At 57.5% G+C, this 56,083-nt stretch carries 59 protein-coding genes (2 of these 59 only partly in view); 32 read left to right on the top strand and 27 right to left on the bottom strand.

The features are described 5' to 3' along the window. Positions 1-90 carry the final stretch of a vWA domain-containing protein gene (locus DHN10_RS14145; RefSeq protein ID WP_108815985.1) on the top strand. 1,098 nt of this gene lie to the left of the window's left edge, so the window shows 90 of its 1,188 coding nt (coding positions 1,099-1,188); its start codon lies beyond the left edge, outside the window; its stop codon occupies positions 88-90. An 11-nt stretch (positions 91-101) separates the two neighbouring features. Here the strand turns inward: DHN10_RS14145 and DHN10_RS14140 are convergent, their stop codons facing one another. After that, positions 102-341 (bottom strand): hypothetical protein, encoded by a 240-nt coding sequence (locus DHN10_RS14140; protein ID WP_108815984.1) that lies wholly within the window; start codon positions 339-341, stop codon positions 102-104. A 306-nt stretch (positions 342-647) separates the two neighbouring features. Here DHN10_RS14140 and DHN10_RS14135 point away from each other — a divergent pair, with 306 nt between their 5' ends. Further along, complete coding sequence (locus DHN10_RS14135) at positions 648-1,337, top strand: M48 family metallopeptidase (protein WP_108815983.1); 690 nt, start codon at positions 648-650, stop codon at positions 1,335-1,337. A gap of 164 nt (positions 1,338-1,501) precedes the next feature. Here the strand turns inward: DHN10_RS14135 and DHN10_RS14130 are convergent, their stop codons facing one another. The 3 genes from DHN10_RS14130 to DHN10_RS14120 are packed head-to-tail and all read right to left on the bottom strand — an operon-like array spanning position 1,502 to position 3,859. Continuing rightward, complete coding sequence (locus DHN10_RS14130; protein WP_108815982.1) at positions 1,502-2,050, bottom strand: RSP_2648 family PIN domain-containing protein; 549 nt, start codon at positions 2,048-2,050, stop codon at positions 1,502-1,504. After that, complete coding sequence (locus DHN10_RS14125; RefSeq protein WP_108815981.1) at positions 2,047-3,249, bottom strand: RSP_2647 family RNA methyltransferase; 1,203 nt, start codon at positions 3,247-3,249, stop codon at positions 2,047-2,049. Before DHN10_RS14125 ends, DHN10_RS14130 begins: the two co-directional genes overlap by 4 nt. A 55-nt stretch (positions 3,250-3,304) precedes the next feature. Continuing rightward, a complete protein-coding gene (locus DHN10_RS14120; RefSeq protein WP_234417140.1) occupies positions 3,305-3,859 on the bottom strand; it encodes a DUF6778 family protein in 555 nt (184 codons plus the stop codon). 169 nt (positions 3,860-4,028) lie between these two features. Here DHN10_RS14120 and edd point away from each other — a divergent pair, with 169 nt between their 5' ends. Beyond that, entirely contained in the window at positions 4,029-5,834 is a 1,806-nt protein-coding gene (gene edd, locus DHN10_RS14115) for a phosphogluconate dehydratase (RefSeq protein ID WP_108815980.1), read from the top strand. 81 nt (positions 5,835-5,915) lie between these two features. Further along, positions 5,916-6,554, top strand: coding sequence for a bifunctional 4-hydroxy-2-oxoglutarate aldolase/2-dehydro-3-deoxy-phosphogluconate aldolase (gene eda, locus DHN10_RS14110; RefSeq protein ID WP_108815979.1), 639 nt, complete (start codon positions 5,916-5,918; stop codon positions 6,552-6,554). Positions 6,555-6,607: 53 nt separating this feature from the next. Here eda and DHN10_RS14105 read toward each other — a convergent pair whose 3' ends face one another. Together DHN10_RS14105 and DHN10_RS14100 are read right to left on the bottom strand one after the other, a co-directional pair. Next, positions 6,608-6,883, bottom strand: a complete 276-nt coding sequence (locus DHN10_RS14105) for a hypothetical protein (RefSeq protein ID WP_108815978.1) — start codon at positions 6,881-6,883, stop codon at positions 6,608-6,610. Further along, complete coding sequence (locus DHN10_RS14100) at positions 6,880-9,642, bottom strand: glutamine-synthetase adenylyltransferase (RefSeq protein ID WP_108816081.1); 2,763 nt, start codon at positions 9,640-9,642, stop codon at positions 6,880-6,882. Before DHN10_RS14100 ends, DHN10_RS14105 begins: the two co-directional genes overlap by 4 nt. Positions 9,643-9,721: 79 nt before the next feature. On the opposite strand from DHN10_RS14100, the gene DHN10_RS14095 reads away from it, so the two are divergent. The 4 genes from DHN10_RS14095 to DHN10_RS14080 all read left to right on the top strand — a co-directional run bounded on the left by DHN10_RS14095 (position 9,722) and on the right by DHN10_RS14080 (position 12,165). Then, on the top strand, positions 9,722-10,192 hold the full coding sequence (locus tag DHN10_RS14095) for a YbaK/EbsC family protein (protein WP_108815977.1): 471 nt from the start codon (positions 9,722-9,724) through the stop codon (positions 10,190-10,192). 115 nt (positions 10,193-10,307) lie between these two features. Continuing rightward, positions 10,308-10,751, top strand: a complete 444-nt coding sequence (locus tag DHN10_RS14090) for a DUF2852 domain-containing protein (RefSeq protein ID WP_108815976.1) — start codon at positions 10,308-10,310, stop codon at positions 10,749-10,751. Positions 10,752-10,838: 87 nt separating this feature from the next. Next, on the top strand, positions 10,839-11,267 hold the full coding sequence (locus DHN10_RS14085; protein WP_234417139.1) for an RDD family protein: 429 nt from the start codon (positions 10,839-10,841) through the stop codon (positions 11,265-11,267). Positions 11,268-11,358: 91 nt separating this feature from the next. Then, complete coding sequence (locus DHN10_RS14080) at positions 11,359-12,165, top strand: arginyltransferase (RefSeq protein WP_108815975.1); 807 nt, start codon at positions 11,359-11,361, stop codon at positions 12,163-12,165. Positions 12,166-12,235: 70 nt separating this feature from the next. On the opposite strand, the gene DHN10_RS14075 is transcribed toward DHN10_RS14080, so the two are convergent. From DHN10_RS14075 to DHN10_RS14065, 3 genes are all read right to left on the bottom strand, one after another. Then, complete coding sequence (locus tag DHN10_RS14075) at positions 12,236-14,590, bottom strand: TRAP transporter large permease (protein WP_108815974.1); 2,355 nt, start codon at positions 14,588-14,590, stop codon at positions 12,236-12,238. Between the two features lie 17 nt (positions 14,591-14,607). Further along, positions 14,608-15,552, bottom strand: a complete 945-nt coding sequence (locus tag DHN10_RS14070; protein ID WP_108816079.1) for a TRAP transporter small permease subunit — start codon at positions 15,550-15,552, stop codon at positions 14,608-14,610. Between the two features lie 127 nt (positions 15,553-15,679). Then, on the bottom strand, positions 15,680-16,762 hold the full coding sequence (locus tag DHN10_RS14065; protein WP_108815973.1) for a TRAP transporter substrate-binding protein: 1,083 nt from the start codon (positions 16,760-16,762) through the stop codon (positions 15,680-15,682). Between the two features lie 246 nt (positions 16,763-17,008). Between DHN10_RS14065 and DHN10_RS14060 the strand changes: the two genes are divergently transcribed. Together DHN10_RS14060 and DHN10_RS14055 are read left to right on the top strand one after the other, a co-directional pair. Continuing rightward, the gene (locus DHN10_RS14060; protein WP_108815972.1) at positions 17,009-18,442 is read left to right on the top strand and encodes a cache domain-containing protein; all 1,434 of its coding nucleotides are present in this window, start codon (positions 17,009-17,011) and stop codon (positions 18,440-18,442) included. After that, positions 18,439-19,071: a response regulator transcription factor gene (locus tag DHN10_RS14055; protein ID WP_108815971.1), complete on the top strand. Its 633-nt coding sequence runs from the start codon at positions 18,439-18,441 to the stop codon at positions 19,069-19,071. The genes DHN10_RS14060 and DHN10_RS14055 overlap by 4 nt, the downstream gene beginning before the upstream one ends. A 67-nt stretch (positions 19,072-19,138) precedes the next feature. Here DHN10_RS14055 and DHN10_RS14050 read toward each other — a convergent pair whose 3' ends face one another. After that, positions 19,139-20,266 carry a LysM peptidoglycan-binding domain-containing protein gene (locus tag DHN10_RS14050; RefSeq protein WP_234417138.1) on the bottom strand — a complete coding sequence of 376 codons (1,128 nt, stop codon included), beginning with the start codon at positions 20,264-20,266 and terminating at the stop codon, positions 19,139-19,141. A 325-nt stretch (positions 20,267-20,591) separates the two neighbouring features. Between DHN10_RS14050 and yghU the strand changes: the two genes are divergently transcribed. The 4 genes from yghU to ilvN all read left to right on the top strand — a co-directional run bounded on the left by yghU (position 20,592) and on the right by ilvN (position 24,946). Next, positions 20,592-21,461, top strand: a complete 870-nt coding sequence (yghU, locus tag DHN10_RS14045) for a glutathione-dependent disulfide-bond oxidoreductase (RefSeq protein WP_108815969.1) — start codon at positions 20,592-20,594, stop codon at positions 21,459-21,461. A gap of 182 nt (positions 21,462-21,643) precedes the next feature. Then, complete coding sequence (locus DHN10_RS14040; RefSeq protein ID WP_108815968.1) at positions 21,644-22,288, top strand: hypothetical protein; 645 nt, start codon at positions 21,644-21,646, stop codon at positions 22,286-22,288. 268 nt (positions 22,289-22,556) lie between these two features. Then, positions 22,557-24,311 carry an acetolactate synthase 3 large subunit gene (locus DHN10_RS14035; protein WP_108815967.1) on the top strand — a complete coding sequence of 585 codons (1,755 nt, stop codon included), beginning with the start codon at positions 22,557-22,559 and terminating at the stop codon, positions 24,309-24,311. A 68-nt stretch (positions 24,312-24,379) separates the two neighbouring features. After that, positions 24,380-24,946: an acetolactate synthase small subunit gene (gene ilvN, locus DHN10_RS14030; RefSeq protein WP_108815966.1), complete on the top strand. Its 567-nt coding sequence runs from the start codon at positions 24,380-24,382 to the stop codon at positions 24,944-24,946. A gap of 88 nt (positions 24,947-25,034) precedes the next feature. Here ilvN and DHN10_RS14025 read toward each other — a convergent pair whose 3' ends face one another. Continuing rightward, positions 25,035-25,277: a hypothetical protein gene (locus tag DHN10_RS14025; protein WP_108815965.1), complete on the bottom strand. Its 243-nt coding sequence runs from the start codon at positions 25,275-25,277 to the stop codon at positions 25,035-25,037. A 332-nt stretch (positions 25,278-25,609) separates the two neighbouring features. On the opposite strand from DHN10_RS14025, the gene DHN10_RS14020 reads away from it, so the two are divergent. From DHN10_RS14020 to DHN10_RS14005, 4 genes are read left to right on the top strand one after another with little or no spacing between them, the layout of a single operon-like run. Further along, positions 25,610-26,764, top strand: a complete 1,155-nt coding sequence (locus tag DHN10_RS14020; RefSeq protein ID WP_108815964.1) for an aromatic ring-hydroxylating oxygenase subunit alpha — start codon at positions 25,610-25,612, stop codon at positions 26,762-26,764. Beyond that, a complete protein-coding gene (locus DHN10_RS14015) occupies positions 26,761-26,970 on the top strand; it encodes a hypothetical protein (RefSeq protein WP_108815963.1) in 210 nt (69 codons plus the stop codon). Before DHN10_RS14020 ends, DHN10_RS14015 begins: the two co-directional genes overlap by 4 nt. A gap of 59 nt (positions 26,971-27,029) precedes the next feature. After that, a complete protein-coding gene (locus DHN10_RS14010) occupies positions 27,030-27,971 on the top strand; it encodes a nucleoside hydrolase (protein ID WP_108815962.1) in 942 nt (313 codons plus the stop codon). A gap of 1 nt (position 27,972) precedes the next feature. Further along, a complete protein-coding gene (locus DHN10_RS14005) occupies positions 27,973-29,388 on the top strand; it encodes a protein adenylyltransferase SelO (protein ID WP_108815961.1) in 1,416 nt (471 codons plus the stop codon). A 101-nt stretch (positions 29,389-29,489) separates the two neighbouring features. Here DHN10_RS14005 and DHN10_RS14000 read toward each other — a convergent pair whose 3' ends face one another. The 3 genes from DHN10_RS14000 to DHN10_RS13990 form a co-directional block, all read right to left on the bottom strand. Then, positions 29,490-30,455 carry a DUF3179 domain-containing protein gene (locus DHN10_RS14000; RefSeq protein WP_108815960.1) on the bottom strand — a complete coding sequence of 322 codons (966 nt, stop codon included), beginning with the start codon at positions 30,453-30,455 and terminating at the stop codon, positions 29,490-29,492. Between the two features lie 93 nt (positions 30,456-30,548). Then, positions 30,549-31,094: a peptidylprolyl isomerase gene (locus DHN10_RS13995; protein WP_108815959.1), complete on the bottom strand. Its 546-nt coding sequence runs from the start codon at positions 31,092-31,094 to the stop codon at positions 30,549-30,551. Then, positions 31,087-31,593 carry a peptidylprolyl isomerase gene (locus tag DHN10_RS13990; protein WP_108815958.1) on the bottom strand — a complete coding sequence of 169 codons (507 nt, stop codon included), beginning with the start codon at positions 31,591-31,593 and terminating at the stop codon, positions 31,087-31,089. The genes DHN10_RS13995 and DHN10_RS13990 overlap by 8 nt, the downstream gene beginning before the upstream one ends. 132 nt (positions 31,594-31,725) lie before the next feature. Here DHN10_RS13990 and DHN10_RS13985 point away from each other — a divergent pair, with 132 nt between their 5' ends. From DHN10_RS13985 to DHN10_RS13975, 3 genes are all read left to right on the top strand, one after another. Then, on the top strand, positions 31,726-32,901 hold the full coding sequence (locus DHN10_RS13985; protein ID WP_108815957.1) for a phosphoglycerate kinase: 1,176 nt from the start codon (positions 31,726-31,728) through the stop codon (positions 32,899-32,901). Between the two features lie 109 nt (positions 32,902-33,010). Continuing rightward, a complete protein-coding gene (locus tag DHN10_RS13980) occupies positions 33,011-34,621 on the top strand; it encodes a hypothetical protein (RefSeq protein WP_108815956.1) in 1,611 nt (536 codons plus the stop codon). A gap of 110 nt (positions 34,622-34,731) precedes the next feature. Further along, positions 34,732-35,661, top strand: a complete 930-nt coding sequence (locus DHN10_RS13975; protein WP_108815955.1) for a class I fructose-bisphosphate aldolase — start codon at positions 34,732-34,734, stop codon at positions 35,659-35,661. Between the two features lie 3 nt (positions 35,662-35,664). On the opposite strand, the gene DHN10_RS13970 is transcribed toward DHN10_RS13975, so the two are convergent. After that, positions 35,665-35,847 carry a hypothetical protein gene (locus DHN10_RS13970; RefSeq protein ID WP_108815954.1) on the bottom strand — a complete coding sequence of 61 codons (183 nt, stop codon included), beginning with the start codon at positions 35,845-35,847 and terminating at the stop codon, positions 35,665-35,667. Between the two features lie 288 nt (positions 35,848-36,135). Here DHN10_RS13970 and DHN10_RS13965 point away from each other — a divergent pair, with 288 nt between their 5' ends. The 5 genes from DHN10_RS13965 (at position 36,136) to DHN10_RS13945 (ending at position 40,514) form a co-directional block, all read left to right on the top strand. After that, the gene (locus tag DHN10_RS13965; protein WP_108815953.1) at positions 36,136-36,435 is read left to right on the top strand and encodes an FtsB family cell division protein; all 300 of its coding nucleotides are present in this window, start codon (positions 36,136-36,138) and stop codon (positions 36,433-36,435) included. A 144-nt stretch (positions 36,436-36,579) separates the two neighbouring features. Next, a complete protein-coding gene (gene pdhA, locus DHN10_RS13960; RefSeq protein ID WP_108815952.1) occupies positions 36,580-37,581 on the top strand; it encodes a pyruvate dehydrogenase (acetyl-transferring) E1 component subunit alpha in 1,002 nt (333 codons plus the stop codon). A 3-nt stretch (positions 37,582-37,584) separates the two neighbouring features. Next, entirely contained in the window at positions 37,585-38,952 is a 1,368-nt protein-coding gene (locus DHN10_RS13955; RefSeq protein ID WP_108815951.1) for a pyruvate dehydrogenase complex E1 component subunit beta, read from the top strand. Positions 38,953-38,961: 9 nt separating this feature from the next. Continuing rightward, the gene (locus DHN10_RS13950; protein WP_108815950.1) at positions 38,962-39,210 is read left to right on the top strand and encodes a hypothetical protein; all 249 of its coding nucleotides are present in this window, start codon (positions 38,962-38,964) and stop codon (positions 39,208-39,210) included. Then, positions 39,210-40,514, top strand: coding sequence for a pyruvate dehydrogenase complex dihydrolipoamide acetyltransferase (locus tag DHN10_RS13945; RefSeq protein ID WP_108815949.1), 1,305 nt, complete (start codon positions 39,210-39,212; stop codon positions 40,512-40,514). Before DHN10_RS13950 ends, DHN10_RS13945 begins: the two co-directional genes overlap by 1 nt. 54 nt (positions 40,515-40,568) lie before the next feature. Here DHN10_RS13945 and cysE read toward each other — a convergent pair whose 3' ends face one another. The 5 genes from cysE to fabF form a co-directional block, all read right to left on the bottom strand. Beyond that, positions 40,569-41,378, bottom strand: a complete 810-nt coding sequence (gene cysE, locus DHN10_RS13940; RefSeq protein WP_108815948.1) for a serine O-acetyltransferase — start codon at positions 41,376-41,378, stop codon at positions 40,569-40,571. An 81-nt stretch (positions 41,379-41,459) separates the two neighbouring features. Beyond that, positions 41,460-41,726: a DUF7742 family protein gene (locus tag DHN10_RS13935; RefSeq protein WP_159087004.1), complete on the bottom strand. Its 267-nt coding sequence runs from the start codon at positions 41,724-41,726 to the stop codon at positions 41,460-41,462. Positions 41,727-41,737: 11 nt separating this feature from the next. Then, positions 41,738-44,194: a baseplate multidomain protein megatron gene (locus DHN10_RS13930; RefSeq protein ID WP_108815946.1), complete on the bottom strand. Its 2,457-nt coding sequence runs from the start codon at positions 44,192-44,194 to the stop codon at positions 41,738-41,740. 170 nt (positions 44,195-44,364) lie between these two features. Beyond that, positions 44,365-45,522: an endolytic transglycosylase MltG gene (gene mltG / locus DHN10_RS13925; protein ID WP_108815945.1), complete on the bottom strand. Its 1,158-nt coding sequence runs from the start codon at positions 45,520-45,522 to the stop codon at positions 44,365-44,367. Further along, the gene (gene fabF / locus DHN10_RS13920) at positions 45,522-46,781 is read right to left on the bottom strand and encodes a beta-ketoacyl-ACP synthase II (RefSeq protein WP_108815944.1); all 1,260 of its coding nucleotides are present in this window, start codon (positions 46,779-46,781) and stop codon (positions 45,522-45,524) included. The genes mltG and fabF overlap by 1 nt, the downstream gene beginning before the upstream one ends. 161 nt (positions 46,782-46,942) lie before the next feature. On the opposite strand from fabF, the gene DHN10_RS13915 reads away from it, so the two are divergent. Beyond that, positions 46,943-47,830, top strand: coding sequence for a hypothetical protein (locus DHN10_RS13915; RefSeq protein WP_108815943.1), 888 nt, complete (start codon positions 46,943-46,945; stop codon positions 47,828-47,830). 269 nt (positions 47,831-48,099) lie between these two features. On the opposite strand, the gene DHN10_RS13910 is transcribed toward DHN10_RS13915, so the two are convergent. The 3 genes from DHN10_RS13910 to fabD all read right to left on the bottom strand — a co-directional run bounded on the left by DHN10_RS13910 (position 48,100) and on the right by fabD (position 50,224). Then, a complete protein-coding gene (locus DHN10_RS13910; RefSeq protein WP_100367011.1) occupies positions 48,100-48,333 on the bottom strand; it encodes an acyl carrier protein in 234 nt (77 codons plus the stop codon). Between the two features lie 195 nt (positions 48,334-48,528). Continuing rightward, positions 48,529-49,266, bottom strand: coding sequence for a 3-oxoacyl-[acyl-carrier-protein] reductase (gene fabG / locus DHN10_RS13905; protein WP_108815942.1), 738 nt, complete (start codon positions 49,264-49,266; stop codon positions 48,529-48,531). Positions 49,267-49,285: 19 nt separating this feature from the next. Next, positions 49,286-50,224, bottom strand: coding sequence for an ACP S-malonyltransferase (gene fabD, locus DHN10_RS13900; RefSeq protein WP_108815941.1), 939 nt, complete (start codon positions 50,222-50,224; stop codon positions 49,286-49,288). A 154-nt stretch (positions 50,225-50,378) separates the two neighbouring features. Between fabD and DHN10_RS13895 the strand changes: the two genes are divergently transcribed. Continuing rightward, on the top strand, positions 50,379-51,557 hold the full coding sequence (locus DHN10_RS13895) for a cytochrome b/b6 domain-containing protein (RefSeq protein WP_108815940.1): 1,179 nt from the start codon (positions 50,379-50,381) through the stop codon (positions 51,555-51,557). A gap of 62 nt (positions 51,558-51,619) precedes the next feature. Here DHN10_RS13895 and DHN10_RS13890 read toward each other — a convergent pair whose 3' ends face one another. Then, complete coding sequence (locus DHN10_RS13890; RefSeq protein WP_108815939.1) at positions 51,620-52,198, bottom strand: YceI family protein; 579 nt, start codon at positions 52,196-52,198, stop codon at positions 51,620-51,622. A 120-nt stretch (positions 52,199-52,318) separates the two neighbouring features. Next, the gene (locus tag DHN10_RS13885) at positions 52,319-52,891 is read right to left on the bottom strand and encodes a hypothetical protein (RefSeq protein WP_108815938.1); all 573 of its coding nucleotides are present in this window, start codon (positions 52,889-52,891) and stop codon (positions 52,319-52,321) included. A gap of 270 nt (positions 52,892-53,161) precedes the next feature. On the opposite strand from DHN10_RS13885, the gene rpsF reads away from it, so the two are divergent. The 4 genes from rpsF (at position 53,162) to DHN10_RS13865 (ending at position 55,174) form a co-directional block, all read left to right on the top strand. After that, the gene (gene rpsF, locus DHN10_RS13880; protein WP_108815937.1) at positions 53,162-53,515 is read left to right on the top strand and encodes a 30S ribosomal protein S6; all 354 of its coding nucleotides are present in this window, start codon (positions 53,162-53,164) and stop codon (positions 53,513-53,515) included. Positions 53,516-53,542: 27 nt separating this feature from the next. Continuing rightward, on the top strand, positions 53,543-53,770 hold the full coding sequence (rpsR, locus tag DHN10_RS13875; RefSeq protein WP_008235217.1) for a 30S ribosomal protein S18: 228 nt from the start codon (positions 53,543-53,545) through the stop codon (positions 53,768-53,770). 12 nt (positions 53,771-53,782) lie between these two features. After that, complete coding sequence (gene rplI, locus DHN10_RS13870) at positions 53,783-54,415, top strand: 50S ribosomal protein L9 (protein ID WP_108815936.1); 633 nt, start codon at positions 53,783-53,785, stop codon at positions 54,413-54,415. Positions 54,416-54,538: 123 nt separating this feature from the next. After that, complete coding sequence (locus DHN10_RS13865) at positions 54,539-55,174, top strand: pyridoxamine 5'-phosphate oxidase family protein (RefSeq protein WP_108815935.1); 636 nt, start codon at positions 54,539-54,541, stop codon at positions 55,172-55,174. A gap of 15 nt (positions 55,175-55,189) precedes the next feature. On the opposite strand, the gene DHN10_RS13860 is transcribed toward DHN10_RS13865, so the two are convergent. Both DHN10_RS13860 and DHN10_RS13855 read right to left on the bottom strand, forming a co-directional pair. After that, entirely contained in the window at positions 55,190-55,669 is a 480-nt protein-coding gene (locus DHN10_RS13860) for a hypothetical protein (RefSeq protein ID WP_234417137.1), read from the bottom strand. A gap of 150 nt (positions 55,670-55,819) precedes the next feature. Continuing rightward, positions 55,820-56,083, bottom strand: partial view of a DUF1761 domain-containing protein gene (locus DHN10_RS13855; RefSeq protein WP_159087003.1) — the 3' portion only. It continues 114 nt past the right edge of the window; 264 of the gene's 378 nt are visible here — the last part of the coding sequence; its start codon lies beyond the right edge, outside the window; its stop codon occupies positions 55,820-55,822.

Here is a 56,083-nt window from a genome sequence, read left to right as displayed (position 1 = left end):
CAGATGATTCAAGAGGTTTTCGGTGCAGATCGCATGGTGCCCATGACGCTTGCAGGGATCGAAACCGGAATGAAGGCGCTGGGGCGTTAGTGACTGCCCGCTTAGGTGTCAATTCTGTCCCGGAAGACGATCCTGATGATATCATCGCGGTGCAAGCCCAGTTTGGCTAAATCTTCGTCCGATTTCGCGTTCAACTTCTCAACTTTGCGCAGCCGGGCATTTGCGACCCCCTGAGATATCCACACTTTGTCGATCGCATGAAGCGCAGCCGTAACAAAACCAACGACTGCCGGGAAAGCGCCATTGGGTGGAATGCTTGTTTTCTGAGTAGTGTCAGCCATTTGTCTGCTCCGTAACCTTGAGGTACCAACTAAAAAACCAGAAAGGTCATGTTAAAAAGACGCGACTTACGTCTTCAAAACTGGCCCCTTGCTGCTGCTTGCGGCTTGGAGGCGTCCACAGGCGAACAGCAATGTGACCAGCTTTTGATCGTAAAAATGGGAAGAAGCTTCGACGAATCTAAGGTATCATTAAGGCATCATCGAAGAAGGGCCGGTTTGTTTGCCAAACAAGGCGTCTCTACACCGTTCCAAAACTACAGGCCTGCGGGGCTTGAGAACGCCAGGGGATCACCCCATATCTTACCCATGATCAAACTCGCTCCGATCCTGCTTGCCGTGCTATATGGCCTTGCGATGTATCGCTTTTCTGTCTGGCGCACATCGCGCGAGCTGGACCAGAAATCGACGGAGCTGGCTGATCCGACCCTCAAGGCACTGATGGACCGGATGGCCAAGGCGCTCGATATCAAACGTATCAAGGTGCATATTTATGAGATTGACCCGGTCAACGGCCTTGCCGCGCCTGATGGCCGTATCTTCATCACCCGCGGGTTCTTCAACAAATACCGCGCGGGCGAGGTCACATCAGAAGAGATGGCAACCGTCATCGCCCATGAGTTGGGCCATGTTGCCTTGGGCCATTCGCGACGCCGGATGATCGACTTTTCAGGGCAGAATGCCATGCGCACTGCGTTGGCCATGATCATAGGTCGTTTCGTTCCGGGCATCGGCCCATGGATTGCGGGCCTGTTAACCAGCCTGCTGGCCGCGCGCCTGTCACGCGGTGATGAATTTGAAGCAGACGCCTATGCTTCGGCCCTTTTGGTCAAGGCAGGGATTGGAACGGCGCCGCAAAAGACCCTGTTTGAGAAATTGGAAACACTTACCGGCGCGCGGGGTGCCGCGACACCCGCATGGATGATGAGCCACCCCAAAACGCCGCAGCGCATCGCCGCGATCGAGGCGAATGAAGCAAAGTGGAACACGGGCGCCTAAATAACCCCCGCGCCGACGAACTGTGTGATCGGACACAGAACCGGACGCGCCAGCGCGTTAACCTTTTCCAAGTTACTATAAGACCTTTTTGAGTGACGATATTACGGTTGGGCATGGGCATCCCAGATGGGGTTTCCATGCCCTTTTTCCTAACCCTTCGAGCCTTAGCCTGATGCCTCTAAGGCCTTGCCTAACCGTGGCATCCGCGCCTTCTTCATCAAGGCCCGCATGGTCCATGGCTGCTCTGACAGCCTGTTTGCCTCGGCCAAAACCGTATTTGCCACGCCCCGGACCTGTTCCGGGGCATCTGCCAGTAACAGCAAAGCAAACCCATCGGGGTCCCAGCGTAACAGCGCCTCATCCCCCAAAAGGTTTTTTGGAAAATCCTTGGCGTTCATCGTCAGGATGCCGTCACAGGATCCGACAACAGCCGCCGTCAGCACGTGGATATCGGCGGCGTCTGGTAGCCAGTAGCGCTGCTCTAACTCTGCTGCATAACGCACTGACGCTTTTGGAAACTTTGCTGCCAGCGTTGCAATTTCGCCGCGCGCCCAAACCTCTTGTGCCGGTCCCAGCTTGCCTGCTGCCCGCGCCCATTCCTCTAGGATACGCTCAGACCAGCGCGCCTCGAACAGCCCCTGTTGCGCGCAGCCCAAAAGCACCTCGCGCATCACGGTGGGATAAAGTACGCAGGCGTCCAGCATCACCCTCATAGGCGGTAGACAAGCACCTTGAGATAGCCGCTTTCGGCCAGATGCGGCATCAATGGATGGTCAGGCCCGGCAAAGCCTGTGTGGATGATCTGCCCTCGGCGCCCGCCCCGGCCGATACCGCGCGAGCAGGCATTGCGGAATTTGGTCAAATCAGCGGCATGCGAGCACGAACACAGCACCAGATAGCCGCCTTCGGCCACCAGAGGGGCGGCCAATCGCGCCACGCGTTCATAGGCGCGCAACCCGGCGTCCAGTGACGGTTTGGACGGGGCAAATGCAGGCGGATCACAGACCACAACATCGAAATTGGCCCCCTCCTCGCCCAAGGCGCCCAACACGTCAAAGGCGTCCCCTTTGCGCGTTGTGAAACGGTCGGTGACTTTCATCGCTGCCGCACCTGCCGCGGCCAGTTCCAGCGCCGGGGCAGAGCCGTCGACAGCCAACACCGAGGCGGCATCATTGGCCAATGCGGCCAAACCAAACCCGCCGACATGGGAAAAGACATCTAGCACCGCCGCACCCTTTGACAGGCTGGCGGCAAAGGCGTGGTTTGGTCGTTGGTCAAAGAACAGGCCAGTTTTCTGACCGCTCATCACATCGGCCATGTAGGTGGCCCCGTTCATCGGAACGGGTACGGGTTCGGTCGGGGCAGCACCTGCCAGAACCTCGGTGCGTTCCTCCAGCCCTTCAAGGCTGCGCGCCCGGCCCGTGCCGTTCATCACCACGGTTGTGACCCCTGTGACCTCTTGCAGCGCCGCCACTAGCGGCGCAATCAGCACATCCGCCCAGGCGGCATTGGGCTGCACCACGGCCAGATCGCCAAAGCGGTCGATCACAACGCCCGGCAAGCCATCAGCCTCGGCATGGATCAGCCGGTAGAATGGGGCGTCATAAAGCCGCGCGCGGTGTGCCAATGCGCGGGTAAATTTTGCGGCAAACCAATTCTGGTCAATTACCGCGTCGGGGTCTTGGTCCAACATCCGGCAGATGATCTTGGAGGCCGGATTAACCGCCACAACGCCCATCGGCGTTCGGCTGGCGTCTTCGAGGTTTGCAAGGCTACCGGGGGCCAATTTGCGCGTGCGTCGGTCCATGACCAATTCATTGGCGTAGACCCATGGGAAACCATGGCGGATGGCCCGCGCTTCGGCTTTGGGGATCAGCCGGACGACGGGCTGTGAGGGGGATGTATCTGTCATACCCCGCCCCTTACCTGCTCTGCCCGGTACTGAAAAGCCTGCAACGCGCAGGGGATCAGATCAGTTGCTCGCTCAACAGACGGGTCAGGAAATCTGTGACACGTACTTTTTGTGTTTGCCCTGCTTCTTCCAACTGTACTGCTTTCTCGCCACCGGGTGCGTCAAGATTGCCCAGCACACGACGTGTCGGTTCGATCACCGCACCCGACGCGGCATCCATGATCGTGATATCAAAGATCACATTATAGACGCCGCCGATGCTGTACCGCGTCCGGTTCGTCACACCGTGGAACCGCACCAACGTCACCGCCACATTGACCGGCTGGCCACCGTTCAGGGCGGCCTTGTTTCGGTTTGCGGCTTCGGTAAACATTGTGCCGATCTGCTCCACGCGCGGCCCGCGCGGGTCGCCCCGCCAAACGATGTCACCTGTCGGATAATAATTCTCGCGCTCTGACACCGTCAGACCGTCCTGTGCGACAAAGGCAAAGCCGCGCAGGTTGTAGTCGCGGCTGACTTCAAGGCGCGGCTCGCTCGATTTTCCAATCGGAATGCCACAACCAGCCAAAGCCAGAAAAAAGGGTGCTGCGATCACCGTTCGTCTATGCATGAGGGAGAGCCTCTTAATCTTATCTTAAGATTGTTGTATTGCGCGCCCCTGTGGAAAAGGTATGCAACAGTCGTGACAAGATTGTGGCCATATTGGCGACGATCACCTCTTGTTAGCGCTAACACGCGATGCTAAGGAGCGGGCGAAACTGACCTCTGCGAGGGACGCCATGCCGCTTCACCCAACACTCACCGCTGTCACCGACCGAATCCGCGCCCGATCCGAGGGACCGCGCCAAAAATACCTTGATAACATGGCCCGCGCCGCCGCCGAAGGGCCGCGCCGCAGCCATCTGACCTGTGGTAATCAGGCCCATGCCTATGCCGCTATGGGTGACGACAAGGACGCGCTCACTGCTGAACGCAGCCCTAACCTTGGTATCATCACGGCCTACAATGATATGCTTTCGGCGCATCAGCCGTTTGAAACCTATCCCGACCTGATCCGCGCTGCGGCACGTGCGGCTGGCGGCACAGCGCAGGTTGCAGGCGGAGTGCCTGCGATGTGTGATGGGGTGACCCAAGGCCAAACTGGTATGGAGCTGTCGCTCTTTTCGCGCGATGTCATTGCATTGGCTGCGGGCGTTGGCCTGTCGCACAACACCTTTGACGCCGCCGTATATCTGGGCGTCTGCGATAAGATTGTGCCCGGCCTTGTCATGGCCGCCGCCACCTTTGGCTATATCCCCGGTATTTTCATGCCTGCAGGGCCGATGGTGTCGGGCCTGCCCAATGATGAAAAGGCCCGTGTCCGTCAGGAATTTGCCAAAGGCAATATCGACCGCAAGGAACTGATGAAGGCCGAAATGGCCAGTTACCACGGCCCCGGCACTTGTACCTTCTATGGCACTGCAAACTCCAACCAGATGCTGATGGAATTCATGGGACTGCACCTGCCCGGCGCATCTTTCGTCAATCCCGGCACGCCCCTGCGCGATGCGCTGACCACAGCAGCAACAGAGCGCGCGCTTGAGATCACCGCCATTGGCAATGATTACACGCCGGTTTGCGATATTCTGGATGAAAAGGCCTTTGTGAACGGTCTTGTGGGGCTGATGGCAACGGGTGGGTCGACCAACCTTGTCATTCATCTGCCCGCAATGGCCAAGGCCGCAGGGATTATCCTTGATCTGGAAGACTTCAGTGATTTGTCCGCAATCACGCCGCTGATGGCCAAAGTCTATCCCAATGGTCTGGCGGATGTGAACCATTTCCATGCCGCTGGTGGGCTTAGCTATATGATTGGCGAGTTGCTGAATGCTGGCCTGCTGCACGACGATGTGAAAACCGTCGCTGGTGCTGGGCTGAACCTTTATAGTCAGGAACCGCAACTTGCCGATGGTCGCGTCAAATACGTTGCGGGCGCGGGTGAAACGCAGAACGACAAAATTCTGCGCCCCGCCACAGACCCATTCCAGAAAACCGGTGGTCTGACACAGCTGGCAGGTAACCTTGGGCGCGGTGTGATCAAAACCTCTGCCGTAGCCCCAGAGCGCCACATCATCGAAGCCCCTGCCCGCGTGTTCCACACACAAGACGCCGTCAAAGACGCCTTCAAAGCAGGCGAGTTGACCCATGACACGGTTATCGTTGTGCGCTTCCAAGGTCCCAAATCCAACGGCATGCCTGAATTGCACGGCCTGACGCCAACGATGGCTGTGTTGCAGGATCGTGGACTTAAGGTTGCACTTGTGACCGACGGGCGCATGTCCGGCGCGTCCGGCAAAGTGCCTTCTGTCATCCACGTCTGTCCCGAAGCCGCAGATGGCGGACCCATCGCCATGGTACGCGACGGCGATATCATCCGGTTGGACGCTACAACCGGTACGATTAAGGTGAAAGATGTGGACCTGAGCAGCCGCCCCCCAGCCACGGCCGATCTGACCGGCAATGGCACCGGCGTGGGTCGCGAACTCTTTGAGGTGTTCCGCCAGAACGTCGGCCTTGCCGCAAATGGGGCGGGCGTTGTGGTCTAAACTCCCTGTTTTCTATGCCCAATCAAACTTCCGCCCGAAGCTCTCACAACTGCCAAGGGCACCACACCAAGGATTAATGCAATGACTCCACAAGACGCATCCGCCGCCGCCGCCAAAGTCTGCCTTCTGGCCCCTGTTGTGCCTGTTCTGGTGATCGACGACGCCGGCATCGCCGCAGACCTCGCCCGCGCGTTGGTTGCTGGCGGCCTGCCCGCACTTGAGGTGACCCTGCGCACCCCCGCTGCATTGGACGCCATCCGCGAAATGGCGGCGGTTCCCGGCGGCGTTGTCGGCGCGGGCACATTGCTGACCCCCAAGGACGTCGAAGCGGCCAAAGCGGCAGGTGCGACCTTTGGTGTGTCACCCGGTGCCACCGATATCCTGCTGGACGCCTGCGAAGCAAATGACCTGCCACTCTTGCCCGGCACGGCCACTGCATCCGAAGCGATGCGCCTGCTGGAACGCGGCTATACCGTGCAAAAGTTCTTCCCCGCCGAAGCAAATGGCGGCGCGCCCGCGCTCAAGGCCATCGGCGCGCCGATCCCGCAAGTCAAGTTCTGCCCCACAGGTGGTGTGAGCCTCAAGAACGCGGGTTACTATTTGGGGCTGAGCAACACGCTTTGCGTTGGCGGATCGTGGGTTGCCCCAAAAGATAAGGTCGCAGCGGGCGATTGGGCCGGGATTACGGCGCTTGCACAAGAGGCCGCTGCACTTACCTGAGACGTCCGGCGCCGGGGCGGCCTACAGAACTGGTAGGCCCCGCCGCCTTGTTCCTACTGCGCTAATCTGCCCTGCCGACCACCGCGACGCCGTGGCGGTTTCGCCTCTTTCAGGGCCGCTTGCAGTGTGGCGATCATCGGATGTTCTGCGGGTTGTTGTGGCAAGTAATGCCCCAGCAGCTTGCGAACTTCATCCTGCGCGTCTTTGGAAGGTGGTACCCCTAGCGCCCAATCCAAAAAGATGCTTCGGCATTCGGGCGCACCAATCCCTTCGATCGCAAAAGCCTCGCGGATCAAACCTTTGGGGTCAAAAAGCGTGACCTCAGTCATGACACATCCAATGCGCCAGAGATAATCTGCGCTGATCGTTCTGCTGCATGTTCAATCCTTTCCGCCAGTTCCGCAACGGTCTGGGTCTGTGTCTGTCGCAACACCAGCCGCTTTGCCCCTTCGCCCAGCGTGTCAATATTCATGACTTCCCCGGTGAGCAATCGCGCGAGTGTTTGCAATCGCCAGAAAAGCGCAGCCGCCTGCGACAATGCCTGCACATCAGCGGCATTCAACCACCCACCCGCGACGCCAACAGCGAATTGTCCTTGCAAATCGCGCACAGGTGCGCCTGCGCGCAGGGCCGCTGTTTGGGCAAAAAGCTCAATATCTTGCATCCGCCCCGGTCCGATTTTCATGTCCCAGAGGTTTGTGTCGGGCTTGGCCTCTGCAATCCGGCGGCGCATGTCGACCACATCGGCGATGATTGTTGCACCTTGTGATTTCTCTTGCAGCAGCGTTTGGCGAAAGCCCTCGATGTCGGCCTGCAGTTCAGGATCACCCGCAACCACGTGTGCGCGGGTTAGCGCCAGATGTTCCCAAGTCCAGGCTTCGGTGCGCTGATAATCGGTGAAGGCAGCCAGCGCCGTCGCCACCGGCCCTTGCCGTCCCGACGGCCGCAAGCGCATGTCTACCTCATAAAGCCGTCCTTCGGACATTGGCGCGCTGAGCGCTGTAACCAATGCCTGCGTTAGCCGGGCAAAATAGGGTCGCGTTGCCAAAGGGCGCCGCCCGTCCGAGGCCTCTTGTCCGCAGGCATCATAGATCACGATCAGATCAAGATCAGAGGTTGCTGTTAGATGCCCTGCCCCCAATGATCCCATTGCCACGACAGCCCCACCGCGCCCCGGTGGTGGCCCATGTTTGCGCGCAAATTCAGCCACAATGACAGGCCACAGGGCGGCGGTGACTGCACTGGCCAATGCGGCGTATTGCACACTGCTTTGGTCGGCATCGATCAGGCCGCGCAGGTGATGCACGCCAATCCGAAAATGCCATTCCTTGGCCCAGCGACGGGTCGCGATTAGCTGGCTTTCATAATCGTCAATGCTGGCCAACAGCGCCGACAGTTCCGTTTGCAAAGCCTCGGCCCCCGGCCAATCGCTGAAAAACGTCCCACCGATCACCGCGTCCAGCACGCCTGCATTGCGCGACAGATATTGCGCCAGCGCTGGTGCAGTCGCGCATATATCGACGATCAATTGAGTAAGCTGCGGATTGGCCTCAAACAGCGAAAACAGCTGCACACCTGCGGGCAGCCCGGCAAGAAACCCATCAAACTGCGCCAGCGCCTCTTCGGGTTTGGCAGCCTCTTGCAGGCGCGCCATGATCCCCGGCACGAGGCGGTCGAAAATCTCGCTCGCACGGGCCGAGCGTAGGGCGGGATAACTGTGCCAGCGCGCGATCGTTGCGGCACCCCAGTCAGATTTCGGCGTTGCCGTCGGCTGATCAGGCGCGAAAAACCCTTCGGTCAGTTGATGCACATCGTCCAGCCGCGCCGTCAGCTCTGCGCGAAACGCATCAACCTCTTGCCCCATAAAGGCCGCAAGCCGGGCAAAGCCTTCGGCATCGGTTGGCAGGGTTTGGGTCTGGGCATCGTTGATCATTTGCAGGCGATGCTCCAATTCTCGATGCGCGCTGTAGTGGTCGTAGAGCCGCTGTGCCGTCTCTTGCGGAAGCCAGTCAGCATTGGCCAGATGGATCAGCCCTTCATAGGTGCCGCGTGCCCGCAGATCAGGGTCCCGCCCCCCGGCGATCAGCTGGCGTGTTTGTGTAAAGAACTCGATCTCGCGGATCCCACCGCGCCCCAGTTTGATATTGTGGCCCTCTAGCACCAACGGCCCATGCAGGCCTTTGTGGTTCCTGATCCGCAGGCGCATGTCGTGGGCGTCTTGTATGGCAGCGAAATCAAGGTGCTTGCGCCAGACAAAGGGGCGCAGGGTTTTCAAAAACCGGTTGCCCGCAGGAATATCACCGGCACAGGCACGTGCCTTGATATAGGCCGCGCGTTCCCAAGTGCGCCCGACACTTTCATAATAGCGCTCGGCCGTTTCCATCGACAGGCAGACCGGCGTGACAGAGGCATCAGGGCGCAGCCGCAGGTCAGTTCGGAACACGTAACCACCATCACGCATTTCCGACAGGATGGCCGTCATCTTGCGGGTGACGCGGATGAAGGCCGCGCGCACCTCATGATAGTCGTCAGGATCAAATTGCGTTTCATCAAACAGGCAGATCAGATCGATGTCAGACGAGTAATTCAGCTCGCCCGCGCCCATTTTGCCCATCGCGAGCACCACCATACCGCAGGCCAAGGCCGGATCCCCCCCAGCGGGCAGTTTGCCACGGGCGACCTCTGCGGCGACCAGTTGCGTGATTGCGGCCTGCACGGCTGCATCCGCAAAATCGCTCAGCACTTGTGTGACAGTTTCCAAAGGCCAGACCCCACCAAGATCGGCAAGGGCCGTGATCAGGGCGATACGGCGCTTGGCCTCACGCAGCGCCAGCGGCAAGGTGTCCAATGCGATAAGTGGGATGCCTTTTAGCAGGGTTGCAACGGCGGCCTCAGGATCGTCGAAGGCGGGCACGATCCACGCGGCCTCGCGGCGCAGAAGGTCGGCCAGATAGGGGCTGCATCCGGCGGCACCCGCCACAACATCGGACAAAGCAGGCGGCAAGTCTGGCAGCGCGGCAAGCGCATCCTGTCCCCTTTCGGGGTCAAAGGCATGTGGGCATCGGGTCAGGCGGTCAAGAAAAGACATATGCGTACAGTGGTTGGGCACCGCGCGCTGGTCAATCCAGATCGCATCGGTAAACATGCCCAAAAGGGACATGACTATCATGAGCAAGAGCCTGAAACGCGTGATCCGTGCTTTGACCGAGGCAGGATTGGACATCACACCACTGGAACTGGGGCCAGAGACCCGCACAGCGCAACAGGCGGCTGATGCTGCTGGGTGTCATCTGGATCAGATCGCCAAATCCGTGATTTTCGCAGGGCAAGACAGTGGCAAGGCCATTCTGTTTATCACCGCGGGGGGCAATCAGGTGGACGCAGCCAAGGCAAGTGCTGTCGCGGGCGAGCCTTTGGGCAAAGCCGATGCCGCATTGATCCGGGCGCAGACCGGCTTTGCCATTGGTGGCGTCGCCCCTGTCGGGCATTTGAACCCGATCGCAGGCTTTTTCGATCCGCGATTGGCGGAATTTGCAGTTATTTATGCGGCTGCGGGCACGCCACGCCATATTTTCCCGATTGACCCCCAACGACTTGTGGAAATCTCTGGCGCGCAACTCGCTGATTTTACAGTGTAATAAAAGTAAATGTAAAAAACATTTACATTATCCCTTGATAATATCCGGGCGCACCCCGATATCGGTGATGTGAAAGACATTCACATTGACCTAAACCCAATCAAGGAGCCCAACCATGAACACCGCCGCAACCCCTTCCCCGATGGCCATCGATCATCGCCCAGGGTTTTTTGCCCGTGCTGAATCCTGGCTTGATGAACGTGGCAAAGGCGCATGGATCGCCGCCATGGTTCTCGGTTTTATCTTCATCTGGCCCGTCGGCCTCGCCCTTCTTGCGTATATGATCTGGAGTAAACGCATGTTCAATTCTTCTTGCAAATCAATGACCCGCAGCCGCGCCCGTCACATGGGCAAATCATCCGGCAACAGCGCATTTGACGCCTACAAGTCCGAAACCCTGCGCCGTCTGGAAGAAGAGCAGGACAACTTTGAAGCCTTCCTCAAGCGTCTGCGTGACGCCAAGGACAAGGCAGAGTTCGATCAATTCATGGACGACCGCGCCAAGAAGATGACCGAAGACGAAGATGACGACTTTAACACCGGCCCTGCGACTGCATAAGCGCAACGGCCCGACATGGGCGGCCTGTTTCCCCGGCAGGCCGCCCACTATTTTTTTCGCAACCCAGAGATAATCATGACCTATTCCATGGATGACACCCCTCACGCGTCTGACGCCCGGTATTACGCAGGCGTCCCTTTCAAGCGCGGCATCGCCTGGGTGCTGGACATGGTGTTGATCGCACTGCTCTGTACGCTGATCCTGCCCTTCACCGCTTTTACCGGTGTCTTCTTCTTTCCGGTCCTGATGCTGGTTGTCGGATTTATCTACCGCTGGTTCACCATTGCGGGCGGATCGGCGACCTGGGGTATGCGCATTATGGGCATTGGCCTGCGCGATCACCACGGCGCTGCGTTAAGTTCCGGCCTCGCATTGGCCCATACATTTGGTTATTCGGTCAGCGTCGCGGTGCCACCGCTGCAACTGATCTCGATCATTTTGATGCTGGTCACACCGCGCGGCCAGGGCCTGACAGATCACCTGCTTGGCACCACAGCGGTCCACGCCAGCCGGTAGCGCTATCAGCGGCGTTAAGCATGTGACCCTTCCGGGGCTTGGCGTATGGTGAATCGATTGTTAATCTCTGCCCAAGACGATCGGGATTTTCATGCGCCACACGCTTCCAATAGCCCCGCAGTTCTATGTGACTGCCCCGCAGCCCTGCCCTTATCTTCAGGGCCGGATGGAGCGGAAGTTGTTTACCGCCCTGCAAGGCGACACGGCCGAAAAACTCAATGACGCATTGTCCAAGCAAGGCTTTCGCCGCTCGCAGAATGTGCTTTATCGCCCCTCCTGTGCAGAATGTTCGGCCTGTATGTCGGCCCGCATCAACATCGCCAATTTTGAGCCCAGCCGCAGCCAGCGCCGCGTGGACAAACGCGCCGCCCATCTGACGCGCCGGGCCACGTCGCCCTGGGCTACCGAAGAACAGTTTGATCTGTTCCGCGAATACCTGGATGGCCGTCATGCCTCTGGCGGGATGGCGGATATGGATATGTTCGAATTTGCGGCAATGGTCGAGGAAACGCCGATCCGCTCGCGTCTTATCGAATATACTGATGGCAATACGCTCAGCGCGGTGTGCCTGACCGATATCCTCGATGATGGCCTGTCGATGGTCTATTCATTCTTTGATCCCGCGTCTGAGCGTCTTTCGCTGGGCACCTATGTGATCCTTGACCATATCCGTATCGCCCGCGAATTGGGCCTGCCATATGTCTACCTTGGCTATTGGGTGCCGGGCAGCCCCAAGATGGACTATAAGGCCAAATTCCAAGGCCTGGAGGTTTACCGCAACGAGGTCTGGCAGCCGTTGGGTGATCCAGAGGCCTATAGCGCTGATGTGCATCCCCTTTCGACCGATCCGATTGCCGAACAAGTTGCGCGGATTGATCTGCCTGACGGGCGCAACTGAACCGATATACGTCAAACCAAAAAGGGCGGCGCCATTGGCTCCGCCCTTCTTTGATGCCTGTTCGCCCGCGTCAGTTTAGCAGGTTCGGCACAATCGTAACCACCGCCGGGAAGAAGGCCAACAACAGCAACCCAGCCACCTGAATGCCGATGAAGGGCATGACGCCTTTGTAAATCTGCCCTGTCGTGATCGACTTGGGCGCAACCCCGCGCAAATAGAACAGCGCAAAGCCAAAGGGCGGCGTCAGGAACGAGGTTTGCAGGTTCACCGCGATCATGATTGTCACCCATTTGGGATCAAACGTGCCGCCATAAATAACCGGTCCGACGATGGGGATCACGATGTAGATGATCTCCAGGAAATCGAGCACAAAGCCCAGCACGAACAGCACCAGCATGACCAACAGGAACACCGTCCATTCGTTATCGAACGAGCGCAGGAACTGCTGGATATAGTGTTCGCCTCCGAAAGAGATCAGCACGAGGTTCAGCAATTGCGAGCCGATCAGGATGGTAAAGACCATCGAGGTCACTTTCGCCGTCTCGCGTACAACCGGCGCCAGAACACCGCCTGCGATCAGCACCCAGCAAGACCAGAGCAGACCAAACATCGCGAAGAGGAAGCAGGCGAAAGCAACCATATAGGCGATGCGGTTTTCCAGCAGCACCACCTCTTGGCCCAGCCGCATGTCGAAGTTCACACCAATAATCAACATCAGCACAATGGCCCCTGCCGTCAGCAGCACCATGCGGCCAGAACGCTCCTGATCATTCAGCTTGCGGTAGGTCGCGAGCAGGATCGCGCCACCCGCACCCAGCGCTGCCGCCGGTGTCGGGTTGGTGATCCCACCAAGGATGGAACCCAGCACAGCCACGATCAGCACGAGCGGCGGGAAGACCACGCGCAGGATCTCATTGCTTGCCAGCATCTTGGCCGCTGGCCGCAGGCCAAAGTAGGTGACGATCAAGGGGATCGCGATCAGCAACGTTGTGACGCCCGGCGTTGTCAGTGGCGAGATCAGCACGATATCGGTCAGCAACAGCAGCCCGATCCCCACTGCCCCGACAATCAGCGGACGGTGATCGGCAGACGGTGCCACACCCCGTGCCAGCGCCAACATCAGACCCAGCAGCACGGCGGTGATTGCAATGCCGCTGCCAATTGGTGCCGCAGAGGCCACGCGTTCCTGAACAAGGGCTGCACGCTCTTCCACGGACAGCGCGCGCGCCTCTACAACGCCACCGGCGTCGTCAATCGCAGCCTGTTCGGCCAATGCCGTGCTCCACGCCTCTTCGCCATGCAACTCTAGCATCGCAGCGGCACATTCGTCACCGACGTTGGTGCGCAAGGACGCGGTTTGCCCGGCATCGGTAAAGCTGTCCACGATCACGGTTTGTGTGCCGACAAGGTTCGTTTGGTTCAGACCGATGGCCAGCCCGATGATCCCTACAGGCACCGCAAGGAACCATGTGAAACCTTCACTGCGCGTGACAACTTCACCCGTGCCATCATCGGCAAACTGCACCGGTGGGGCCTTTGATGGGTTGATCAGCGCAAAGACAAAGGCGTAGCCCGCATAAAGAACCGCCAGCAATATGCCCGGTAGCAAAGCCGCCTGAAACAGCGTACCGACGGATACAACCGCGGGCTCGCCCAGATAGGTCAACGCGTCGGAACAGCCAGCAAGCCGCGCGCGGTCTTCTTGTGCCGCGGAATAAAGGTCGCCTGCCAAAGTGCCCAACAAGACGATTACAATTGACGGCGGGATGATCTGCCCGAGCGTCCCCGAGGCCGCGATGACACCCGTGGAAAGCTGCGGCGAATACCCGTTCTTCAACATGGTTGGCAGCGCCAGTAGGCCCATGGTCACGACCGTCGCACCAACAATGCCGGTTGAGGCAGCAAGGAATGCACCCACGATCACGATCGACACGGCCAGACCACCGGGCAGCGGGCCGAATACCTTTGCCATGGTTGTCAGCAATTCATCGGCAATGCGCGACCGCTCCAACACGATGCCCATCATCACGAACATCACGACGGCAAGCAACGTTTCGATCGACTGACCAGCCAGCACACGTTCGTTCATGCGGTTCACGACAAAGCTGACGTTGCGGTCCAATGCCACTTCCCAACCTGACGGGAACAACACGTCCTCGTAGCGCGGCAATTCAGGGAACCGGAAGACCGAGATGGCGTCCGGTCGGACCCCTTCGGCGATCAGCGCTGCGTATTCGGCCGAATTGGTGTCAACAGCGGCATGGATCAACAGGCCGGAACTATCAAGCGCCGCAATAATCGCGAATGAAATCACCGCCGAGCCAGAGATTGCGAATGCCACAGGGAAACCTGACAGGATCCCTGCAAAGAGTGTCAGAAAGACGATAATAATACCGACTTCGATGCCATCTAATCCGAAAAGCATGTGTCTACCGCCCTAATTTAGTGAATGTCTGCGACAAGTTCGGCGGTGTCATCGCCCAGCCTGTCTTTATCAAGGTACTTGCCTTCGCTTTCCGGCCCTTCTTTCCATTCCAAATAGGACCGGAAGAAGAAGGCGACAGCTTGCAAAAGGATCATCGCGGTGAAGGTCACCAGCAAAACCTTGAAAAGGAAATACGCGTTAAAGCCGTTTGGCGAAAAGCCGATGGTTTCAATGTTCCAGCGCAAAGCACGCGCCTTGGTCAGCAAACGTTCAAGGCTGTCCGAGGCGGATGGATTTGGCACCACCAGATGCCGCCATAGGAAGAACCAACCATATAACCATGTCAGGACCGCCGCAGGCACCATCAACACCATGGAACCGATCATGTCGATCACGCGCTTGGCGCGGTAGCTGATCGCGGAATAAACAAGGTCGACGCGCACGTGACCACCTTGGACAAACGTATATGCGGCGCAAAGACAGACGATAATGGCGTTGTAGAATTTCAATTCTTCCGACCACCAGCTGACGTCCTTGGTGAAGGTGACGCCAAAGCCAAGGCTGATCTCTGACACCGCAAAGACGCGCTGCATGAAGATGATGATAACCTGCTGCAAGACCATCAGCAGGCCTGCCCATGCGGCGGTGCGACCTACGATATTGGCAAATCCTTCGAGGCCGCGCACGCAGCCCCACATGAAGCGGTTGCTGATAAAGCCGATGATTGTAACGGTCAGGAAGATCGCGAAGACCACAAAGAAGAACTCGACCGAGGCACCATAATAGATAAAGCGCATCAGGGCTTCTTTTTGCTCTGTTTCCATGGCGCCATTGATTGATGGCAGCCACGACAGCCATTCGCTGGGATGCAAGAATGCATAAAATAAGTTGTAGTAGGCTTCGATCAGGTTGGCGAAAAACCAACCCGCGGCGTTGCCGCCCCATGCTTCAACCAGGCCCATGGTCATCCCCCGTCTTGGCTTTTATCTGCGCGCACGCCCCGTGCAGCACTTGTCGAGAGGGCCCTATGCATCCGCATCGGGCCCTCACATTGGTTTAGATCATAAAACTATGATCCGGCGCAGGGCCTTAGCCCATCACGCGGTCACGCTGGGCGCGGTAAGCACCTTCGGATTGTGTGATCCAGCCGGAAGAGGCAGCCATGGACGCGTTGTAGCTGGCACGCAGACGATCATAAATGTCGTCGCCATTGTACTGGTCCATTGTTTCGCGTGCAGCAGCACCCATCGCATCCCAGACAGAGTCAGGGAATTCCAGAACCTTCACACCACCGGCCTGCAAACGCTGAAGTGCTGCACCGTTGTTGTTCATGAACTGGGCGAGGTTCCACTGGTGTGCTTCACCAGATGCGATCTCGATGATCTTCTGGTGCTCGGGGCTCAGGCTTTCGAACACATCAAGGTTCGTGGCCAAAGACAGCGCCGCACCCGGCTCGTGCATGCCGGCTGTGTAGTAGAACTTGGTGATTTCCTGGAAACCAGCCTTTTCGTCCGCCCACGGGCCGATCCACTCTGTGCCGTCAATCGCACCAGAGGCCAGCGCCTGATACACTTCTGCGCCTGGCAGGTTCTGTACGGACGCACCCATGCGACCCAGCGCCTGACCACCAAGACCCGGCATACGGAACTTCAGACCCTGGAAATCTTCTGGGCCTGCGATCTCTTTCGAGAACCAGCCACCAGCCTGTGGGCCTGTGTTACCAGCAAGGAAGGACTTCAGACCAAAGATCGAGCCCAGCTCATCGTGGAACGCCTGACCTTCACCCTGATAGTACCAGTTTGAGATTTCCTGTGGTGTCATGCCAAATGGCACGGATGTGAAGAACGCATAGCCTGGATGCTGACCAACAAAGTAGTAGTCTGCTCCGTGGTACATGTCGGCCTGACCGGATGTGACCGCGTCAAATACTTCAAACGCACCAACCAATTCGCCAGCAGCTTTCAGGTCGATCGTAAGCGAGCCACCGGACATGGCGGTGATTGTGTCAGCGGCGCGCTGTGCGGCGTCATGTACACCAGCAAGGCCACGGCCCCATGTTGTGACCAGCGTCAGCGTGCGATTGCCCTGTGCATATGCAGGGGCAGCAAGCGCTGTTGCGGCGGCAGCTGTGCCACCCAGTGCTGAATTCTTTAGAAATGAACGACGATCCATATATTGTATCCTCCCGGTTGTTACATCAGACAACGCCAATCACATGGCGTATCGATGGATTCGTGTCGCAGAGCCTAGCTGGCGTGACATTCTTGTAATATCCGTAGTACTGCGTAGAAATGCCGCCTTTGTCACATTTTCTGACCAATTCTGCCCGTTGTTTAGGCGCTAACAGATATTCTGCCTGGCTGGGCTACCCCCTCTTGGCATTTGATTCGCAGGTGATTCTTCTCTAACGATTCCGCCATGACAGCCCTGCTTTCGCGCCTGCGCGACTATTTCAGTATCAGCTACGGCCAGAAGGTTTTCCTGCTGGCCACCCTGCCCCTGATCGTGGCGGTCACGCTGATTACTTTGGTCGTCACTGCACAGTCACGACAGCTGGCCGAGCGTGAAATTCAGGCGCTTGAGACCCAGTTGATCGACACCAAACGCGAGGAACTTAAGAACTACCTGTCGATTGCGCGCACGGCGGTCGTGAACACCTATGGCCGCGCCGCGCCTGATGACGAAGCCGCGAAACTGGCCGTCAGCCGAGAGTTGGCGGCGATGCTTTATGGGCAGGACGGCTATTTCTTTGTCTACGACTACGATGGCACCAACCTTGTGGCGCCCCGCCAAACCTATCTGATCGGCAAAAACTGGACCGGTCTCGAAGACCTTAACGGCACGCCAATCACAGACGAGCTGATCCGCATTGCCCGCACCGGCGGCGGGTATCACAGCTTTGATTGGCCCAAGCCCTCTACCGGGGAGACCGAACGTATGATCGTCTATGTCAACGGATTGCAGGACTGGCGGTGGGCCATTGGCACTGGCGTGTTCATCGACGACATTCTGGAAAACGTGGCCGTGGCCCGCGCCGATGTGGAACGGCGGATCAGAACTACCTCGCTTTATATTGTGGCCATTGCGACGGCTGCACTGATTGGTGTCTTTATGACTGGCATGGTGCTGAACCTGCGTGAAAGGCGGCTGGCGGATGCCAAGCTTAAGCAGTTGACCCAGCGGATCATTGACACACAGGAAGAAGAACGCGGGCGCGTGGCGCGTGAATTGCATGACGGGATCAGTCAGATGCTGGTCGGCGTGCGTTACGCGCTGGAACTGACCAAACGCAAACTGGGCGGTGATCCGGCCACAACCGAAAGCCTTAACAAGGGGCTCGATGGGTTGGGATCAACCATTCAAGAAGTCCGACGCATCAGCCGCGACCTGCGCCCCGGCGTGCTGGACGATCTGGGACTGGGCCCCGCCCTGCAATCGCTGACGGATGATTTCAGCACCCGCACCGGGATCGAAACCGAGTTCGAAACCGTAGTGTTCCGCAACCGTCTGGATCAGGAAGCACGGATCGCACTTTACCGGATCGCCCAAGAGGCGCTGACCAATATCGAGCGGCATGCTGAGGCCTCCAATGTACAGATATCCCTTAAGGGGCAGCGCAAGGGCGCCTTCCTGCGGATCACGGACGACGGCAAAGGCATGGTCTGGCCTCAACCCGATCGGCGGCGCGTTGGTGGCCTTGGCATGCGCAATATGCAAGAACGGGTTGAACAACTGGGCGGCACCCTGCGTGTGCTTTCAGCACGCACCGGCAAAACCGGCACCGTGATCGAGGCGCAAGTGCCCCTCACCCATATGCTGCGCCCCCAGAACACAACAAAGGAAAGCGCATGACGACCCGCGTTTTGATCGTAGATGACCACCCGATGGTCGCCGAAGGCATTCAATCCCTGCTGGAAAGTTACGAGGATATCGAAGTTGTCGGCACACTTGGCAACGGGCAAGAGGCCGTGGATCGGGTCAACGAGTTGAGCCCCGATGTGATCCTGCTTGATCTGAACATGCCGGGGCTGTCAGGCTTGTCCGCCTCCGAGATGATCCTTGAAGAGCGACCCGACACCCGCATCTTGATCCTGTCGATGCACGACAGCCCTGAATACATCTCTACCGCGCTCAGCCACGGCGCGCGGGGGTATATCCTCAAGGATGTGCCCACTGACGAAATCAAGACGGCAATCGAAACGGTTATGGCCGGGGAAGAATACCTTTGTACCGGCGCGAAACGCGCGTTGGAGCCGAAAATCAGCGACGGGCGCGAAGCGCTGACCGGGCGGGAACAGACAATCCTGTTGGAACTGGCGCAGGGGCGATCCAACAAAGAGGTCGCCAACGCGCTTGATATTTCGGTGCGGACGGTCGAGACGCACCGCAAGAACATCAAACGCAAACTGGGGATCAGCTCAACCGCCGGGCTGACGCGCTATGCGATGGAACATGGCGTGTTGCAGGGCACCGGGATTTAGCCCCACACAATGCAAAACGCCCGCAACCGATGCTGCGGGCGTTTGCCGTTTCCAATCAAGATTAGATCTAGTTCTCGACGGTTTCCTTGATGCCTTCGCGCACAATGTTGAACCACTCACCCGACAGGCGCAGTTCTTCAAGGCCTGCGTTGATGATCGGCAGCGCATCATTGGCGAACTGATTGTCCTTGGACACAAAGACATGCAGCGTCTGGGCAGATGTCAGCGGCTCGATCTTCGCGATCTGATCCTCAAGACCTAATTCGCGAGCATCTTCTTCAGCCGGCAAGGCATCCAAGGTGATCACGTCGATTTCTCCATCCAGCAGCAACTGCCAGCAACCATCCTGCGGTACAGGGCGTGCCAACGAAACATTTGGCGGCACCAGACCTTCGGCCTCTAGATCAAACGAGAACCACGCCTCTGGGCGGCACAAGCGGGCGCCCTGCAACTCGGCATAGGTCGTCACGTTTTCATAGGCACTGCCTTTGAGCGTGTAGTAGCCTACAAGCGCCTCGTAAAACGGCGCGGAGTGGTTGAAGTCGGTACAGCGGTAGGCGCTGCCGGGTGAGAGGTTTTCAACCTTGTCGCAATCGGGCTTGAACCATGGGAACACCATATCAACCGCACCAGTCGGCAGCAGCGTTTCAAGGTGCGAGCCCCAGTCGTTGATAAAGATCAAGCTATAGTCCTGATCAGCATTGCCCAATTCCATGGAGCGATCGACCATCTGCGTGATCAAACCGCCACCGGGCAGCCCCTCATCCGTGAAGGGCGCATAGCCACTTGCGGTCACAATGCGTAGCGAGCGGTTCGGTTCAGCTGTTGTTGGGGCTGGTTCGGTCGATGCCGCAGCGGTGGGTGTGCTGGCGGCCGTCAAAGGCAGCGCTCCATCATCACAGGGAATGGCCAGAACCTGACCGATTTCAATACGGTTGGGGTTGGCCAGAACATTGCGGTTGGCATCGAACAACGTCTGGAAACCGCCATCCACCTCCCCGCGCGAGGCGATCTGGCTCAGCGTGTCACCACTCTGTACAGCATAGGTCGAACAGGCGACTTGCGCCTGCGCCTGACCAGGCGCCACGGCCATCAGGCCCACGGTCGCCGCTGCGATTGCCGCCATGCCGTGTACTACCCCCGACGATCCCACTTTCGCCTGTCCCGATGTACGGTCTGCTTTCTGAGTAAGCATTTTCTAACCTTCCTTATAAGAGTTTCCCTAACGTCATCAATCACATCAAGAGTAAGGCGAAATGTTGACCAAAACGCGTCAACAATAGCGCGCATTTTTTTCACGCCGCTCTACTCAGAATTGAACCAAGTTATTTCCTTTTTTCTACGCAACAGGCTGCGCAGCGTTGGTATTTCGCAATCAAGAATGCCAACTATTGGTCACCGCACGATGTTTCACCGGTCATAGGCTGTGCATTTTTGCGCGATCAGGCAATCAAGCCTTGTAGTCCTGCCGAACAAGTTCACATTGAATTCTACAGCATTGCCAAAGTATCGGAGTAAAGATGTCTGACACCACCGCCTACACCCCGCCAAAGGTTTGGACCTGGGACGCCGAAAGCGGCGGAAAGTTTGCCAACATCAATCGCCCCGTTTCCGGGCCTACCCATGACAAGGATTTGCCTGTCGGCAAGCACCCGTTGCAACTGCATTCACTGGCAACACCCAATGGTGTCAAAGTGACCGTCATGCTCGAAGAACTGCTGGCCGCAGGCCATCCAGCGGAATACGACGCCTGGCTGATTAACATTCAGGAAGGTGACCAGTTCAGCAGCGGCTTTGTCGATGTGAACCCCAATTCCAAGATCCCTGCCCTGTTTGACAAGGACACCGGCGTGCGCGTGTTCGAGAGCGGCGCGATCCTGCTCTATCTGGCCGAGAAATTCGGGGCCTTCCTGCCCAAGGACGTGGCCGCCCGCACAGAAACGCTCAACTGGTTATTCTGGCTCCAAGGCTCTGCCCCCTATCTTGGTGGTGGCTTTGGCCATTTCTACGCCTATGCACCCGAAAAATTCGAATACCCCATCAATCGCTTCGCGATGGAGGCCAAGCGCCAGCTTGATGTGCTGAACCAACGGCTGGAAGACAGCACCTATTTAGGCGGCGACACTTATTCGATCGCCGATATGGCGACGGCGCCCTGGTATGGCGCGCTGATCAAGGGGCAGGTTTATGAGGCCGCTGAGTTCCTTGATGTGAAATCATACGAACACGTCAATCGCTGGGCCGATGATGTGATGAACCGCCCCGCCTATTTGCGCGGCAAGATGGTTAACCGCGCATGGGGTGACCCAGCAGAACAACTGCGCGAGCGGCACGCGGCGGGTGATTTTGACACCCAGACATGGGACAAGATCGGCGACGATCAGACATAATTCGCGTAGACAAATCAGCCTCATGGGCCGGATTCTGCCGAGAACCGACCATTCCAATCCAGCGATTGCACAAACCCGGTGCCCTACGCTCAATACGGATGTGTTACGTCAAAATGACGCATCCGCATTGAAGCACGACTGGTTTGCTGGTGGGCGAGCCAAGACTACAAAAGGCCACCCTGTTGGAACTCACACAACTTCTCAGCGCACTCGGCTCTGACCCTGAACAAATGACCCGCGGGATTATCCGCATCTTTCACTTCATCGGCCTGTCGATGGGGCTTGGGGCCGCGACATTGCTGGACCTGATGATCATCCGGTTCTTTCTGGGTCAGGAAATGACCGAGCAAAAGTTCGAGATGTTCCATTTCCTTGCTGATCTTGTGAATGTCGGGCTCAAACTGTTGTGGGTCACAGGGCTGAGCTTTCTGGTGTTCTATTGGATGAGCGACCCGGTCAAACTGGGCAATGAAAAGGTCTGGGCCAAGATGGTGATCGTCACCATCCTGACAATCAACGGCGTGTTCATCCACCGCACGGTTATCCCATTTATGTATGGCCAAATAGGCCGCACGATGCTGGGCGGCGTGCCGTTTCGCAAGAAATTCATCTTTGTAACCATGGGCATGATCTCTTTCGTGTCATGGTATGCCCCTGTGGTCATCGCCAATCTGCCGCAGCTGAATTTTCAGGTGCCAATGGTGCAAATCCTGATCGCCTATGCCCTTGTTTTGCTCTCTATCATGACATTGGCCCATCTACTGCTGTTTGGCAGCGAGATTGCCAATGCAGGGCGCAATAGGTTGCGGCGCAGAAGCTACCTTTGAGTGCTGCGCAAATCGCGACCTGAAAGAAAGTTGCGAAAAACCGCCCCAAGACGACATTTTCTCCACTTGTGCTGTTGACCCCCCTAAACCGGCGGATTAGGGTCTGCAGAGGCACGAAGGAACCCTGATGACACACGTCGTACTAATTGTGAGATACACGCGCATGGGCCGGTAACGGTAAAACCATAACGATCCCATGCGCCCCCGACACACTCGGGGGTTTTTTTGTGACCAAAGAGAAACCAGATACGCGAAGGACGCGAGACACATGAGCAAAGCCATGACGGGCGCAAGAATGGTTGTTCAGGCACTGATTGATCAGGGCGTGGACACGATCTTTGGATACCCCGGTGGTGCCGTCCTACCGATCTATGACGAGATTTTTCAGCAAAACAGCATCAAGCATGTTTTGGTCCGCCACGAACAAGGTGCGGTGCATGCCGCCGAAGGCTATGCCCGGTCCACTGGCAAGCCCGGCGTTGCCTTGGTCACCTCCGGTCCCGGCGCCACAAATGCAGTGACGGGTCTGACGGACGCCCTGATGGATAGCATTCCGATTGTTGTGCTGACTGGGCAGGTGCCGACCTTCATGATCGGCTCTGACGCGTTTCAGGAATGCGATACCGTCGGTATCACACGCCCCTGCACCAAGCATAACTGGCTGGTCAAAGAAACCGATCGTCTGGCGCCCACTCTGCATGAGGCTTTCCATATCGCCACATCCGGCCGCCCCGGCCCCGTTGTCATCGACATTCCCAAAGATGTGCAGTTTGCCACTGGCACCTATACAGAGCCGCGGCAGGTTGAAACGCACTACAACCCGCAGGTCAAAGGTGACATGGAGATGATCACCGAACTGGCCGCAGCCATGGAAACGGCCAAGCGTCCGATTTTCTATACTGGTGGCGGTGTGATCAACTCTGGTCCGGCGGCGACGCAATTGCTGCGCGAACTGGTTGCGGCGACGGGCTTTCCGATCACCTCAACTCTGATGGGTCTGGGCTGCTATCCGGCTTCTGGTGACAACTGGCTGGGCATGCTGGGCATGCATGGGCTGTACGAAGCCAACATGGCGATGCATGACTGCGATCTGATGATCAACATCGGCGCCCGCTTTGACGACCGGATCACCGGGCGTCTTGACGCCTTCAGCCCCGGATCAAAGAAAGCGCATATCGATATCGATGCGTCTTCGATCAACAAGGTGATCAAGGTTGATATCCCGATCCTTGGCGATGTCGCCCATGTGTTAGAGGACCTGCTGAAGGTTTGGAAAGCGCGCGGGCGCAAAACCAACAAAGAGGCAATGCAGAAATGGTGGCACCAGATCAACGACTGGCGCAAGATCGATTGTCTGGCCTTCAAGCAAGAAGGCAAAGTGATCAAGCCGCAATATGCCCTGTCTCGGTTGGAAGAGCTGACCAAAAAGCACGACCGCTATATCACCACCGAAGTGGGCCAGCATCAGATGTGGGCCGCGCAATACCTGGGGTTTGAAGACCCCAACCGTTGGATGACATCCGGTGGTTTGGGCACGATGGGCTATGGCTTTCCTGCGTCTATCGGCGTGCAAATGGGCCATCCTGATGCACTGGTGATCAACGTCGCCGGTGAGGCGTCATGGCTGATGAACATGCAGGAACTGGGCACGGCGATGCAATACAATCTGCCCGTCAAACAGTTCATCCTGAACAACGAACGGCTGGGCATGGTGCGCCAGTGGCAGGAATTGCTACATGGCGAACGCTATTCATCCAGCTGGTCCGAGAGCCTGCCTGATTTTGTGAAACTGGCCGAGGCGTTTGGCGCCAAAGGCATCATCTGCTCTGATCCCGCCGATCTGGATGACGCGATCATGGAGATGCTGACCCACGACGGCCCGGTCCTGTTCGATTGTCTGGTGGAAAAGCACGAAAACTGCTTCCCGATGATCCCATCGGGCAAGCCGCATAATGAGATGCTGCTGGGCGAGACCGCGGATGTGGCAAATGCGATCAAGTCTGATGGCGCGGTGATGGTGTGATGCACACTCGCTTGCAGGGGGTGTGTACGCCCCAAGTACCAACAAAATAACGATCAAAGGCACAAATCATGTCACCGCTCAAAATCAAAAAAGGCGCCACCAGCCATTCCGCCTATGACCTCCGCCCTACGTTTTCGGACAAGGTAGAACGTCACACGCTGGCTGTTCTCGTCGAAAACGAACCCGGTGTTCTAAGCCGTGTCATCGGCCTGTTTGCAGGGCGTGGCTATAACATCGACAGTCTGACCGTCGCAGAGGTCGATCACCTAGGTCATCGCAGCCGCATCACGATTGTGACCACCGGCACGCCGCAGATTATCGTTCAGATCAAGGCTCAGCTCGGTCAAATTGTGGATGTGCATAAGGTCAATGACCTGACCGTTGAAGGGCCATCTGTTGAACGTGAATTGGCGCTGTTCAAGGTCGAAGGCACCGGGAATGACCGGATCGAGGCGATCCGTTTGGCGGATATTTTTAGGGCAAGTGTGGTCGATAGCACCTTGGAATCATTTGTGTTTGAGATCACAGGCACACCTGAAAAAATCGACGCATTTGCCGAACTGATGCAGCCATTGGGTTTGCAGGAAATCGCCCGGACAGGCGTTGCCGCACTCTCACGGGGCGCTGTCGCGTAAGGCAGCCCCTTGCACCCTGTGATTGGGGCAGACGCAAGGGGCGCCAGCTGCGCCGGATCGTTAGAGGCTGATCCGGCGCGCTATTCTTTTACGCAGGTAGAAGGCCTGCTTCTGTTGCCACTGCGATTTCATCCGCGTCCAGCAGGCCGTCGCCTGATGTGTCCAGCAAGGTGAAATCGTCTTCCGTCATTTCAGGCATCACTGCCTGAAGCTCTGGAAAGCTGTACATACCGTCGCCGTTGATATCGATTGCAGCGTCTTGGGCCATTGCCTGGCCTGCCAGTGCAGTCAAAACAGCGAGTGGTGCAATCAGCGTCAGTTTGCGTGTCATTTGTTGTCTCCTTTTGAGGACATGAAGAAGGCTTTGTTGCCTTCGCCGTCACACATGGGCGTCTGTCGGGGATCATTCCATAGCCCCACCTTGAACAAAAGTTTTCCAGCATCCCCATGCCAATTTCGTGGCGAGTGATGCGCAAAAGCCTGCCCGGTTTTGCCCTCACATGCTGGGCTGGCAATTCTTGACTTATGCATCCTGCGCGCGCTGGCAAGGTTTGGCCCATCGCAGCGAAGTGATGTCGCTGTGAGAAAAGGCCCCGTCGCGCGCAGACGCATCAGATGGGGTGCGGATATGCTAGGTTCCTTATAGAAATAAGGATGTGAGCCATGGCCAAAGACATTCCCCAACAGACCCTTGATGCCGTTCGCCAGCCGATTGCGCAGGCCCGCGGCTTGCCCAATGCCCATTACATCGACCCCGATGTCTTTGAAGTGGAAAAAAAGGCCGTTCTTTTTGCCAATTGGTCTGGTCTGGCTGTCACCGCCGATGTGCCCGAAGATGGCGACGCGAAACCTGTTGAATTTCTGGGCATCCCCTTGTTGCTGGTGCGGGACCGTCAGGGGCAGGTTCGCGTGTTCCAGAACATCTGCCGCCATCGCGGCATGATGCTTGTCACTGAAGCCAAAAAGATCGAAGGCGCGATTCGCTGCCCCTACCATTCATGGTGTTACGGCACCGATGGCCGCCTTGTATCCACCCCCCATGTTGGCGGTCCCGGCCACAACACCCATGACGCCATCGACAAATCCCTGCTGGGTCTGATCGAAGTGCGCAGCCATATCTGGTTCGACACGGTCTTTATCAACATCGACGGCAATGCCGCTCCCTTTGAAGAGGTTCACGCCGATCTGATTGCCCGCTGGTCCGATTTTGACCAACCGATGTATCATGGCGGCGCTGACAGCACCTTTACGCTGGACCTCACCACCAACTGGAAGCTCGCGGTCGAGAATTACTGCGAAAGCTATCACCTGCCGTGGGTCCACCCCGGCCTGAACAGCTATTCCCGGCTCGAGGATCACTACAACATCGACGAAAAAGGCAAATACTCTGGTCAGGGCACTTTGGTCTATCGCCAGTTGACGGGCGATGATGGGGCCGTTTTCCCCGATTTCCCTGACCTTGACGACAAATGGGCGATGGGCGGCGAATACATCACCGTCTACCCCAATGTCCTGCTGGGCGTGCAGCGCGACCATACTTTCGTGATCGTATTGGAACCTGTCAGCCACCAGCAAACCCGCGAACATATCCATCTCTATTATGCGACACCTCAAACCGATGACGCCTTGCGCGAGAAAAACGCCGCACAGTGGAAAGTGGTCTTTACCGAAGACATCTTTGTGGTCGAAGGCATGCAGAAAGGCCGCAATGCGCCGGGTTTTGATGGTGGTCGCTTCAGCCCTGCGATGGATGGCCCGACGCATTGCTTTCACCATTGGGTGGCCGGCAGTATCGCGACGCATCTCGACGCCTCATGAGGTCATTGCAGGATCGGTTGCTGGATGCGCACGCCCGTGATGATCGGGCTGCACTGGTCGCCCTTTATGCAGAGGCGGCGGATGGCGCAGGCGATCTTGATGCCGCCTGTTTCTTTTTGACCCACGCATACATCTTTGCGCTTGAGGTTGGTGATCCGGTCTCGGACGCACTTTATCAGCGCTTACACGCAGAAGGTCGCGTCTGACCCCTTGCCACTGCCCGCCCTTCGGACCACGTTAGGCATACGCAAGACAGGACGAACGCATGCCCCCCCGTAAGATCATCATCGACACGGATCCCGGACAAGACGACGCGGTCGCGATCCTGCTTGCCCTCGCTTCTCCCGAAGACATTGAGGTACTGGGCATCACGGCTGTGGCGGGCAATGTGCCGCTGCCCCTGACCGAGAGAAACGCCCGGATCGTGTGTGAACTGGCAGGCAAACCAGAGACAAAAGTCTTTGCTGGTTGCGATGCGCCAATTAGGCGCAAGCTGGTCACAGCAGAGCATGTGCATGGCAAAACCGGATTGGACGGCCCGCAACTGGCCGATCCGACGATGCCATTGCAGGAACAGCACGCGGTGGATTTCATCATTGAAACCCTGCGGAGCGAACCCAGCGGGACCGTCACCCTTTGCCCCATCGGCCCTCTGACGAATATCGCTGTTGCATTCGAACGTGCGCCGGACATTGTCGGACGCGTCCAAGAAATTGTCCTTATGGGCGGCGCCTATTTTGAGGTCGGCAACATCACCCCCGCGGCTGAATTCAACATCTACGTCGATCCAGAAGCCGCCAAAATCGTCTTTGCCGCAGGAGCCCCGCTGGTTGTCATGCCGCTTGATGTCACCCACAAGGCGCTGACCACGCGCAACCGCATCGACGCTTTCCGCTCTATGCATACGCAGGTGGGGGATATGGTCGCCGCTTGGACCGATTTCTTTGAACGGTTTGATATGGAAAAATACGGATCAGAAGGTGCCCCCCTGCATGACCCTTGCACGATCGCCTATCTGATCGAACCGCAGCTTTTTGAAGGCCGCCATATCAACGTCGAGATCGAGACAGAGGCGGACCTGACCCTTGGCATGACCGTCGCCGACTGGTGGCGGGTCACCGACCGCCCCGCCAATGCGATGTTCATGAAGGATATCGACGCTTCCGGGTTCTATGCCTTGCTTGCCGCACGTCTGGCGCGATTGTAGGATGCAAATCCCTTTCGACAACTCCTATGTCAAACTGCCTGCGCAGATGTTCACGGCACAATTGCCAACACCGGTAAAAGCGCCACAGATGATCGCGGTCAACGCTGATCTTGGGGCGATCCTTGGCATTGATCCTGCGATGCTGACCGCGCCAGAGGCCGTTCAGGTCTTTGCCGGCAATCATATCCCCGATGGGGCCGCCCCCCTTGCCCAGGCCTATGCAGGCCATCAGTTCGGCAACTGGAACCCACAACTGGGCGACGGACGTGCAGTGCTTTTGGGTGAGGTGATCGGCACCGACGGCATCCGCCGTGATATCCAGCTCAAAGGCTCTGGTCCTACGCCTTATTCACGGCGCGGCGATGGGCGCGCATGGCTGGGTCCAGTGATGCGCGAATATCTGGTCAGCGAGGCGATGCATGCCATGGGCGTGCCAACAACCCGCGCGCTGGCGGCAGTGACAACAGGCGAAGACGTCTTCCGCGAAGACGTGCTGCCGGGTGCAGTGATTGCCCGTGTGGCCCAAAGCCATATCCGCGTGGGCACGTTCCAGTTCTTCGCCAGTCGCGGCGATATGACGGCCCTGCACGCGCTGACGGATCATGTGATTGCGCGGCATTATCCACAGGCCAACGGACCCGCCGAATTGCTCGATCTGGTGATTGCCCGCTATGCGGCGCTGATCGCAAAATGGATGGGGTTGGGGTTTATTCACGGTGTGATGAACACCGATAATGTGTCCATCGCAGGCGAGACTATCGACTATGGCCCCTGCGCTTTTATCGACGGCTTTCACCCTGATAGTGTGTTCAGCGCTATCGACCAATACGGGCGCTACGCCTACGCCAACCAACCCGGTATTGGCGCATGGAACATGGCACAATTCGCCACGGCGTTGATCCCGCTGATGCCTGACCGTGACGCCGCGATTGAGGCGTTCACTGCCGCAGTTCACCGCATGCCGGTGATCTATGAAGCCGAATGGCTGCGCGCCTTTGCCGCCAAGTTGGGCATCGCAAACCCGACCGAGGATGACCGCACCTTGATCACCGATCTGCTGGATCTGATGACCAAGGATGGGGCCGATTTCACAAACACCTTCGCCACCCTGAACACTGCCCGTGCCCGCGACCAATTCCTTAGCCGCGACGCCTTTGACACGTGGGCAGACCGCTGGCATCTGCGCAAATCAGATGACGCGGCCACCATAATGGCGCAGGCCAACCCGCAGATCATCCCGCGCAATCACCGGATTGAAGAGGTCATCAACGCCGGGCGCAATGGCGATCACGCCCCGTTTCACGCGTTGCTGGCTGCTGTTACCAATCCATATGCGCCACTGACCGATGACACAGCGCATTTTGCGCGCGCGCCCAGCGAAGATGAACAGGTAAAGCGCACCTTCTGCGGCACCTGAGGCAAGCTGGGATCGGGGGCAAACCCCCTTACTACTTTCTATTTCCAATCAAACTTCTGCCGGAGGCCCTGACAGGTCAGCAGACGCGGCGTATCTGGCGTCTATTGCCCCAACATCCAGTTTCCCTCTGGCCAGAATGCATGAAACGCAAAGGCAAACATCACATCATGGGGCAGATCATTGCCCGATGCATCACGCACCCGCACGTTACCGACCTCTTTGCCTGCACCAATCCGGGCAGCATCAAGGGCTGACGCCTGCCCTTCGCCCCACGTGAATGTCACGCCCGCCTCGGTCAGTTCACCTGCCTCTGACAATCGGGTCAACGGCCAGGCTGCATCACCCACCCGCACCACGCGGGCCAGTGCCGGGATATCATGCGGCGGCATTTCACCCGAATAAAGGAATGGGCGGTTGGAGCTGTCGTAGCGCACATAGGGGTTCGCCCCATATTGGCGGCGAAAGGCTGGTTGCGCCATGACCAACCCGTCTGGGTTACGTTCTGCAAAACTTGACCAGCTTTCCATCCAACTGGGTAGACTGACCAGTTCGGTGCCCGTCAGATCACCGACAATCGCCTCGCCAATGGCCTGCTGCCACCAGCTTTCGGTTTCGCGGTCAAACATCACCATGTCAGAATTGCGCAGCTTGCCGGAGACACCAAAGCTCAGCGTGCCTTGATCAAGCCGCCGGTCAAAGGTGATGCCGGAATTGCACAGAGGGCAGAAAGTGACAGCGACCGGAATATCACCCACCACGTCATTCACAATCTCATGCCATGTCAGATAGCGGATCGGATAAGCGCGCGGGACCTCACCTTCGATCTCTAGTGTGATCACCGGTTCGCGAGGCAAAAGGTCCGGTTTGTCGGCGACTGAGATGAACTCTGGATCATCCAGCGCCGGGATACCGTCCTTTGGTGGACCACCCGACATGATCTCAACCCAGTTTTCTACGCTGGTGTTTTCAAAATCCGTGTTCGGCCATTCGGACGTCCAAAACTCTGGACTGGCCGCGGACATGCTGGCCACGGTGCAAAATGCAGCGATTGTGGGGATCAGGCGCATCGGTCTCTCCTCTTGATTGGAGCAAAGACTGACGGACGCAGGGCTGTTCGCCTAGCCTCCTCTCGGCAATGTGAGGGGGCTAGTGCTGATTTGTTATTCGGTCACGCGGACCGCTTGCATGGCATCAGGCGCGCCAACAACAGAGCCGTTCGGCCCTGTGCCGCGCTTAAGCGCATCAACGATATCCATGCCCGCTGTCACTTCGCCTACAACCGTATATTGGCCATTCAGGAAATAGCCCGGCTCGAACATGATGAAGAACTGGCTGTTGGCCGAATTCGGGTTCTGCGCCCGCGCCATGCCAACCACACCGCGTTCAAACGGCAGGTCAGAAAATTCAGCCGGGATATCGGGGAAGTCAGACCCACCGGTGCCTGCGCGAGACAGATCGCCGCCCATCACACCGTTTTGAACGTCACCCGTCTGGGCCATGAAACCATCAATGACCCGGTGAAACACCACGCCATCATAGCTGCCTGCCGCAGCAATCGCTGTGATCTGTTCAACATGCTTGGGTGCTGTTTCTTCAAACAGGTCAATGACGATTGTGCCGTTGGCCTCGCCTGTGACATCGATCTCAAGACCGTTGCTGAGTACGGGTGTCGCCAAAACCGCAAATGCAGCTGCCAGCTTATACATCTGCGGCAACCTTTACGCTGATCATGCGGTCAGGGTTCATCGGCGGCTCGCCCTTCATGATCGCATCCACATGTTCCATGCCGGACACAACCTGCCCATAGACAGTGTATTGCCCATTCAGGAAATCATTGTCCTTGAAGTTAATAAAGAACTGGCTGTTGGCCGAGTTTGGGTTTTGCGACCGTGCCGCACCCAGTGACCCGCGCGCATGCGGGATCTTGGAGAATTCAGCAGGCAGATCAGGCATGTCTGATCCGCCAGTGCCCGCACGGCTGAGGTTGAAGCCGTCTTCCATGTTGCCATTGGCGACATCGCCTGTCTGCGCCATGAAACCGTCAATCACCCGGTGAAAACACACGTTGTCGTATTTGCCAGCGCGCGCCAGCTCTTTCATCCGCGCGGTGTGGGCCGGTGCCACATCGGGCAGCAGTTCGATTACAACGTCGCCGTCCTTTAGCGTCATGATGATGGTGTTTTCGGGGTCTTTGATGTCGGCCATGGGGCGCTCCTTTATTTCGCGTTCGGGCATGACATATGGCCCTTAACCGCAATTGCCAAGCCGGTCCGGTTGACGCCAGCGCGACATTGCCGCAACTAAGCGCCAAAGCGGATCAGCGATAGGAGCACCAACATGGCCTGGAAAACACTCGACGATATCGATTTTGCTGGCAAACGCGCGTTGGTGCGCGTTGACATCAATGTACCAGTTGAGGACGGCAAGGTCACCGACCTGACCCGGATTGAACGGATCATCCCCACGGTGGACGATATTCAGGAAAAGGGTGGCAAGGTTATCTTGATGGCCCATTTTGGCCGCCCCAAGGGGCAGGTCGTGCCTGAGATGTCATTGGAGATCATCGCCCCTGCCGTCGCCGATGTTCTGGGCTTGCCTGTCACCTGGGTCAATTCCGACTATGGCGACGCCGTGGCCGAGATGGACGGCGATGAGGTGCTGTTGCTGGAAAACCTGCGCTTCAATCCCGGTGAAGAGAAGAATGACAAAGGCTTTGCAAAACGTCTGGCTGGCCTTGGCGATATCTATGTGAATGATGCCTTCTCAGCCGCACACCGCGCCCATGCCAGCACCGAGGCGATCGCCCGTCTGTTGCCCGCCTGTGCTGGCCGTTTGATGGCGGAAGAACTGAGCGCACTTGAAAAGGCTCTTGGTACGCCAGAACGCCCTGTCGTGGCGGTTGTTGGCGGTGCCAAGGTTTCGACCAAGCTGGATCTGCTGGGCAATCTGGTGGGCAAGGTGGATCATCTTGTCATTGGCGGCGGCATGGCTAACACGTTTCTGGCCGCCCAAGGCATCGATGTCGGCAAATCACTGTGCGAGCATGATCTGGCCGAAACCGCCCGCGAAATTCTGGCAAAGGCTGATGCCGCCGGATGCGAGATCATCCTGCCTCGCGATATCGTTGTTGCCCGTGAATTCAAAGCCGGGGCCGCGAATGAGACGGTGGCACCTGACGCCTGCCCTGCTGACGCGATGATCCTTGATGCCGGGGCCGCCACGGTTGCCTATGTCAGCGATGTTCTGGACCGGGCCAAAACGCTGGTCTGGAACGGCCCGTTGGGCGCGTTTGAAATTGCCCCCTTTGATGCGGCCACCAATGCAGCAGCAGCCAAGGCCGCGGCACTTTCCAAAGCAGGTCAGTTGATTTCGGTGGCCGGTGGCGGTGATACCGTTGCGGCACTTAATCAGGCCGGTGCGGCGGACGATTTCAGCTATATCTCGACCGCTGGTGGTGCCTTCCTTGAATGGATGGAAGGCAAGGACCTGCCGGGTGTGGCGGCGCTGGGTTAACCTTTGATTTAGTATTGCGCTGAATGGCCTGACGTGGGGTCACTGCTTCTGTTTCTTGCATTGTGAACTATGTTCATGTACGTAGTTCACATACAGAAGGAATATTCGCATGAAACCCATCGCCCATCTGACTGCCTCAACAGCACTTGCGCTTGTTATCGCCACCCCTACCCTTGCTCAGGACCGTGACCCCCAAGCGACGCTTGGTGAATTCTTTAGCCCTGACCGGATTGCGGCGGCACTTGCCAATAGCGCCATCTCGGCGCTGCGCACCCGGATGGAGCTGCAATATGACCACCTGTCGGCGGACCCGATGCGCGGTGTCGTCTCTATTTCGGGGATCGTGGCCCGCCCCCTGCTGCCTTATGATCAGGCGCGCCAATGCGAGATCACGATTGAGCGGGCGACCCTGTCGAGCGATTTTGCCGCCCCGTTCCAGACTGCCGCCGAGGTGAACCTTAATCTGATTGGCGCACGCGTCGGCCTTGCCTGTGTAGAACGTGATATCGCACTGGCGCTGCGAACGGCCGGTTACAAGGACCTGCCATTGGACCAGTTCAAACTGCGCGCGAGCTATGCCTACACAACCGGTGAAACGGCGCTAGACAGCACCATTGCCATCAACGGATTTGCGACCTTGGACTATTCGGCCAGCGGCACGATCCTGCCCCGACTGGGCGAATTTGGCTATCCCTCCGACCCTGCGATCCGGGTCAACCGAGTGGTTGCCACGCTCAAGGATGATGGCGGTTGGGCGGCTGTGTCGCAAATCCTGCCAGAGAACCTGCGTGATCCTGTAACGATCCGCGAATTGGGCACTGAGACTGTTTCACAATTCCTTAGCGAAGGAGGGTTACGCCCTCTGGGCGCTGTCGAGAGGAACTTTGTCGGTGACCTGATGGCGGAAGTCGAAGCCTTTGTCGCTGATCCGGGCGAGATTACGGTGCAGGCCGACCTGCCCCCAACGGGTATCGTGATTGAGCCGGATATGTATGACGCCCCGCAGACCCTGATTGCGGCACTCGGGCTGCAAGCCCGCAGCACGCCGCTTGCGCGGTCGGAGATTCTGACGGCGGCAGATTTAGCTGTGTTGACCACACCCGCCGACCAAACGCCCGAAGCGCGACTGGATTTAGCACAGGCGCTAATCACCGGGCACGGCGTGCCGTTGGGGCGCGCACTTGTGCCCGACCTTTTGCGCCCATTGCTGGATGATCCGGCAACCACTGGTCCTGCCGCCGCCATGCTGGCCACCGCATTGCAGGATAGTGACGTGGCAGAGGCCTATGGTTATGCGCTGATCGCTGCCGCAAGCATGGAGCCGGGCACAGTGGCGCAACTGGATCGGCTCGAGGCGCGCATGACGACGGGTGCCGTTCTGGACGCACAAGACACCTACCTGACCGGCACAAACGCACCTGCTGCCATCGATCAGGTCAGCGGCGATGATCCACGCGACCTGCGTGCGCTGTCGCTTGCCTATTTCACCGGGGATGGTGCGGCACGGTCTTACGCCCGCGCCTATTACTTTGCCCTTCTGGCCGAGGCCGCTGGTGACATCGCCGCCACATCGCTGCGTAAAGAAATCGAGGCGCGTTTCGGAGCGCGCGGACCTGCGGTGCAGGCACAGTGGAATGCAATCGAAGCAGAGATGCAAACCCGCGCATTGGGCGACTGGATCGCGGCGGATCTGCCCTCTGCCTACCTGCGACAGAACTGATCATCCACTGTTTGCGATAACATTGGCCCCGGTTGCGCTAACACATTTGCAACCGGGGCTTCTGCCCCTTACCCGGAATGTAACCTGTTCATTTACCCAAAGGATCTGCCATGAAAACCACCCGCGTCGTTCAAAAAATCCTGTCCAACTACGAAGGCGAAACGCCCGGCGTGAAATCCAAGCTGGCGGGCATCTTGATGAACGGCAAGCTGGGAGGCACCGGCAAGATGATCATCCTGCCTGTCGATCAAGGGTTTGAGCATGGCCCGGCCCGGTCCTTTGCCCCCAATCCCGGCGGCTATGACCCGCATTATCACTATCAACTGGCCATTGATGCGGGCCTGAACGCCTATGCCGCCCCTTTGGGTATGCTTGAGGCCGGAGCAGACACTTTTGCCGGTCAGATCCCGACCATTCTGAAAGTGAACTCTGCCAACTCGCTGATCCCGAACGAAGCGCCAAAGACCCAGGCGATCACTGCGTCCGTTGACGACGCCCTGCGTTTGGGCTGTTCGGCAATTGGCTTTACCGTTTATCCCGGTTCTTCCGCGGCACTGAACATGTTTGGCGATATTGCAGAAATGCGCCGCGAGGCTGCGGCCAAGGGCATCGCAACCGTGATCTGGTCTTATCCACGAGGTGAGGCGCTGGACAAAGATGGTGAGACGGCCATCGACATTGGCGCCTATGCCGCACAAATTGCGGCGCTGCTGGGCGCGCATATCATCAAGATCAAGCTGAGCACCGATCACCTAAGCCTGCCAGAGGCCAAGAAGGTCTATGAAGCACAAGACATCGACGTTGCCACCCAAACAGCACGCGTGCGCCACTGCGTGCAAAGCGCCTTTGACGGGCGTCGCTTGATGGTGTTCTCAGGTGGTGCCGCCAAAGGTGCCGATGCGGTTTATGACGATGCCCGCGCCATCCGTGACGGAGGCGGCAACGGATCGATCATCGGGCGGAATTCGTTCCAACGTGATCGGGACGATGCGCTTGATATGCTGAACAAGCTGGTCGAGATTTATCGCGGCAAAGCCTAACTGTTAGCTTTGGTTTGCGCCGCGCAGGCGGCGCAAATTGCCCCGGATTGCACGCCAAGTCGCGGCCTGACTTTGATCGCCCGCATCTCTTAGCTGCATTTCACGTTGGGCGGCCTCCCACTCGGCCTTGTCACCGTGGGCACGGTAAAGGGCGTGGGCAATTTCGGTGGTCTTGATGACTTCCATGAGGTGTCCTCCGTTCGTCGGTCAAGCGATGCTGCGCAATCTTTACGCGGGTCGACTGACAGCCCACCCAGCGGTCACTACGCCTGTGAAAATACACGATCGACGGGTCCAGATCAAACGCCCATGGCGTTTTGGAACGGCCTGCATCGCGCAACCGCCCAGCATCACAGCGCTTTCTTCGCCCAGTATTTTCTGTTTCTCCCGCGCATTTTAGGGATTCCCTTTGCGAATCAGATGTGCGATTCTTTGCCCCAGCTACCCGTCAGAGGTGGCAGTTGAGGCAAAACAATGATCCGACGCAGCCGCCCGCAATTGGGTGCCCTTTTCTACTTTCTTGGCATGATCATGCTGGGCTTGTACTTCACCTTTGCCGCTGTGCAGGGCGATTATGGGCTGTTCAAGCGGATCGAAGTGCAGGCCACTGGCCAAGCATTGGTGGCCGAGCTTGCCAGCCTTGAGGCAGAGGTTGACCGGATGGAAAATCTTAGCCGTCGTCTGTCGGACACATATCTTGATCTTGATCTGCTGGACCAGCAGGCCCGCGATGTGCTGGGCATGATCCGCGCAGATGAGATTGTGATCCGTTAACCCAAAACAGTTATTCACCTCATGCAAGGCAGCTATTCCAGCCGCGCTTGACGATGGGTCACTTTGACTCTCGCATTTATTCTGCGCATGGTTTAGAAGATAGTTTAATACTAAACTATATATGACACCGCCGGAGGATAGCACATGCCGCCCAAAAAGGCCGCCGCGAAACCCAACGTCTCAGCCGAGGAACTGCTGGGACATTACCGTGAAATGCTGCTGATCCGGCGATTTGAGGAAAAAGCGGGCCAGTTATACGGCATGGGTCTGATTGGCGGCTTCTGCCACCTATATATCGGACAGGAAGCGGTTGTTGTGGGCCTAGAGGCCGCCGCAGATGAAGGCGACAAGCGTGTCACATCCTACCGTGACCACGGGCATATGTTAGCCTGCGGCATGGACCCAAAAGGGATCATGGCCGAACTGACGGGCCGCGAAGGCGGCTTTTCCAAGGGCAAAGGTGGCTCCATGCATATGTTCTCGAAAGAGAAGCATTTCTATGGCGGCCACGGCATTGTGGCCGCACAGGTGCCACTGGGTGCCGGTCTGGCCTTTTCCGACAAATACAAGGGCAACGACCGCGTGACCTTTACCTATTTTGGCGACGGTGCGGCGAACCAAGGTCAGGTGTACGAAACCTATAACATGGCCGAACTTTGGGATCTGCCTGTCGTTTTCGTCATTGAAAACAACCAATATGCGATGGGCACCTCTGTGCAGCGCTCTACCAAATCCCCGTCCCTGTGGGAACGCGGTGCCGCTTACGGCATTCCCGGTGAGGAAGTGGATGGGATGTCCGTTCTGGCCGTGAAAGAGGCTGGCGAACGTGCGGTTGCCCACTGCCGCGCAGGCAAGGGCCCTTACATTCTGGAAGTGAAAACATACCGTTACCGTGGTCACTCTATGTCGGACCCGGCCAAGTATCGCACCCGCGAAGAAGTTCAGAAAATGCGCGACGAGCGCGACCCGATTGAGCAAATCCGCGATATGCTGCTGACTGGCAAGCATGCAACGGACGATGACCTCAAAGCCATCGACAAGGAAATCAAAGCGATTGTGAACGAAGCGGCTGAGTTTTCGAAAGAAAGCCCGGAGCCTGCTTTGGACGAGCTTTGGACAGATATTTACGCAGAAGTGGAGGCGTAAGCCATGGCAACCGAAATTCTGATGCCCGCCCTGTCGCCGACTATGGAAGAAGGCACATTGGCCAAATGGCTTGTCAAAGAGGGTGATACCGTTTCATCCGGTGACATCTTGGCCGAGATCGAGACCGACAAAGCCACGATGGAATTTGAAGCCGTCGATGAAGGCATTGTTGGTAAAATTGTCATTGCCGAAGGCACCGAAGGTGTGAAGGTGAATGCGGTCATCGCGATCCTTGTTGAGGAAGGCGAAGATGTACCACAGGCCGGTGCTGCCCCGACACCCGCGCCTGCCGCTGAACCGGCACCCGCCGCCCCAGCCGCTGCACCTGTTGCCGCGGTTCCTGCCGCACCCATCGCCGATGCGACCCCGGATTGGGACGCCGATGTTGAGGTCAAGCAAACCACAGTGCGTGAAGCACTGCGCGATGCGATGGCCGAAGAGATGCGCCGCGATGAGGATGTGTTCCTTATGGGCGAGGAAGTGGCAGAGTATCAGGGTGCCTATAAGATTTCCCAAGGCCTGCTGGATGAATTTGGCGCCAAGCGCGTGATTGACACGCCGATCACCGAGCATGGTTTTGCCGGGATCGCAACTGGTGCAGCCTTTGGTGGATTGAAGCCAATTGTCGAATTCATGACATTTAACTTTGCCATGCAAGCCATTGATCATATTATAAACTCTGCCGCCAAGACGCTTTATATGTCCGGTGGTCAGATGGGTGCGCCAATGGTGTTCCGTGGTCCAAACGGTGCCGCTGCCCGCGTGGGTGCGCAGCACTCTCAGGACTATGCGGCCTGGTATATGCAGATCCCCGGTCTGAAGGTCGTGATGCCCTACTCTGCCGCTGATGCGAAGGGTCTGATGAAGACCGCGATCCGCGACCCCAACCCGGTGATCTTCCTTGAGAATGAAATCCTATACGGCAAATCCTTTGATGTGCCTGTGATGGATGATTTCACTATTCCATTCGGCAAGGCCAAGATTGAGCGCTCTGGTGATGACGTCACCATCGTCAGTTTTGGTATCGGAATGACGTACGCCCTCGCCGCCGCCGAGAAGCTGGCAGAGGATGGCATCAACGCCGAGGTCATCAATCTGCGGACATTGCGTCCGATGGATACGGCTACAATCCTTGCATCCGTCCGCAAGACGAACCGCTGTGTGACGGTCGAAGAAGGTTGGCCACAAGGCAGTGTCGGCGGCTACATCAGCGGCGTGATCATGCAAGAGGCGTTTGACTACCTTGATGCCCCCGTCATCACCTGCACCGGTAAAGATGTACCGATGCCTTATGCCGCGAACCTTGAAAAGCACGCTTTGCTGACTGCCGACGAAGTCGTCGACGCCTGCAAAAAAGTGACTTATCGGTAAGGCGTGGATATGAAACACAGCCCCCTTTGCAGCCGTGACGATGGGCATGAAATCATGTTCACTGCCAAAGACGGCGATCAAAAGCTGCGCTTTACCCTGTCCCGCGATATGCTGGATACGACGTGCGGTGCGGCAGCGAATGAAGCCGCCCGTAAGTCGTGGGTCAAGGATCATATGCCCGATATTCTGGCGCTCCGCACCGCGAGTGTCACCCCAACAGCCCCATTCAATCGCGTCCGCGTTGAGGAGATTGCCTAATGCCCACAGAAATCCTGATGCCCGCCCTCTCGCCGACAATGGAAGAAGGCACATTGGCCAAATGGCACGTCAAAGAGGGAGATACTGTGTCCTCTGGTGATATCATGGCCGAGATTGAGACCGATAAAGCCACGATGGAATTCGAAGCCGTCGATGAAGGCGTGATGGGCAAAATCATCGTGCCCGAAGGCACCGAAGGTGTGAAGGTGAACGACGTAATCGCCGTTCTACTGGAAGATGGTGAGAGTGCCGATGATATCGGCGATGTTTCCGCACCTGCCCCAACCGCAGCCGCCACTGCACCTACCCCAACCGCCCAAGCACCTGCCGCTGCTGAGGCGGCACCTGTGACCCCTGCACCTTCAGCGCCCGCCAAAGACGGTGAACGCATTTTTGCCACGCCATTGGCCCGCCGGATTGCAGCGGATAAGGGTCTTGATCTTGGCGCTATCGCGGGTTCTGGCCCACATGGCCGCATCGTTAAGGCAGATGTCGAAAATGCAACCGCTGCGCCAAAACCCGTGGCACCTGCTGCCAAGGCCGGCGCCCCTGCCTCTGCTGCAATGGCGGCTGGTCCTGCCACGGATGTCGTGCTCAAGACATATGCAGACCGTCCGTTTGAAGAGGTCCAGCTGGACGGCATGCGCAAGACGATTGCCGCCCGCCTTACCGAGGCCAAGCAATCCGTGCCGCATTTCTATCTGCGCCGCGACGTTCAGCTTGATGCGTTGCTCAAGTTCCGCAGCCAGCTCAATAAGCAGTTAGAGCCGCGTGGCGTGAAGTTGTCGGTCAATGACTTTATCATCAAGGCCTGTGCGCTGGCGCTCCAGCAAGTACCCGAAGCCAATGCTGTTTGGGCCGGTGACCGGACACTGAAGTTTGAAAAATCGGATGTGGCTGTCGCTGTGGCCATTGAGGGTGGTCTTTTCACCCCGGTCCTGAAGGATGCCGAGATGAAATCGCTGTCGGCACTATCAGCCGAGATGAAAGACCTTGCCACCCGTGCCCGCGACCGCAAGTTGGCCCCGCATGAATATGTGGGTGGCAGTTTTGCAATCTCGAATCTGGGCATGTTCGGCATCGACAACTTTGATGCCATCATCAATCCACCACATGCGGCCATCCTCGCCGTGGGCGCTGGTGCGAAAAAACCAATTGTTGGCGCAGACGGAGAGCTGACCGTGGCGACGGTTATGTCCACCACATTGTCGGTCGATCATCGGGTGATTGACGGGGCATTGGGTGCGAACTTGCTGAATGCGATCAAGGACAACCTTGAGAACCCAATGACCATGCTTGTCTAAACGACCAACACTGTTCAAAGAAAAGCGCCGGATCAGCGATGATCCGGCGTTTTGTTATTTGATGGGGTTCAGTAGCTGATCCATCGTCATGGACGGTTGCGAACACCCGGCCTCTCCGACGATTTTGGCGGGCACACCGGCCACGGTTTTCATCGGTGGCACTTCGTCCAACACGACGGACCCTGCCGCAATCCGGCTGCAATGGCCCACGGTGATGTTGCCCAGCACCTTTGCACCGGCGCCAATCAGCACGCCATCGCCAATTTTGGGGTGGCGGTCGTCGTCTTCCTTGCCCGTGCCACCCAATGTGACCGAGTGCAGCATTGAGACATTGTCGCCCACAACGGCCGTCTCACCCACAACGATCGAGTGTGCGTGATCAATCATGATTCCCTGCCCAATCCGCGCGGCGGGGTGAATATCAACGCCGAACACCTCGCTCGCGCGCATCTGAATGAAATATGCTAAATCGCGGCGATCATTCTGGAACAGCCAATGGCCCAGACGATAGGCTTGTACCGCCTGAAATCCTTTGAAGAACAACAAAGGTTGTAGAAACCGATGGCAGGCCGGATCACGGTCAAAGATGGCCACAATATCGGCACGCGCCGCTGTCGCCAGTTCGGGTGCATCCAGATAGGCCTGATCTGCGATTTCACGCAGGATCTGCTCGGACATCTCGGGCGAAGACAACTTCATCGAGATGCGATAGGCCAAGGCGCGCTCAAGCGATTTGTGATGCAGCACACCGGCATGCACCAAGCCACCCATCAGGGGTTCGCTGGAAATGGCCGCCTCTGCCTCTTCGCAGATGCGATGCCAGACCGGGTCGACTTCGGTCAGATTTGTTTGCACATGAGCCATCGCTGCATCCTCGCGTTTTTCGCCCTTACATCTAGATCAGATAAGGGCGTCAAGCCAAGAATAAAGCCGTGATGGGCCATATCACGCAGATTGATCGCCTAAGGCATTGATAACAATCGCATACGCCCGCTGGACTTCGCCGCTGATCCGGGTGGGCCGTGGTGCCATGTCAAATCGCGACGCCGCTGACATTAAGGTGCCCGTGCCAAATTGCACATGCGGGCGGCGCAATTTCTTGCGATACCTATCGGCAATGTCGGCGCGGCGCAGCAGTTCTGTCATCACCCCTGCCCGCGCCTCGGCATCGACAGCCAGCAGTGCGCGCGCCGCGATTTCGATGTCTGCCAATTGCACGCCCCTCATTGGGTCACATTGAGCGTGGTAAAGGGCCCAGCGCCAAAGCGGGCAGACATTTGCGCGACCGCAATGTCATAGCTGGCACCACCCACATCCGCTGCAATCTGCGCGTTGGTGTAGGACCAGTCGGGGTTGTTCACGACCACCTCGCGCCGCACTGCATTGCCCTGCATCACCCGCACGGTGTAAGCCTCGCTATCCTCGCCCAGTGGTATATCTCCATCGGCCCAGATATCCCCATCAATCCGGCTGCATCTGATCCACGACAAATCAAGCCCAGCGCCGGTGCTTTGCGCGCGCAAATGTGCCACCGGATAAGGCCGCAATCCATTCCCCGCAAAGGCGTGGCTGGTATAGCGATAGCTTGGGTCGGTCAGCGGTTGCTTGGCCGGGCCAAAGCGGAAATGCCGTGCGATGCCGCGCGATGCAGTGGGAAGCGTGATTTGCTCTGGCACGCCGTTCAACAGAACCACACGCGATCCAATGGGCCAAACATCTGGCATCAGTCCTCGGCTGCCCGCCTGTCCGCGCAGCAGACCTGACAAACCAAAGCCACGAGTGAACAATGGCGCTGCATTCTGGAACTGCATGACCTCCCACTCATCTGTGCTGCCGTTGCCGATGGCCATAAGGTTCGCACCCGCCAGCAATGCCTCTGACGTAGCAGAACTGAGGTTGCCATCGACCAATTTGACCTGCAAAGCCTGCTGGCGGTCCCAAATCCCAACCGGGCCGCGGGCCAGTGCGCTTTGTGTGACACCCAACACGGCGGCCTCATTGATGATCTCTTGCACAGTGTAGTCGCTATCCTGCGGCGCTCCATAAAGCGCGATGCTGCCCGGCCACGGCCTGCCAGCGGCGGCGACATAGGGCGCGTGGGGTTGTTCGTCGCCGGTCAGCAATGGCAGATCGAGGAATAGCAATTCAGCGGGGATCGGCCCTACGAATGGCTGCAACTTCACGGCCTCATCAAGCGCCACAGGGGGTGCATAGGCCGTGGGCTCAACTCGCGTGGCATCGACCAACCGCACGCCCGCCTCTTCAATCCGGTCAACCCGGTAGGTGCCGAGATGGGCCTGTGTAGCAAGCCTTACCACGTCCCCCGCGCCGACATCCAGTTGCGTAGGCGGTAGTGCAAAGCGGGCTGTGTCGCGCCCGATCCGCGCCTCTTGCAACCAGCGTTCAACCGTGGCCTGCCCTTCGGTGCGCGTCAGCACCAGCGGGGCCTCATTGCGGGTGATACCAAGCGTCACCTCGTCGGGCAGAACGGTTTCAGCGGCAATCGCGTCATAATCGCCATCGGCGTGCAGGAATGCCATTTGTACCCGGCCTGCGACCTCTGCCCCCGCAGCACGGGTCAGCGACAAAGCCTGATCTGTTTCGGGATCAAGGGCCAGCATCGCATCTGTCAGTACATGATCCGCAGCACCACTGCGATTTCGGAACACCAGAACACCATCGCGTTCGATCGCATCAAAGCCGTAAGCCAGCATCAACGGCTGAAGTGCCGCCCGCCCGGTGCCAATGTCGCTGACCAAATAGCCGCGCACGATCCCGAAAAGTGCAGATGTATCATAGCGCGACACCCCCGAACGATCACAGATTTCCGCCACCACCGACGCCAATGATCTGTTACTTGCCCGACCATTCAACCAAGCCCCACGCGCATAGCGGTCACCATCGCTCCAGAGCGCCTGATTGCCCGGCCAGAACGGATAGGGTCGCGCATCCCAACCCCAGACGTGCATGCGGTCCAGATCAACCATGCGCCCGCCTGCGACGGCAGCTGGGGGGTTATGCGCCTCATCCGCAAAATGCGCCGTGATCGCGCGCAGATATTGCATCTGCATCAGATCATCACGTGCGCCGCTTGAACCGTCGGGCAGTTTTGCTTCCACGGCACTGTTCAACTGGCGGTGGGGTTGGTTGGCACCCTTATCCACGGCGGGACAGCCCATTTCGGTGAACCAGAACGGCTTGCTCTGCGGCACCCTATCGGTCGGGGTTGCCTGTCGCACGCCGTCAATCCGCGCATGGTGTGGATTGGCCCACCAGTTCTGCAGGTCCTTGGGGCGCCATATCCACGGCTCACCTGCACTGTCTGTGATCGGCACACGGCGTTGTGCCGCCCGTGCCTCTGGTGAGGGATAGCGCCAGTCATATCCTTCACCACCGGCGACATTACCTTGCAGGTAAGGCAGGTCATGGATTGCGCCTGCGTCGTCGCGGTATCCGTATTTAGCATGAAATGCATCCTCTGCGGCCAGCACAGTCAGATGTGCCTTTGTAAGTTGGTCCATTTTTTTGATGATCTGTTCGGGCGCTTCGATGGACGCGCCCGACGCTTGTTTCATCTGCTGGATCAACGCCCGGATTTCAGAAAATAGCTCTTCGAACTCGGCCAACCGTGCGTTGGCCAAGGCTCGGGGATTGCGCCCCGTTTCATATTCTTCTGTCATGGTAGTATCAGCCTGTAAGGGTACTTCCGTTACAGTCGAGTGGGGGCATCAAACCTGATAGGCACACCCGCCATCTAGCCCATCCAGGCTAGAGAAAAGTTGGTAAAATGTCAATCTGCCATCAGTTGTCGCGCGAGCGGAACATTATGATTTCATTAACAAAATCACGCTCACCCGTCGTTGGCGCGCTCTGCCTCGATCTCGCGCCAGCGGGCGACATTGCGATTATGATCGTCAAGATTGGTCGCAAAAGCATGCCCGCCCGTGCCGTCAGCCACAAAGAAGATATACGCAGTGGTGTCAGGGTTCAGCGCGGCTTCAATGGCGGCCTTGCCGGGGTTGGCAATTGGCGTTGGCGGTAAACCTTCAATAACGTAAGTATTCCAAGGCGTTGCAGCACGAAGCTCACTCTGACGCAGACCACGGCCCAACACACCCTCACCCTTGGTGATGCCATAAATCACCGTCGGGTCAGTCTGAAGCCGCATACCCCGGTTCAAACGGTTCACAAAAACGCTGGCAACCTGAGGGTGCTCGTCCGGGACGCTGGTCTCTTTCTCAATGATACTGGCCAGAACAAGCGCTTCATCCGCTGACGCCAAAGGCAGATCTTCAGCCCGGCCTTCCCAGGCTTCTGTCAATATCGTGGTCTGCGCCTCGCGCATCCGCGCAAGCACCGACGACACCGTATCCCCCTCGCGCAAGTCATAATCACGCGGGGCCAAGGCCCCTTCTGCCGGCACATCCGTGACGTCAGCGCGCAGGATATCAATCTGCGCCAAGGCGTTGGTGATCTGCCAACTGGTCGCCCCTTCGGCAATGACAACGCGGTAGGTGGCGCTGCCATCTGCCCGCACCTCGGCATAGGCCGGCGGCACTTCCAGCCCACCCGCCTCAAAACTGACCAGATCAACAAATTGGTTTGAGGCGGGGTCCAATTCGCGAACATCAACAAGCGTGCGGTTGATACCCACGCGATAAATCACCTCTGCACCGCAGGTATTGCGACCACCACGGGTCACGATATCCACGATGTCTTCCATCGAGGCCTGCTCAGGCACGCGAAAACGGCCAAATTTCACATCACCGGATTTGTCGGTGTAGTCGGCACCAATCTCAAAAACAAAGGCGGATGAAATCGCGCCCTTTTCAGTCAGATCAGCGCTCAACCCCTTGATGTTGCCACCACGGGGCACCTCTAGGCATATTGCGGCCTCCAACGGGCCTTGCGCACTATACTCGCGCGTGCCCCATGCAATGACACCGACCAGCAAAAACAAGGCCACAGTCAGAAACGTCAGTGCGTTGGCCGCAATATGGCGCCACATCAGTCGACTTTCCCAAGGACAATGCTGGCGTTCGTGCCGCCAAACCCAAAGGAATTCGACAAGGCGACCTTGATCTCACACGGGCGCTTCTCATTGGCGCAAAGGTCCACCTCGGTCTCGACCGCGGGATTATCCAAGTTGATTGTCGGCGGGGCGACCTGATCGCGGATCGCCAGGATCGAGAAAATCGCCTCAATCGCGCCAGCCGCACCCAAAAGGTGACCGGTGGCGGATTTCGTAGAGGACATCACCAACGACGATGCAGCATCGCCTACCAAACGCTCAACCGCGCCCAATTCAATGGTATCGGCCATGGTCGATGTGCCATGCGCGTTCACATAGTCGATCTGCGCAGGCTCGATCCCCGCATTCCGGCAGGCGGCACGCATGGCACGCTCGGCACCTTCGTGGTCCGGTGGCGGGGCGGTGATGTGGTGGGCGTCACCACTCAGGCCATAACCCAAAATCTCGGCATAAATCTTCGCACCACGCGCCTTGGCATGCTCGTATTCTTCCAGCACGACAATGCCCGCACCCTCACCCATAACGAAACCATCGCGGTCTGCGTCCCAAGGGCGACTGGCCACGGTTGGATCATCATTGTGCTTTGTGCTCAACGCCTTACAGGCGTTAAAGCCCGCCATGCCCAGCTCACAAATGGCAGCCTCTGCACCGCCCGCGATCATCACCTCAGCATCTCCATGCTGGATCAAACGCGAGGCATCACCGATCGCATGGGCACCCGTAGAACAAGCGGTCACAACCGAATGGTTGGGGCCACGGAATCCGTATCTGATGGACACCTGCCCCGAAATCAGATTGATCAGCGCGCCCGGCACAAAGAACGGGGACACACGGCGCGGGCCCTTTTCGGCCATCATCTGGGCAGTGTTTGAAATGGAATTGAGACCACCAATGCCGGACCCGATCAGCACGCCGGTGCGTTCAAGGTCTTCACGATCCTCTGGCATCCACCCTGCATCCTCAACCGCTTGCTGGGCGGCAGCCATGCCAAACAGAATAAAGGTATCCACCTTACGCTGCTCTTTGGGGTCCATATAGGTATTCGCGTGGAACGTCCCGTCTGACCCGTCGCCCAAAGGCACTTCGCACGCGTATTGCGTGGTCAATCTGCTGGGATCAAAGCCCGTGATCTTGCCCGCACCTGACTGCCCGTCAAGAATACGTTCCCAAGAATTTTCCACACCATCTGCAAGGGGTGTGACCAACCCCAAGCCCGTAACAACCACACGACGCATAATTTGCCCTCACCTCTTGGCGTAATTGAGGCACTGATACCCCAGCGCAGGCGGACGGGGCAAGGGCACCAATCGTGATGGGCAAAGGATAGGTGCAAGATTTTACCCGGATTTAAGGGTTCGATGCGAGGGTTTCCGCTCACAGTGATGGTGAATTGACGATGCGGCAGATTCTGACTGTTTTTATCTTTGTGGCTGCTTTTCTGGGGGGCATCCAACCCGCCACAGCGGATTGCCTTGTAAAGTCAAAGCTCGATCAGATGCATCAAGTGCAAACGCGGATGATGCGAAACCCCAATGCGCTGTTTTTTGGCGATGACATCAGGCGGCTGCGGTTGCTGTCCGATGGCATGGGCACGCCCGAAGTGTTGCGGGCCGTGGCAGGCAACCGCTGGGTCGGTCATGGGGCTGTTTTTCGGCAATTCCTTGACAACAACAACCGGTTGCTTGCGCGGGTAAGCTTGGATGATCCTCAATCAGTCCGTCCGCATTTTGATATCCGAGCACAGCAAAACCTGCAGGACATCGGCAACCTGATGAACGGGTTGCGCTGCTCGACCGCGCAAATCAACAGCGCGCGCGTGGCGGCCTCGCTGCCGCAAACTGGCCTGCCTCAAGCATCAACAGAGCTTGTGCCCCCTGCCCTGATCATCGCCGCAATCATGCTGATCGGCATCGTTATTCTGCGCATCGCTTGGGGTGCACATCCTGTGCAACACCGGGAAAGGGCCAAACGCTTTGGCCTCAAGTATGCAACGCGACTTTGGTGGAACAACAATACGAACACCGCAATGCTACTTGATATCAATCGCTACGGCACCAGACTGCGGCATAAGGCTGGCAAACCGCTGCCGCCCGGCGTCGACCTTAATATCGCGATGCAAGATGGCTGGACAACAGGCACAATTGTCTGGAGCGATAGCACTGATAGCGGCGTGCGGTTCAAGGATGGCATCAGCCAAAGCACCGTTGGAAAACTCCGCGACAGAGCGTCACGCAGCAATGCGATGGCCAAATCGAAGGCCAGTATTCCAAAGGACACCATTTAACCAGATTCGTGACATTCGAACGTAAGGTTTCAGCGTGATTTAGGGCACTCCCGCTAAATCCAGCGTCAGACTGTCGGGGATGTAGTTTGTGGCAACCCGGTGAATGCCACAGCGGTGCGGTGCAATGCGCATTACAGCGGCATACACTTTCAACAATCGATCTCTTTGAGATGCGTTGAGCGGTCTGCGCTGACCAACTGATCAGGCGCCACTTGAAACGAAAAACGGCACCCCTAGGGGCGCCATTTTCCACTAAAAACTCTCGTCGCTTATTTAGCGCCGTCGATGAATTTTACCGCATCACCGAATGTCTGGATCGTTTCGGCAGCGTCATCAGGAATTTCGATCCCGAACTCTTCTTCAAAAGCCATAACCAGCTCAACCGTATCAAGGCTGTCTGCGCCAAGATCATCAATAAAGGACGCAGCTTCCGTCACTTTGTCTTCTTCAACACCAAGATGCTCTACAACGATCTTGCGTACGCGGTCTGCAACGTCGCTCATATCAATTCCTCACGTCTTTCTGGGTGAATACCCGTTGTTCCTTGGGCTTGCGCCCTCTTTAATCACCCAACTGGGCGCATTGCTGATCTGCACAGCATGACGTTACGTCACCGGCACCTTTCAGCAAATCTGCGAGGCCTATAACAGAGAATTTCCCTTAGGCAAACGCTTTCGGTCGGCGAAATTACTAACCAGTTATAACATGGCCATGCCGCCATTCACATGCAAGGTGGTACCGGTAACATAAGCCGCCTCAGGGCTAGAAAGATACAGCACGGCGGCAGCAATCTCATCTGCTTCGCCCATGCGGCCAGCGGGAACCTGCGTCAGGATGCCGGATTTCTGCTCATCGGTCAGCTTATCGGTCATCGCCGTGGTGATAAAACCGGGCGCCACGCAGTTTACCGTGATCCCACGGCTTGCCACCTCATAGGCAATCGATTTGGACATCCCCACCATGCCAGCCTTTGAGGCCGCATAGTTCGCCTGGCCAGGGTTGCCAGTGGCCCCCACCACGGAAGAGATGTTCACGATGCGACCCCAACGGGATTTCATCATTCCCCGGATCACCCCCTTACACAGACGCATAGTCGAGGTCAGATTGACCTCCAGCACCGATGCCCATTCCTCATCCGACATGCGCATGAAGATGTTGTCGCGGGTGATCCCTGCGTTGTTGACCAGCACATCGACCGATCCCATGGCTTCAGCGGCCTGCTTGGGCAGGGCGTTGACAGCTTCGGCATCGCTCAGGTTGCATGGCAAAACATGCGCGCGCTCACCCAATGACGCAGCAAGCGCTTCTAGCGGGGCCACGCGGGTGCCAGACAGGGCCACCGTGGCCCCAGCATCGTACAGCGCCTTTGCAATAGCGCCACCGATCCCGCCGGATGCACCCGTTACAAGCACGTTCTTTCCATTCAGATCAAACATTTACAGATCCTTCTTTAAGTTATGAATTTAGCGCTTCGGCGGCTGCCGCAACATCATCAGGTGTCGCCACTGCGGCGGCTGAAATGCCGCGATCAATCCGTTTGACCATGCCTGACAGGGCCTTCCCGGCCCCGATCTCGTAAACAGAGGTCACGCCCTGCCCGCCCATATACATCACGCTCTCGCGCCAGCGCACAGAGCCGGTGATCTGATCCACCAGCAAGGCCCGGATCGTTGCCGGGTCGCTGACGGCCTCCGCCACAACATTGGGCACAATGGGAACGATGGGTGTCTTAATCTCGACCTCAGCCAATGCGCCGGCCATCGCGGCGGCAGCGGGTGCCATCAGGCTGCAATGGAATGGTGCGCTCACGGGCAACAAAAGCGCTCGTTTTGCGCCCTTTGCCTTGGCGATCTCAACCGCGCGTTCCACAGCGGCTTTATGCCCCGACACAACCACCTGAGCCGGGTCATTATCATTGGCGGCCTGACACACATCACCTTGGGCGGCTTCTTCTGCTACGGCCTGAACCGCGGCCAGATCAAGCCCCAGAACAGCAGCCATCGCGCCCACACCAACCGGCACCGCGTCCTGCATCGCCGTGCCACGTGCGCGCAACAGGCGGGCGGTATCCGCAATACTTAGCGCACCCGAGGCCGCCAAGGCCGAATATTCACCCAGTGAATGCCCAGCGACAAAGCTGGCCGCGTCAACGCTCACGCCTTCGGTCTCGAGCGCTTTGATGGCCGCAAGTGACGTGGCCATCAGCGCAGGTTGCGCATTTGCCGTCAGCGTCAACTCTTCAATCTCGCCGCCCCAGATTAGGCCGGACAAGTTTTCCCCCAAAGCCGCGTCCACTTCATCAAACACGGCCTTTGCGGCGGGATAAGCGTCCGCCAAAGCCTTGCCCATGCCAATGGTCTGTGCCCCCTGGCCCGGAAATACAAATGCGCGCATGAATGCCCCCTTCGTTCTGTCTTGTTGTCTAGGGACTTAGCCTGCCCGGCCCGCGCGCACAAGCAAACGCATCAGCGCACAAAGACTGTGTCTTTGCCATCGCCCATCCTGTGTTAGGGTTCTGGGAAATCGACGCAAAAGGATACACTGCCCCATGCAATCTGCCACGACTTATGGGACTGTCACCAAGACCTTTCATTGGTTGACGGCCTTGCTGATCTTGACCGTGATCCCCTTGGGGGCGATCGCCAATCGCCTGCCCTATGACACCAATGAACAACTTGCATTCAAAGCGCAGCTCTTTTCGGTCCACAAGACAATCGGCGTTATCATCTTTCTGGTAGCGCTGGCACGAATCCTCTGGACATTGACCCAGACCAAACCAGCGCCACTTCATCCTGATCGCAAGGCAGAGACCTGGTTGGCCGAATTGGTGCATTGGCTGCTTTACATCTCGCTGGTTGCAGTTCCGCTGTCAGGCTGGATTCACCATGCCGCAACAAGCGGTTTTGCGCCTATTCTGTTGCCCCTTGGGCAGGAATTACCGCTGATCCCCAAAAGCGAAGCTGTCGCAAATTTCTTTGGCGGTCTGCATTGGCTATGGAGCAAGATCATGATCGGATCGATCCTCTTGCATATCGCCGGGGCGCTCAAACATCAGATCATCGACAAGGACACAACGCTGCGGCGCATGTGGTTCGGGGCGTCCGAAGCCGCCGCAGCGGAGCCACATCAATCAGGCTCTGCTGCACCGATAGCGGCGGCAATCATCTATCTTCTGGCCACCGGCGGTGGAGCAGCAGCAGGCCTTTATGGCGCCAAGGAAGAGGTCACGCAGGCTAGCCTTGCCGCGGTCACCTCAGAATGGGTTGTGACAGAAGGCGAGATCGCTATTTCGATTACGCAGTTCGGCAGTGCTGTGAACGGCGCATTTGATGAATGGACGTCTGCCATCACATTTGACGAAAACGCCACCGGCGTTCTTGGCGATGTGACCACAACGATCTCTGTCGGATCATTACAGCTTGGATCAGTGACAAGTCAGGCGATGGGTGCGGATTTCTTCAACGCCGAAGGCTTCCCGACGGCGGTGTTCACAGCCAAACTTCGCGCCAATGGCGACGCATATATGGCGGACGGCACGCTGACTATCAAAGGCAACACGGTGCCAATGGTCCTGCCCTTCACCTTGGCGATTGACGGCGACACAGCGCAGATGGCCGGACGCGTAACATTGGATAGGCGCAGCTTCCAGATTGGCCAAACCATGAACGACGAAAGCAACCTCGCGTTTGCGGTTGATGTAGCGGTCGCCCTGACAGCAACGCGGTAGAAACGCAAAAAAAGGCCGCGCCTGATCGCAGGCGCGGCCTTTCATACGGTCAACCGATGGGCTTACTCAGCCTTCATCGCTTCAATCGAGATCATCAGTTCAACCTCATCGCTCACAAAGGGAGCGAAGTTGCCGACGTTGAATTCAGACCGGATCAGCGTCGTTGTGGCGTCAAAGCCCGCCCAGGGTTTGTTCGCCATTGGATGCTCTCCAACCTGATTAAGCGTGGCATCCAGAACAACCGACTTCGTGACACCATTGAGGGTCAGATCACCGGTGATCAGGGCGGTTGCGTCGCCGGTGACTTCGATGGATGTCGATGCGAAAGTGACCATTTCGTCTTCACCTGCGCCAAAGAAGTCTTCGCTCATGAAGTGCTCAAAGCGGCCTTCCCAACCTGTCAACATGCTGCGCACAGGGAACGAGACATTGACCGAAGAGGCCCCAGGGTTCTCTTGATCAAAGGCGATTGTGCCCTCAAAACCAGAAAACATGCCAAAGTTTGTGGAATACCCTAAGTGATTGTAACTAAATACAATTTGGCTGTGGCTCGCATCAAGGACATAGTCCTCGGAGGCGGCAAAAACGGGTGTTGTAATCGTGGCGGCCACGAGGGCCGCAGTGGCAATAAGCTGTTTCATCGAAGGCTCCCAGCATAGGTGAAGTTATATGCCAAGATAAGATTGTGCGTCGCGCGACGGCAACTCCTCAAAAATGAACAGATCGTGTTCGCGTTCACAGGGGGCGGTAAACCGCCAATGTTATGCCGCTTGCGCGCCGGTCTGACCCAGCAGATCGTGGGCCAATTGGTCACGCAGGGACATCAGCTGCGCATCGGTCCCCTCGGCAACGATGACGTTGTGTGAAGAATTATGCGACTGCATGACCAACCGCGACAGGCCAGTAGCCATATCTTCTTCGACAAGAACACCGCCGATTGTGTCAAAACCATATGACCCAACCGTTGTCGGACGACCGGCACGATTGCAGATCACCTCGCGGATTTCGCCAAGGCTGGTGTCAACATGCACCTCGGGGCGGGAGCCACGGCTGGCAAACCACAACAGATAGGCCGAGGCTGCACCAAACAGCGTGGCAGAACCGATCCGCATCACACCAAGGGGGCCATCAAAAAACAATGTCGGCAAAGCGAGAATGCCGATAGAGGCGGTCAGCAGACAAACGCCAAAGAAAAACGATGCCGCCTGCCCGAAGGCCACGCCAAACGACGGGCCACGCCCAGTCCGGATCTTGTAACCCCAAAAAACGTTTTCAACCTCGAACGTCGATGGCTTTGCCATTTGCGTCCCGAGTTCTGCTGTTGCATCAGTCATTTGCCCACTCCTTGCCTTTTCGTGCCAGTTAACTGCCATTCGAACGGGGCAACAAATGGGCAAGGTCAAGGCAGCGCTAAGAAATCTGCGATTGTTGCCAAAACGCTGCTGATTATAGGGGGTTGAGGGCTTGCATCGCGCCTTTGCCGCTGTATAAGGCCGCATTCCTTGCTGCAAGACTGATGAACTGCGCAGCCTCTCGTGGATGGGACGCATGCAAGGTAAACCGCCCATCCTTTGAAATGCGCCGATATATGAACTGGAGTAAGCATGCCGCTATACGAGCATGTCATGATTGCGCGTCAGGACTTGTCCAACACGCAAGCTGAAAGCCTCATCGAACATTTCGGAACCGTTCTTGCCGACAACGGCGGCAAGCTGCTGGAGAACGAATACTGGGGCGTCAAGACGATGGCCTATAAGATCAACAAGAACCGCAAAGGGCACTATGCCTTTTTGCGCACAGACGCCCCGGCCCCTGCTGTGCAGGAAATGGAACGCCTGATGCGCTTGCACGAAGACGTGATGCGCGTGCTGACCATCAAGGTCGATGCACATCAAGAAGGCCCTTCCGTGCAGATGCAAAAACGCGAAGAACGTGGCGATCGCCGCGAGCGCCGCTAATCGTTGATCTGAGAAAGGACATCAATCATGGCTACTAAACCATTTTTCCGCCGTCGTAAGTCCGATCCGTTTGAGGGTGATAACGCCCCCAAGATCGACTACAAAGACACCCGCCTTTTGCAGCGCTACATCTCTGAGCGCGGCAAAATCGTTCCCGCCCGTATCACCGCTGTTGGTGCAAAAAACCAGCGTGCTCTCGCCCGTGCGATCAAGCGTGCCCGTTTCCTTGCCCTGCTGCCATACGCCGTAAAATAAGGAAAACATCCCATGGATATCATCCTACTTGAGCGCGTCGCGAAGCTGGGCCAGATGGGCGAAGTTGTTTCCGTCAAGGAAGGCTACGCACGTAACTTCCTGCTGCCACAGGGCAAAGCGCTACGCGTGAATGCCGCCAACTTGGCACGTTTCGAAGCTGAAAAAGCGCAGATGGAAGCACGCAACCTTGAGACCAAGACAGAAGCCGATGCATTGGCTGCTAAACTTGACGGTCAAAAGTTCATCGTGATCCGCTCTGCGTCCGACGCAGGGTCGCTCTACGGCTCTGTCACAACACGTGACGCGGCTGAAGCTGCAACCGACGCTGGCTTTACTGTCGATAAAAAGCAGGTTGTCCTGCTTGGCGCGATCAAAGAACTGGGCCTGCACGACGTATCCGTCAAACTGCACCCTGAAGTCGAAGCCACCATCACACTGAACGTCGCACGTTCCGTGGAAGAGGCTGAACTGCAAGAAGCCGGAAAATCCATCGCCGAGTTGGCCGCAGAAGAAGAAGCCGCTGCTGAGTTTGAAATTCAGGAGCTGTTCGACGATATCGGCGCTGCCGCATCTGACGACGAAGAACTGGCTGAAACAGCTGGTGTCGAAGTTGAAGACGCCGCTGAAGAAGACAAAGACGCGTAATCTTTCTTCCTTCTTTCGCAAAAAATTCAGGCCGTCCCAAGATTTGGGGCGGCCTTTCTTGTTGGGGAACAGTCATGTGTCGCACTAGGGTCGGAATGAGCGCACCTTATCCGGGACCCTACGATGACTTACCAACCAACCGATATCATCACCTCAGAGGCTGAGATTCGCGATGCCGTTGACGGTATCCACAGCGCTCAGCAGCTTAAGGTGCTTGATCATATTGATGCGCATTGCCGGGTTTGGATCGAACGAAGCCCATTCATCATGATCTCAACGGTGGATGCCACGGGCAAACTGGATGCCTCGCCCAAGGGTGACCCTGCTGGCTTTGTCAAAGTGGTAGATGAAAATACGCTCGCCATCCCCGACCGCCCCGGCAATCACCGTTTTGACAGCTTTCAGAACATCCTGCAGACGGGCCGGATCGGGATTGTCTTTCTTGTGCCCAACCGAAACGAAGTGGTGCGGGTCAATGGCAGCGCGCAGATCGTGCGCGACGCGCCTTTGCTGGAAAGCATGGCGATCAAAGGTCGGGTGCCGACCTTTGCCATTCTGGTTGGCGTGGAAGAAGCCTTTTACCATTGCGGCAAGGCGATCATCCGCTCCAAGCTTTGGCAACCACAGGAGGCCGCCCCTATCGACGGCCTGCCTACTTATGCACAAGCGCTGCACGCCCAGACACAGTCAGGGCTGAGCTTTGAACAGATCGATACCCGGCTTAGACATAACGACTCAAACCGCCTTTATGATGAATAACCGGGCAACCCGATGCTAGCGGTCAAATGTCTCCATCTCCAGCAGCGCATTGCAATATTCGCCATCATAAGTGCCGATCCAGATATCAATGCGGCCATTGGCCGGGCGGGTCAGCGTGATGCGCGGATCATAATTCCCACGATCATCATCATCATAATACCAGTTGGCAGAGGCCGTATTGATCAGCAAGGCTGCATCACATTCGCTGACAACGCTGACAACAAGCTGATAGCGGCTCATGTCGGACAATTGGAACGAGAAGTCTGGCGAAGTTGGAAAGTAACCCGCTCCGGTGTCTGTGCCGGGCTGCACATTCGGGCAATCCCAGACATAATTGTCGCCACCCGCCACAACATCAAAGGTGCGCAGCGAATATAGCTGCTTGCCCGATGCCTGATAAGATTCCTGAGGTGCCGCATTGAAATCGGGGCACGCGATGGCCGCCGTCGAAAAGCCAACTGCGATACAAATCGCCATCAAAATCGACCGTAACATCAAATATTCCTTCACATAAATGCCCAACCCTGATGCGAAAGAACTACCAAACCACGCTTCATTTAGGGCAAGATCATGCCAAAACTGTGGATATTGCGCTGCCGCAATGACCCACAGTTGTCGCACGACGGCGCCGCGCCGGATCGGTGATTACAGCACGCCTTGGGCGAGGATCATAACGATCCCACTGACTACCACATAGCCGGCGTCTATCAACACCGCGCGGCCAGTTTTCTGACTGAACAGATCCATACCCGCAACGATCAACGCCACTGCCAAGATTGCCGCAATTGCCACACCTATTGCCCCGACTGTCTCGGTCATGCCGACGACGACGGCAAGCAATGCAAGGCCAATGAATTGCACAATCATCGCTAACCACGGGGGAGTCTGAGGCGGCTGCAAATCATGCGA

Origin of the sequence: Loktanella sp. Alg231-35, from assembly GCF_900143545.1 — a bacterium.
In the GTDB taxonomy this organism is placed as follows: domain Bacteria; phylum Pseudomonadota; class Alphaproteobacteria; order Rhodobacterales; family Rhodobacteraceae; genus Yoonia.
The sequence above is the reverse complement of the archived record's forward strand: the minus strand, read 5'-3'. Positions and strand labels throughout refer to the sequence as shown.

Bases quoted from the DNA above. Each gene is read 5' to 3' on its own strand.
- DHN10_RS14140 (WP_108815984.1), bottom strand. From the start codon at position 341: ATGGCTGACACTACTCAGAAAACAAGCATTCCACCCAATGGCGCTTTC.
- DHN10_RS14135 (WP_108815983.1), top strand. From the start codon at position 648: ATGATCAAACTCGCTCCGATCCTGCTTGCCGTGCTATATGGCCTTGCG.
- DHN10_RS14130 (WP_108815982.1), bottom strand. From the start codon at position 2,050: ATGAGGGTGATGCTGGACGCCTGCGTACTTTATCCCACCGTGATGCGC.
- DHN10_RS14125 (WP_108815981.1), bottom strand. From the start codon at position 3,249: ATGACAGATACATCCCCCTCACAGCCCGTCGTCCGGCTGATCCCCAAA.
- DHN10_RS14120 (WP_234417140.1), bottom strand. From the start codon at position 3,859: ATGCATAGACGAACGGTGATCGCAGCACCCTTTTTTCTGGCTTTGGCT.
- edd (WP_108815980.1), top strand. From the start codon at position 4,029: ATGCCGCTTCACCCAACACTCACCGCTGTCACCGACCGAATCCGCGCC.
- eda (WP_108815979.1), top strand. From the start codon at position 5,916: ATGACTCCACAAGACGCATCCGCCGCCGCCGCCAAAGTCTGCCTTCTG.
- DHN10_RS14105 (WP_108815978.1), bottom strand. From the start codon at position 6,883: ATGACTGAGGTCACGCTTTTTGACCCCAAAGGTTTGATCCGCGAGGCT.
- DHN10_RS14100 (WP_108816081.1), bottom strand. From the start codon at position 9,642: ATGTCTTTTCTTGACCGCCTGACCCGATGCCCACATGCCTTTGACCCC.
- DHN10_RS14095 (WP_108815977.1), top strand. From the start codon at position 9,722: ATGAGCAAGAGCCTGAAACGCGTGATCCGTGCTTTGACCGAGGCAGGA.
- DHN10_RS14090 (WP_108815976.1), top strand. From the start codon at position 10,308: ATGAACACCGCCGCAACCCCTTCCCCGATGGCCATCGATCATCGCCCA.
- DHN10_RS14085 (WP_234417139.1), top strand. From the start codon at position 10,839: ATGGATGACACCCCTCACGCGTCTGACGCCCGGTATTACGCAGGCGTC.
- DHN10_RS14080 (WP_108815975.1), top strand. From the start codon at position 11,359: ATGCGCCACACGCTTCCAATAGCCCCGCAGTTCTATGTGACTGCCCCG.
- DHN10_RS14075 (WP_108815974.1), bottom strand. From the start codon at position 14,590: ATGCTTTTCGGATTAGATGGCATCGAAGTCGGTATTATTATCGTCTTT.
- DHN10_RS14070 (WP_108816079.1), bottom strand. From the start codon at position 15,552: ATGGGCCTGGTTGAAGCATGGGGCGGCAACGCCGCGGGTTGGTTTTTC.
- DHN10_RS14065 (WP_108815973.1), bottom strand. From the start codon at position 16,762: ATGGATCGTCGTTCATTTCTAAAGAATTCAGCACTGGGTGGCACAGCT.
- DHN10_RS14060 (WP_108815972.1), top strand. From the start codon at position 17,009: ATGACAGCCCTGCTTTCGCGCCTGCGCGACTATTTCAGTATCAGCTAC.
- DHN10_RS14055 (WP_108815971.1), top strand. From the start codon at position 18,439: ATGACGACCCGCGTTTTGATCGTAGATGACCACCCGATGGTCGCCGAA.
- DHN10_RS14050 (WP_234417138.1), bottom strand. From the start codon at position 20,266: ATGCTTACTCAGAAAGCAGACCGTACATCGGGACAGGCGAAAGTGGGA.
- yghU (WP_108815969.1), top strand. From the start codon at position 20,592: ATGTCTGACACCACCGCCTACACCCCGCCAAAGGTTTGGACCTGGGAC.
- DHN10_RS14035 (WP_108815967.1), top strand. From the start codon at position 22,557: ATGAGCAAAGCCATGACGGGCGCAAGAATGGTTGTTCAGGCACTGATT.
- ilvN (WP_108815966.1), top strand. From the start codon at position 24,380: ATGTCACCGCTCAAAATCAAAAAAGGCGCCACCAGCCATTCCGCCTAT.
- DHN10_RS14025 (WP_108815965.1), bottom strand. From the start codon at position 25,277: ATGACACGCAAACTGACGCTGATTGCACCACTCGCTGTTTTGACTGCA.
- DHN10_RS14020 (WP_108815964.1), top strand. From the start codon at position 25,610: ATGGCCAAAGACATTCCCCAACAGACCCTTGATGCCGTTCGCCAGCCG.
- DHN10_RS14015 (WP_108815963.1), top strand. From the start codon at position 26,761: ATGAGGTCATTGCAGGATCGGTTGCTGGATGCGCACGCCCGTGATGAT.
- DHN10_RS14010 (WP_108815962.1), top strand. From the start codon at position 27,030: ATGCCCCCCCGTAAGATCATCATCGACACGGATCCCGGACAAGACGAC.
- DHN10_RS14005 (WP_108815961.1), top strand. From the start codon at position 27,973: ATGCAAATCCCTTTCGACAACTCCTATGTCAAACTGCCTGCGCAGATG.
- DHN10_RS14000 (WP_108815960.1), bottom strand. From the start codon at position 30,455: ATGCGCCTGATCCCCACAATCGCTGCATTTTGCACCGTGGCCAGCATG.
- DHN10_RS13995 (WP_108815959.1), bottom strand. From the start codon at position 31,094: ATGTATAAGCTGGCAGCTGCATTTGCGGTTTTGGCGACACCCGTACTC.
- DHN10_RS13990 (WP_108815958.1), bottom strand. From the start codon at position 31,593: ATGGCCGACATCAAAGACCCCGAAAACACCATCATCATGACGCTAAAG.
- DHN10_RS13985 (WP_108815957.1), top strand. From the start codon at position 31,726: ATGGCCTGGAAAACACTCGACGATATCGATTTTGCTGGCAAACGCGCG.
- DHN10_RS13980 (WP_108815956.1), top strand. From the start codon at position 33,011: ATGAAACCCATCGCCCATCTGACTGCCTCAACAGCACTTGCGCTTGTT.
- DHN10_RS13975 (WP_108815955.1), top strand. From the start codon at position 34,732: ATGAAAACCACCCGCGTCGTTCAAAAAATCCTGTCCAACTACGAAGGC.
- DHN10_RS13970 (WP_108815954.1), bottom strand. From the start codon at position 35,847: ATGGAAGTCATCAAGACCACCGAAATTGCCCACGCCCTTTACCGTGCC.
- DHN10_RS13965 (WP_108815953.1), top strand. From the start codon at position 36,136: ATGATCCGACGCAGCCGCCCGCAATTGGGTGCCCTTTTCTACTTTCTT.
- pdhA (WP_108815952.1), top strand. From the start codon at position 36,580: ATGCCGCCCAAAAAGGCCGCCGCGAAACCCAACGTCTCAGCCGAGGAA.
- DHN10_RS13955 (WP_108815951.1), top strand. From the start codon at position 37,585: ATGGCAACCGAAATTCTGATGCCCGCCCTGTCGCCGACTATGGAAGAA.
- DHN10_RS13950 (WP_108815950.1), top strand. From the start codon at position 38,962: ATGAAACACAGCCCCCTTTGCAGCCGTGACGATGGGCATGAAATCATG.
- DHN10_RS13945 (WP_108815949.1), top strand. From the start codon at position 39,210: ATGCCCACAGAAATCCTGATGCCCGCCCTCTCGCCGACAATGGAAGAA.
- cysE (WP_108815948.1), bottom strand. From the start codon at position 41,378: ATGGCTCATGTGCAAACAAATCTGACCGAAGTCGACCCGGTCTGGCAT.
- DHN10_RS13930 (WP_108815946.1), bottom strand. From the start codon at position 44,194: ATGACAGAAGAATATGAAACGGGGCGCAATCCCCGAGCCTTGGCCAAC.
- mltG (WP_108815945.1), bottom strand. From the start codon at position 45,522: ATGTGGCGCCATATTGCGGCCAACGCACTGACGTTTCTGACTGTGGCC.
- fabF (WP_108815944.1), bottom strand. From the start codon at position 46,781: ATGCGTCGTGTGGTTGTTACGGGCTTGGGGTTGGTCACACCCCTTGCA.
- DHN10_RS13915 (WP_108815943.1), top strand. From the start codon at position 46,943: ATGCGGCAGATTCTGACTGTTTTTATCTTTGTGGCTGCTTTTCTGGGG.
- DHN10_RS13910 (WP_100367011.1), bottom strand. From the start codon at position 48,333: ATGAGCGACGTTGCAGACCGCGTACGCAAGATCGTTGTAGAGCATCTT.
- fabG (WP_108815942.1), bottom strand. From the start codon at position 49,266: ATGTTTGATCTGAATGGAAAGAACGTGCTTGTAACGGGTGCATCCGGC.
- fabD (WP_108815941.1), bottom strand. From the start codon at position 50,224: ATGCGCGCATTTGTATTTCCGGGCCAGGGGGCACAGACCATTGGCATG.
- DHN10_RS13895 (WP_108815940.1), top strand. From the start codon at position 50,379: ATGCAATCTGCCACGACTTATGGGACTGTCACCAAGACCTTTCATTGG.
- DHN10_RS13890 (WP_108815939.1), bottom strand. From the start codon at position 52,198: ATGAAACAGCTTATTGCCACTGCGGCCCTCGTGGCCGCCACGATTACA.
- DHN10_RS13885 (WP_108815938.1), bottom strand. From the start codon at position 52,891: ATGACTGATGCAACAGCAGAACTCGGGACGCAAATGGCAAAGCCATCG.
- rpsF (WP_108815937.1), top strand. From the start codon at position 53,162: ATGCCGCTATACGAGCATGTCATGATTGCGCGTCAGGACTTGTCCAAC.
- rpsR (WP_008235217.1), top strand. From the start codon at position 53,543: ATGGCTACTAAACCATTTTTCCGCCGTCGTAAGTCCGATCCGTTTGAG.
- rplI (WP_108815936.1), top strand. From the start codon at position 53,783: ATGGATATCATCCTACTTGAGCGCGTCGCGAAGCTGGGCCAGATGGGC.
- DHN10_RS13865 (WP_108815935.1), top strand. From the start codon at position 54,539: ATGACTTACCAACCAACCGATATCATCACCTCAGAGGCTGAGATTCGC.
- DHN10_RS13860 (WP_234417137.1), bottom strand. From the start codon at position 55,669: ATGTTACGGTCGATTTTGATGGCGATTTGTATCGCAGTTGGCTTTTCG.